Source organism: Flavitalea plasmicola, assembly GCF_030546645.1.
Classification (GTDB): Bacteria; Bacteroidota; Bacteroidia; order Chitinophagales; family Chitinophagaceae; genus Puia.
Window position 1 is genome coordinate 173,015 of record NZ_JAUOTO010000005.1, and the last position, 57,671, is coordinate 230,685.

The 57,671-nt window shown below is 49.7% G+C and carries 46 protein-coding genes (2 of these 46 running past the window's edge); 18 read left to right on the top strand and 28 right to left on the bottom strand.

Annotated features, from left to right (window positions below; genetic code table 11):
- Together Q4E93_RS19055 and Q4E93_RS19060 are read right to left on the bottom strand one after the other, a co-directional pair.
- Positions 1–1,392 carry the 5' portion of a BamA/TamA family outer membrane protein gene (locus Q4E93_RS19055; RefSeq protein WP_303587899.1) on the bottom strand. Its footprint begins 1,173 nt before the window's first position, so the window shows 1,392 of its 2,565 coding nt (coding positions 1–1,392); it begins with the start codon at positions 1,390–1,392; its stop codon lies beyond the left edge, outside the window.
- Between the two features lie 78 nt (positions 1,393–1,470).
- A complete protein-coding gene (locus Q4E93_RS19060; protein ID WP_303587900.1) occupies positions 1,471–2,904 on the bottom strand; it encodes an AAA family ATPase in 1,434 nt (477 codons plus the stop codon).
- A gap of 271 nt (positions 2,905–3,175) precedes the next feature.
- Between Q4E93_RS19060 and Q4E93_RS19065 the strand changes: the two genes are divergently transcribed.
- Positions 3,176–5,572, top strand: a complete 2,397-nt coding sequence (locus tag Q4E93_RS19065; protein ID WP_303587902.1) for an FtsX-like permease family protein — start codon at positions 3,176–3,178, stop codon at positions 5,570–5,572.
- A gap of 13 nt (positions 5,573–5,585) precedes the next feature.
- On the opposite strand, the gene Q4E93_RS19070 is transcribed toward Q4E93_RS19065, so the two are convergent.
- Both Q4E93_RS19070 and Q4E93_RS19075 read right to left on the bottom strand, forming a co-directional pair.
- Positions 5,586–6,161 carry a DUF4256 domain-containing protein gene (locus Q4E93_RS19070; RefSeq protein ID WP_303587904.1) on the bottom strand — a complete coding sequence of 192 codons (576 nt, stop codon included), beginning with the start codon at positions 6,159–6,161 and terminating at the stop codon, positions 5,586–5,588.
- Between the two features lie 27 nt (positions 6,162–6,188).
- A complete protein-coding gene (locus Q4E93_RS19075; RefSeq protein WP_303587906.1) occupies positions 6,189–8,456 on the bottom strand; it encodes a tetratricopeptide repeat-containing sensor histidine kinase in 2,268 nt (755 codons plus the stop codon).
- A 190-nt stretch (positions 8,457–8,646) separates the two neighbouring features.
- Between Q4E93_RS19075 and Q4E93_RS19080 the strand changes: the two genes are divergently transcribed.
- A complete protein-coding gene (locus tag Q4E93_RS19080) occupies positions 8,647–9,699 on the top strand; it encodes an LGFP repeat-containing protein (protein WP_303587907.1) in 1,053 nt (350 codons plus the stop codon).
- Positions 9,700–9,714: 15 nt separating this feature from the next.
- Here Q4E93_RS19080 and Q4E93_RS19085 read toward each other — a convergent pair whose 3' ends face one another.
- Positions 9,715–12,150: an ABC transporter permease gene (locus tag Q4E93_RS19085; RefSeq protein WP_303587909.1), complete on the bottom strand. Its 2,436-nt coding sequence runs from the start codon at positions 12,148–12,150 to the stop codon at positions 9,715–9,717.
- A gap of 309 nt (positions 12,151–12,459) precedes the next feature.
- Between Q4E93_RS19085 and Q4E93_RS19090 the strand changes: the two genes are divergently transcribed.
- From Q4E93_RS19090 to Q4E93_RS19105, 4 genes are all read left to right on the top strand, one after another.
- Positions 12,460–13,716, top strand: a complete 1,257-nt coding sequence (locus Q4E93_RS19090; protein WP_303587911.1) for a hypothetical protein — start codon at positions 12,460–12,462, stop codon at positions 13,714–13,716.
- Between the two features lie 92 nt (positions 13,717–13,808).
- The gene (locus tag Q4E93_RS19095; RefSeq protein WP_303587912.1) at positions 13,809–14,129 is read left to right on the top strand and encodes an ArsR/SmtB family transcription factor; all 321 of its coding nucleotides are present in this window, start codon (positions 13,809–13,811) and stop codon (positions 14,127–14,129) included.
- On the top strand, positions 14,126–15,094 hold the full coding sequence (locus Q4E93_RS19100; RefSeq protein WP_303587914.1) for an SRPBCC domain-containing protein: 969 nt from the start codon (positions 14,126–14,128) through the stop codon (positions 15,092–15,094). Before Q4E93_RS19095 ends, Q4E93_RS19100 begins: the two co-directional genes overlap by 4 nt.
- A 6-nt stretch (positions 15,095–15,100) precedes the next feature.
- Entirely contained in the window at positions 15,101–15,502 is a 402-nt protein-coding gene (locus tag Q4E93_RS19105; protein WP_303587916.1) for a DoxX family protein, read from the top strand.
- Here the strand turns inward: Q4E93_RS19105 and Q4E93_RS19110 are convergent.
- The 13 genes from Q4E93_RS19110 to Q4E93_RS19170 form a co-directional block, all read right to left on the bottom strand.
- Positions 15,472–15,942 carry a DoxX family protein gene (locus tag Q4E93_RS19110; RefSeq protein ID WP_303587918.1) on the bottom strand — a complete coding sequence of 157 codons (471 nt, stop codon included), beginning with the start codon at positions 15,940–15,942 and terminating at the stop codon, positions 15,472–15,474. The genes Q4E93_RS19105 and Q4E93_RS19110 overlap by 31 nt on opposite strands.
- Positions 15,943–15,963: 21 nt before the next feature.
- Positions 15,964–16,875: a helix-turn-helix domain-containing protein gene (locus Q4E93_RS19115; RefSeq protein WP_303587920.1), complete on the bottom strand. Its 912-nt coding sequence runs from the start codon at positions 16,873–16,875 to the stop codon at positions 15,964–15,966.
- Positions 16,876–16,894: 19 nt separating this feature from the next.
- Positions 16,895–17,737, bottom strand: a complete 843-nt coding sequence (locus Q4E93_RS19120) for an oxidoreductase (protein ID WP_303587922.1) — start codon at positions 17,735–17,737, stop codon at positions 16,895–16,897.
- A 26-nt stretch (positions 17,738–17,763) separates the two neighbouring features.
- Positions 17,764–21,087 carry a sensor histidine kinase, YfiR-like protein-associated gene (locus Q4E93_RS19125; protein WP_489670899.1) on the bottom strand — a complete coding sequence of 1,108 codons (3,324 nt, stop codon included), beginning with the start codon at positions 21,085–21,087 and terminating at the stop codon, positions 17,764–17,766.
- A gap of 2 nt (positions 21,088–21,089) precedes the next feature.
- Positions 21,090–21,653, bottom strand: coding sequence for a TOL_0243 family YfiR-like periplasmic protein (locus Q4E93_RS19130; RefSeq protein WP_303587926.1), 564 nt, complete (start codon positions 21,651–21,653; stop codon positions 21,090–21,092).
- Complete coding sequence (locus tag Q4E93_RS19135) at positions 21,641–23,581, bottom strand: TOL_0244 family TonB-dependent receptor (protein WP_303587928.1); 1,941 nt, start codon at positions 23,579–23,581, stop codon at positions 21,641–21,643. The genes Q4E93_RS19130 and Q4E93_RS19135 overlap by 13 nt, the downstream gene beginning before the upstream one ends.
- Positions 23,582–23,930: 349 nt before the next feature.
- Entirely contained in the window at positions 23,931–24,359 is a 429-nt protein-coding gene (locus Q4E93_RS19140) for a response regulator (RefSeq protein WP_303587930.1), read from the bottom strand.
- Positions 24,331–25,482, bottom strand: coding sequence for a hybrid sensor histidine kinase/response regulator (locus Q4E93_RS19145; protein ID WP_303587931.1), 1,152 nt, complete (start codon positions 25,480–25,482; stop codon positions 24,331–24,333). Before Q4E93_RS19145 ends, Q4E93_RS19140 begins: the two co-directional genes overlap by 29 nt.
- A gap of 15 nt (positions 25,483–25,497) precedes the next feature.
- Positions 25,498–25,938 (bottom strand): response regulator, encoded by a 441-nt coding sequence (locus Q4E93_RS19150; protein WP_303587932.1) that lies wholly within the window; start codon positions 25,936–25,938, stop codon positions 25,498–25,500.
- Between the two features lie 13 nt (positions 25,939–25,951).
- Complete coding sequence (locus Q4E93_RS19155; RefSeq protein ID WP_303587935.1) at positions 25,952–27,445, bottom strand: hybrid sensor histidine kinase/response regulator; 1,494 nt, start codon at positions 27,443–27,445, stop codon at positions 25,952–25,954.
- The gene (locus tag Q4E93_RS19160) at positions 27,438–28,019 is read right to left on the bottom strand and encodes a chemotaxis protein CheB (RefSeq protein WP_303587937.1); all 582 of its coding nucleotides are present in this window, start codon (positions 28,017–28,019) and stop codon (positions 27,438–27,440) included. Before Q4E93_RS19160 ends, Q4E93_RS19155 begins: the two co-directional genes overlap by 8 nt.
- Before the next feature lie 16 nt (positions 28,020–28,035).
- Complete coding sequence (locus Q4E93_RS19165) at positions 28,036–28,866, bottom strand: CheR family methyltransferase (protein WP_303587939.1); 831 nt, start codon at positions 28,864–28,866, stop codon at positions 28,036–28,038.
- An 11-nt stretch (positions 28,867–28,877) separates the two neighbouring features.
- Positions 28,878–32,297, bottom strand: coding sequence for a response regulator (locus Q4E93_RS19170; protein WP_303587940.1), 3,420 nt, complete (start codon positions 32,295–32,297; stop codon positions 28,878–28,880).
- 219 nt (positions 32,298–32,516) lie between these two features.
- Between Q4E93_RS19170 and Q4E93_RS19175 the strand changes: the two genes are divergently transcribed.
- From Q4E93_RS19175 to Q4E93_RS19190, 4 genes are all read left to right on the top strand, one after another.
- Entirely contained in the window at positions 32,517–33,332 is an 816-nt protein-coding gene (locus tag Q4E93_RS19175; RefSeq protein ID WP_303587942.1) for a class I SAM-dependent methyltransferase, read from the top strand.
- 29 nt (positions 33,333–33,361) lie between these two features.
- Positions 33,362–34,411 (top strand): aldose epimerase family protein, encoded by a 1,050-nt coding sequence (locus tag Q4E93_RS19180; RefSeq protein WP_303587944.1) that lies wholly within the window; start codon positions 33,362–33,364, stop codon positions 34,409–34,411.
- Positions 34,412–34,617: 206 nt separating this feature from the next.
- On the top strand, positions 34,618–34,980 hold the full coding sequence (locus tag Q4E93_RS19185) for a hypothetical protein (RefSeq protein ID WP_303587946.1): 363 nt from the start codon (positions 34,618–34,620) through the stop codon (positions 34,978–34,980).
- 21 nt (positions 34,981–35,001) lie between these two features.
- Positions 35,002–35,514 carry a hypothetical protein gene (locus Q4E93_RS19190; protein WP_303587948.1) on the top strand — a complete coding sequence of 171 codons (513 nt, stop codon included), beginning with the start codon at positions 35,002–35,004 and terminating at the stop codon, positions 35,512–35,514.
- Here Q4E93_RS19190 and Q4E93_RS19195 read toward each other — a convergent pair.
- The gene (locus Q4E93_RS19195; protein ID WP_303587950.1) at positions 35,511–36,416 is read right to left on the bottom strand and encodes an AraC family transcriptional regulator; all 906 of its coding nucleotides are present in this window, start codon (positions 36,414–36,416) and stop codon (positions 35,511–35,513) included. The genes Q4E93_RS19190 and Q4E93_RS19195 overlap by 4 nt on opposite strands.
- Before the next feature lie 107 nt (positions 36,417–36,523).
- Here Q4E93_RS19195 and Q4E93_RS19200 point away from each other — a divergent pair, with 107 nt between their 5' ends.
- The 4 genes from Q4E93_RS19200 to Q4E93_RS19215 are packed head-to-tail and all read left to right on the top strand — an operon-like array spanning position 36,524 to position 44,117.
- On the top strand, positions 36,524–39,634 hold the full coding sequence (locus tag Q4E93_RS19200) for a SusC/RagA family TonB-linked outer membrane protein (RefSeq protein ID WP_303587952.1): 3,111 nt from the start codon (positions 36,524–36,526) through the stop codon (positions 39,632–39,634).
- Between the two features lie 10 nt (positions 39,635–39,644).
- Complete coding sequence (locus tag Q4E93_RS19205; RefSeq protein ID WP_303587954.1) at positions 39,645–41,144, top strand: RagB/SusD family nutrient uptake outer membrane protein; 1,500 nt, start codon at positions 39,645–39,647, stop codon at positions 41,142–41,144.
- Positions 41,145–41,162: 18 nt separating this feature from the next.
- On the top strand, positions 41,163–42,650 hold the full coding sequence (locus Q4E93_RS19210; RefSeq protein WP_303587956.1) for a glycosyl hydrolase family 39: 1,488 nt from the start codon (positions 41,163–41,165) through the stop codon (positions 42,648–42,650).
- A gap of 27 nt (positions 42,651–42,677) precedes the next feature.
- Positions 42,678–44,117, top strand: coding sequence for an arabinose isomerase (locus Q4E93_RS19215; RefSeq protein ID WP_303587958.1), 1,440 nt, complete (start codon positions 42,678–42,680; stop codon positions 44,115–44,117).
- A gap of 58 nt (positions 44,118–44,175) precedes the next feature.
- Here Q4E93_RS19215 and Q4E93_RS19220 read toward each other — a convergent pair whose 3' ends face one another.
- The 3 genes from Q4E93_RS19220 to Q4E93_RS19230 form a co-directional block, all read right to left on the bottom strand.
- Positions 44,176–45,372 carry an MFS transporter gene (locus Q4E93_RS19220; protein ID WP_303587960.1) on the bottom strand — a complete coding sequence of 399 codons (1,197 nt, stop codon included), beginning with the start codon at positions 45,370–45,372 and terminating at the stop codon, positions 44,176–44,178.
- A 222-nt stretch (positions 45,373–45,594) separates the two neighbouring features.
- Complete coding sequence (locus Q4E93_RS19225) at positions 45,595–46,026, bottom strand: hypothetical protein (protein ID WP_303587962.1); 432 nt, start codon at positions 46,024–46,026, stop codon at positions 45,595–45,597.
- A gap of 109 nt (positions 46,027–46,135) precedes the next feature.
- Positions 46,136–47,371 (bottom strand): IS256 family transposase, encoded by a 1,236-nt coding sequence (locus Q4E93_RS19230; RefSeq protein ID WP_303587964.1) that lies wholly within the window; start codon positions 47,369–47,371, stop codon positions 46,136–46,138.
- 431 nt (positions 47,372–47,802) lie between these two features.
- Between Q4E93_RS19230 and Q4E93_RS19235 the strand changes: the two genes are divergently transcribed.
- Together Q4E93_RS19235 and Q4E93_RS19240 are read left to right on the top strand one after the other, a co-directional pair.
- The gene (locus Q4E93_RS19235) at positions 47,803–48,105 is read left to right on the top strand and encodes a nucleotidyltransferase family protein (RefSeq protein WP_303587966.1); all 303 of its coding nucleotides are present in this window, start codon (positions 47,803–47,805) and stop codon (positions 48,103–48,105) included.
- Positions 48,089–48,436 (top strand): HepT-like ribonuclease domain-containing protein, encoded by a 348-nt coding sequence (locus Q4E93_RS19240; RefSeq protein WP_303587967.1) that lies wholly within the window; start codon positions 48,089–48,091, stop codon positions 48,434–48,436. The genes Q4E93_RS19235 and Q4E93_RS19240 overlap by 17 nt, the downstream gene beginning before the upstream one ends.
- A 41-nt stretch (positions 48,437–48,477) precedes the next feature.
- Here Q4E93_RS19240 and Q4E93_RS19245 read toward each other — a convergent pair whose 3' ends face one another.
- The 5 genes from Q4E93_RS19245 to Q4E93_RS19265 all read right to left on the bottom strand — a co-directional run bounded on the left by Q4E93_RS19245 (position 48,478) and on the right by Q4E93_RS19265 (position 54,611).
- A complete protein-coding gene (locus Q4E93_RS19245) occupies positions 48,478–48,819 on the bottom strand; it encodes an MmcQ/YjbR family DNA-binding protein (protein WP_303587969.1) in 342 nt (113 codons plus the stop codon).
- Between the two features lie 12 nt (positions 48,820–48,831).
- Positions 48,832–49,215, bottom strand: coding sequence for a PDDEXK nuclease domain-containing protein (locus Q4E93_RS19250; protein WP_303587971.1), 384 nt, complete (start codon positions 49,213–49,215; stop codon positions 48,832–48,834).
- A gap of 9 nt (positions 49,216–49,224) precedes the next feature.
- A complete protein-coding gene (locus Q4E93_RS19255) occupies positions 49,225–49,947 on the bottom strand; it encodes a DUF1016 N-terminal domain-containing protein (RefSeq protein ID WP_303587973.1) in 723 nt (240 codons plus the stop codon).
- Between the two features lie 88 nt (positions 49,948–50,035).
- Entirely contained in the window at positions 50,036–53,464 is a 3,429-nt protein-coding gene (locus Q4E93_RS19260) for a discoidin domain-containing protein (protein ID WP_303587975.1), read from the bottom strand.
- 238 nt (positions 53,465–53,702) lie between these two features.
- Positions 53,703–54,611: a DoxX-related protein gene (locus Q4E93_RS19265; RefSeq protein WP_303587977.1), complete on the bottom strand. Its 909-nt coding sequence runs from the start codon at positions 54,609–54,611 to the stop codon at positions 53,703–53,705.
- Between the two features lie 72 nt (positions 54,612–54,683).
- On the opposite strand from Q4E93_RS19265, the gene Q4E93_RS19270 reads away from it, so the two are divergent.
- The gene (locus Q4E93_RS19270; protein WP_303587979.1) at positions 54,684–55,991 is read left to right on the top strand and encodes a hypothetical protein; all 1,308 of its coding nucleotides are present in this window, start codon (positions 54,684–54,686) and stop codon (positions 55,989–55,991) included.
- A gap of 192 nt (positions 55,992–56,183) precedes the next feature.
- Positions 56,184–57,212, top strand: a complete 1,029-nt coding sequence (locus tag Q4E93_RS19275) for a PDDEXK nuclease domain-containing protein (RefSeq protein WP_303587981.1) — start codon at positions 56,184–56,186, stop codon at positions 57,210–57,212.
- A 41-nt stretch (positions 57,213–57,253) separates the two neighbouring features.
- Here the strand turns inward: Q4E93_RS19275 and Q4E93_RS19280 are convergent, their stop codons facing one another.
- A protein-coding gene (locus Q4E93_RS19280; protein WP_303587983.1) for a hypothetical protein crosses the window boundary here: on the bottom strand, positions 57,254–57,671 show its 3' portion. Its footprint extends 98 nt past the window's final position; the window shows 418 of its 516 coding nt (coding positions 99–516); its start codon lies beyond the right edge, outside the window; its stop codon occupies positions 57,254–57,256.

A 57,671-nucleotide genomic window follows, 5' to 3' on the forward strand; every position in this document is an offset into this window, starting at 1 on the left:
TCTCCGGCCATGCAGGTTCCTGTCAATATAAAAACTGTCCATTCCCGCGCCGCCGATCATCCTGACCTTGATGGAGGAAGGTTTACTCCCGCTGACGGAGAAGACGTCATCACCATCGAAGCCATACAGTCTCACCTCCCTGGTGGTCCCTGGCTGAAACACGCGATGATAGATGGTTCTTCCTCTTTTTGAACTATCCTTCCTTATTTTCTCTATGGTAACTTCCAGGTCACCGTCATCCTGTTCCGTCAGGCTGAAATGTTCTCGCTTGTCAGTTGCCGGAATGTCCACGTAGATGGAGATGAACCGGTAATATTCCAGTGCTTCTTTGAGCAGGTTGTCCCTCCTCGCTCTCATCTTCCCGGTGATCTCCCGGGCGCAAAGCTTCACTATGGGAGCGGGCATTTTGTCCATGGCGGCTGTAATCAGGCTATCCGTCAGTGTCTTTTGTACCAGGGCGATCTGTTCACGCCAGTCGGCTTCACTTAGCCCGTTTAGGAAATAGCGGTCGAAATACCTGGCATTGAAGTTCCATCCCTCTATGTCCCGTATGCTTTTGCTATAACCCTGGAATTTGGATTTAAGCCATTGATGGGACACTATCCATGGAAACACCCCGGACGTTTTGTAATACACCTGATCACGATCGCGGGGGACAGGCAGGTATAAGCTGCCTTTTCCTTCGTTGATCTTTTCCCATCGCCACTGATCTTCATGTCTGTCCCAATCCCCCAGTATCATATCGAGCAGGCGGGCTCTTAAAACCAATTTTTCGTCCAGGTGATTGTCGTTGTCTTCCGCTAGTTTTTCCTGTACTTTTTCGGTTTTTTCGGTCTTTTCAACGTCCACTGGCTCGCGTTCCTCGAATAAAAAAACCTTTCCTGCAAAATCCTTCGAATAGGTACCCAGCGCCGGGTCATCTGCGACGTAGACGATCTCAGGGTGAGAATGCGGAATGCCCAGCGCCTCCGCCATCGGCGGAACGGTAAGGGCGGAAAAAGGATGAGCTGCCGATACCTGGTCTTGCAGGATATCCTTGACGACAGTGGGCCGCAGCCCGGGCGGCAAACCCCGTTCGGGGTATTTTTGTATGGTACGTAAGACCCACTGCTGCCCGTCCGGACCCTGCAGGCGCAACGAGAGGGTTTGGAGGCCGCCGCCTTTTTGGAGTATTTTCAAGCCGCCTTTTTCATTTTCCAGCCTGAATACCTTCAGTGTTACCGGCGTAGCCCATAAAATGCGGTAATTTTCGCCGAATAAAACGCGGTGTACCCTGCCGGACCTATTATATTCAGGTTCGATGGCCACGGTGATACTGTCGCTTTTGATTTGTTGTGCGAATGAAAATAAGCAATGGAATGCCAGCGTAATTATAAGAAGGGATCGTCTCATAAAGTTAGCGTCAGATCCTGGAAATAAATGGTCAAATTTACATCATGAGGGATAGACTTTCGCGAATATGATCCATAATTATTGAAACAAATGTTCGATTGTGAGCTGGTTTTGTATCAACTCGCTGCTATACATGTTTTCCTGGAGGCCAAAACATGTGATCATTGTCAAGAGAATGCTTTTTTTGGGTGGGGCCACCTGCTTTATGGCATTCCTCTTTTCTTGTAATTCCTCCGCGGTTTTTTTATTGACAGTAAATGGCACATCATAAAATTTCATTTCGCAGACATTTATAATGCCATCAGCCCTATCGATCAACATGTCAACCTGGATGCCTTTTTTCTTTGTATTACCTTTCTGGATGTAGCTGCTTTCTTCAGTATATACGGCTCCTATGCCCAGGGATGCTTTTATCTGGGGTATGTGAGTAAAACAAATGTTTTCAAATGCATAACCGCACCAGACTTTCCACGACTGCGAACGTTCCAGGCTCAAAAAACTACCTTCACTCCCTTTCTTTTTGCCCTCCATAAATTTCAGATAGAAAAGGGAATAGTTATCAACCAGCCGGTATAACATATCTTTTTTCTTCTTGTGAAATGGCGGAATGGAAATGATAAAATCAGATTGCTCCAACTCTGTAAGTATACGGGAAAAGCGGCCCCCATCCTTCATGCCTGTCAGTTTTAACAATTGGGAGCGGGTAAGCCCCATCCATTTTGAGGCTAAGGATCTAATTAGAGCAATATGATTTTCTGGTTTATCATATAGTGAAGCATATAATTTATCAAATTCATCCTTCAGGAGCCCGTGACCCGAGAAGCAAAGTTGGTCGATATTTTGCGCAACGCTTTGACCTTTTTGTATTTCTTTCAAATAGTGAGGGATGCCCCCCGTAACCATATAAAGCTGAACAATTTGAAAGTGATTGAGTGCGATTTTATTCACTTGAAGGAATAGAGCTGTTTCAGCCAACGTAAAGGGTTGTAAATGAATTAATTTTGTAATTCGATTATGTAAACTCCCTTTGTGGTGGACCACTTGTTGTATCATCCAGCTGGCGGCTGAACCACAAATAATTATTACTACCTGGTTATAGGCGGCCCAGTCGTTCCAGAAATGCCCGAGAGCTTCCAAGAAACCTGATCTTGATGTTGCAATCCACGGCAGCTCGTCAAAGAAAATTATTCTCTTCCGGCTTACATTTCTCCGGGATAAGTATATCTGCAATTGATTAAAGGCTTCGAGCCAGTTTTCCGGAGTTTTTATAGGAAATTCAGGTTTTGCATATTGGGTTATCTTTGTCGCGAAATTGGTCAGTTGAGTCGACATGGCTGTATGTTGCATACCAGTCATCTCAAAATCCAGGACAGTATTATATACTTGTCTTATGAGATGAGTTTTTCCTACACGCCTCCTGCCTATTACAGCAATCAGCTCGGACCTGTCCGATTTAAGCGTATTTTGCAAAATCTCTATTTCCTTAGACCTACCAACGAATTTTGGGTTCATTATTGAGTTATTATATTTGGCGGAATCTAGCTAAAGTTAGTGCTATTCCGCTAAAATTAATATTTATATTTGGCGGAATCTTACCTAGTATCTGCCATTCATTGACCGGCATCGGGAGCTATTTCAGGACAAGACAAGGATGACTATCCCCGGACACCCCCTGTATCATTTCCGGACAGCCACCGCCGGGCGGATCTTTATAATCTTCTGATGCTGAATTGCTTGAAATTCCGGAAATGTTTTTGCGCCTGAAGTACCAAAGAATCCTCCAATGCTAACGAACTACCTGAAGATGGCCTGGCGCAACTTCCTCAAGGATCGTCAATTCTCCTTGCTCAATCTCCTGGGTCTGTCCGTCGGACTGGCCTGCGCACTTTTCATCGGCCTCTGGATCGCCGACGAATATGGAATGGAGAAATACAATCCCAACGACGCGCGGCTCTATCAGGTAATGACCAATAACAAGACCTCCAATGGCCTCCAGACAGGCATGTATACGCCGGGGATCCTGGCCAAGTCACTGAGGGCCGAGTTCCCCGACGTCGAAGATGCGTCTACGGTATTGCCGGCATCCTGGTTCAATGACCCCAATACGCCCAGTGGAGTGGTAAGCATGGGCGACAGAAAGTTGAACACCACACCCCAGTTTGTCGACAGCAGTTACTTCCATCTGTTCAGCTGCCCCATCCTGGAAGGGGACCGCGGCCGCCTTTTTGCCGATAAGCAAGGCGTATTTATGTCCGCTTCATTGGCACAAACCTTCTTTGGGACCACCCATGACCTGGTGGGAAAAGTCATCCATTTCGACCAGTACGATTTCACCGGCGACTACGAGATCCGTGGCATTTTCCAACCCAACCCGCCCAATGCCACCGAAAAGCCCGGCCTTTTATTCAATTTTGATCTTGCCCTGGAAAAACGTCCCGGACTTCAACAATGGTATAACGCCGACCCTCATACGTTCGTACTGCTCAAACCTGGCGCAAATCTCAACGCCATGAACCGCAAGCTCGACCATTATATCCTGGCAAAACAGGGCGGTAAGGCGGGCGGCTGGGACCCGCAGCTCTTCCTCAGCAGATTTTCCGATCGCTATTTGTACAATCACTATGAGAACGGCGTTCAAAGCGGCGGCCGTATCGTCTATGTAAAGCTATTTACCATCATTGCCGTCTTTATCCTGATCATCGCCTGCATCAATTTTATGAACCTGTCCACAGCCCGGGCCGCACTACGGGCCAAGGAGGTAGGGATAAAGAAGGTCGTAGGCGCCGGCCGTGGGACCCTTATCCTGCAGTACCTTGGGGAGTCCGTCCTGCTGAGTTTCTTCTCCCTGCTGGCGGCCCTGACCATTTGTGCGTTGCTGCTGCCTGTCTTCAACAGCGTCACCGGCAAACAGCTGGCGCTTCACTTAGCGCCAACGCTTATCCTCAGCCTGCTGGGCGTCACCGTGGTGACTGGCCTCTTCGCCGGCAGTTATCCCGCTTTTTATCTTTCTTCCTTCCGGCCCGTGGCTGTCTTGAAAGGAACGCTGAAAACCTCCTGGAGCGAACTGTGGGCACGGAAAGGCCTCGTCGTTTTTCAATTTACGCTGTCGGTCATTTTTATCGCCGGTGTATTGATCATCTACCGGCAAGTGTCCTATATACAATCCCGGGACCTGGGCTATAACCGGGATCACGTCATTGATTTCAATATCCCCATCAAGATGGATTCGACCTATCTCGTCCATGCGGCCAGCTTTGTGAACGAGCTTAATAATATTCCCGGCGTCCTGAATGCCGGCAGCCATGCGCACAACCTGACCGGCGATCATGGCGCGATCAGCGGCGTAAAATGGACGGGGAAAGATCCCACCATGGACATCGAATTCGCCAACATCGAAGTTGGCCAAAATTTCCTGCAGACGATCGGGCTCAGACTGAAGGCCGGTCGCCATTTCTCCCGGAATATGCAACATGAGATCATCATGAATGAAACGGCCATTAAGGCGATGGGCCTGAAGAATCCCATCGGGACTGTCGTGCGCTTCTGGGATGAGACGAGGGAGATCGTCGGGGTGGCTGCTGACTTCAATTTCGAGTCGCTTTATCAACCGGTGAAGCCCGCCTTTTTCCGCTGCTATCCCGTCACCAATTCAGTGATCGTACGGATAAAGACCGGCAACGAAGCGCAGGCAATAGCCGGTGTCCGAAAGGCCTTTATGCGCTTCAACCCCGGGATGGAATTCGCCTACCGATATCTTGACGAAGATTACCGAAAATTATACTCGTCGGAGATCAGGATAGGCGTTCTCTCCCGCTATTTTGCCGGTCTCGCGATCCTCATTTCCTGCCTGGGGCTTTTCGGCCTCGCGGCCTTCAGCGCCCACCGGCGGCAAAAAGAACTTGGCATCCGCAAGGTGGTCGGCGCTTCCGTCGCCCACCTCGTTTATCTGCTGTCCAAAGAATTTTTATTGCTCGTCGCGCTTGCCCTTGCGATAGCATTTCCAATAGCGTGGCTGGGGATGAACCGATGGCTGAATGAGTTTGCCTACCGCACCCGCATCACGGCCGACCTTTTCTGGCTGACGGGGGCTACGGTTATTATTATTACGCTATTGACCATCAGTTATCAATCCATCTCGGCGGCCTTGGCCAACCCTGTCAAAAGCCTGCGGTCAGAGTGATCCATTATAAAACTCAAACCCTTAGCGAGCCGCGGAACCCTCTTGCGGCATAGTAAGATTGGGCCCCATTGTGATACACGAAGACTTTGCCGTAGCGGAAATCGGCAAAGAGGGCGCCGCCGAGCTTTCTGATATCAGGAGGCGTTTTCACCCAGCTCGATGTTTTCATATCGAAATTTCCCAGTTGCTGCAGTTGCCGGTATTGTTCTTCCGTCAGGAGCTCAATGCCCATGGCTGCAGCCATGTCGATGGCGTTGTTTTCCGGTGGATGTTCTTTCCTTGACTCCAGCGCTTCGCGGTCGTAACAGACGCTTCTGCGCTCTTTGGGGCTTTCCGCCGAACAATCAAAGAATATGTATTCGCCTGTCTTTTTATCATAGCCAACCACATCCGGCTCCCCGCCCGTTCTTTCCATTTCATGCAGCGACCACAGCTTTTCGGCATCAGCCTCCAGCTTCGCCTGTACTTTGGTCCATTCAAGACCCGTATGGCGGTGTTTATTTTTCTCAAAACGGGCTTTTAATGCGCTGAGCAGCGCTTCACGTTGTTCCGGTGACGGCTTCTTTTTGTTGTTGGATACCTTGCTCATATTTTTATGTTTGCCGGTATTTTTATTTCATACCGAGTAGGTTGCTTCAGATCCCCATTGTTTAATCCCGTGGGTAATGTCGGGATCGTAAACAAAATTGACAGCAATCTGTGTTCCATTTTGGCTGCGTATGGTCAACCTGGCCCCGATTTCTTTACTAAGCCCCCGGATGAGATTCATCCCCAGGGTGTCCTGTTTGGTATTATTAAATCCCGGGGGTAAACCTATTCCGTTGTCTTCCAGGGTCAACAACAAATGATCGGCCGCGCTCCACTTTAATGAAATGGATATGAGTCCTTCCCTGTCGTCCGGAAATGCATGTTTGAAGGAATTGGTAATTGCCTCGTTCAGTATAAGCCCCAGCGGGATACAATGTGAAAGGTCCAGCTCAATTCTTTCAATTTGCAGGTGGAAGCGGATGCGATTGTTGATCGTAAAGCTGTCGCGTAAATAATCGACTAATTCATTGACGTACCCGGGCATATTGATGGACGACATGTTTTCGGCCTGATACAGTTTTTGATGAATAAGGGACATGGCATTGATCCGGTGCCGCCCCTCCGCGATCGCGTCCAGCGCCGCCTCATTCTTGAGGTAGACGGATTGGGTGCCAAGCAGGCTCATCACCGTTTGGAAATTATTTTTTACGCGGTGATGAATTTCCCTGATCAGCCATTCTTTTTCACTCACCAGGTGACGCAACGAGATGTTTTGTTGCTCAATCTCCTTTTGCTGCAGCCCCAGTTTTTTATTTGTTCTTTGTTTGAGTGTAATATTGTATACCAGTAAACTCATTATTATCAGTAACAGGGCCATTCCGCCCAATATCCAATTGCGGGTGTACCCTGCCTGTAATATCTCATTTCGTTGCAGGGCGCCTTCTTTTTCCAGCAGCCTGATATTCTGTTCTTTTTTTTCAGATTCGTATTTTACCTCCAATTCTTCTATCTGTTTTAGTTTCGCTACGTCAAAAATAGAATCATTCAACGCGTGATATTTGTTCAAATGCCGGATCGCAGAAGCATAATTTCCCAGGGATGAGTCTGTCTTATACAGCGCTAAATTAATATCTTTGATGGCATTGGCGGAATTGTTGAGCATGGCTTCCTCCAGGGCTATCTGGAAATGGGCTGCTGCTTTTTGAAATTGTTTTTTGCCGGAGTAATACTCGCCGATGTCGTACTCCACATCCCTTCTGATCTCATTATTTCTTCCCAGTAAACCTTCCAGGCTGATCATCTGCCGGGTATATCTGTCCGCGAGGGTATAGTTCCGGACGGCGTTATAGTAATACGCAAAGGTTCTCGCTAAGCTGGCTTTGCCATATGGATCGGCAGGCGGATATTTTTTTGAGAAGTCGAACAGGAATACGTGTGCTTCGCCCTCTTTCTTTTGTTTTATGAGATCACGAACAAAAACACCTGCTTCCCGGATGTAATAGAAGTCGACGGGGTTAGGGGGACTTAGTTTAAAAACTATCCTGAAATATTCAATGCTTTTTTCAGTCTGACCCAACTCATGATATAGATTCGCAACATGGCTATAGAGGATGATGGGCCAGCTGCCGCCGGCGTTTTGCATACTTTCAATGGCCTGTAATGCGTAATTGAGTGCTTTATTATAGTTGCCTTTCAGATGGTGGGTTACGGCAAGTAAATTATAGGTATAGAAAAGATGGTAAGATCCGTTAGCTTTGGATAAAGCCAATACCTCCAACAATTCCTGCTCAGCAAGATCCAGCTTCCCCTGCTTCATATGGGTGTCTGCAATGTCCCGTTGGGTGTCTATCTCTTTTTCCTTATTATTTAATTGTGCGTACAGGGATATCATTTTTTCAAAACAATCTGTTCTTGTCATTCCGATGGTATCCAATTCCTGGATATTCCAGGCAAGCTCTTTCCAGCGTTCAATCTGCCGGATGACAGGGCCGACATGGTTAATGGCGTTGGCTGTTCTTATAAAATAGTCGTTCGCCTGGCCTATCTTCCCAGTCTTGTAATAGTATTTCCCCAAGAAGCAGAGGATCTCGGGCTGCCATTTGACTGAATGAATTTCGTCACTCAGTTCTTTCGCCTGCTGCAGGAGTGTGCGCACGCTGTCCAGGGCTTTGGTGCTGTCGGCACGTTGGAAATAGTAATAGAGGGACAATTGCAGCAGATATTGCACCTTGATAGAATCAGGGTTTTTTTTCTGTAAAGAGGAGATCAGTTCCGATGGGGATGCATTGGTTTCCAGTTGTGCAAAGGAGGGAACCTCCAGGCAAACCAGGCTGCATATGATAAGGAACTTAATCATCTTTTTAAAGGGATGATTAAATATACTGTTCTTTTATGACTTGACCGAAAAACCGTGCGTGCTGCCATGTTTATGGTACGGCAGCCTCATTCATGCTGGTAATTTACCATACCTATGGGATTGATCGCCTTTTTTCGTTCCTATACATTTGTCAGTGATATCAATTGTAAAAAAGTAAAAAATAAAAAAAATGGCAACGTCAATCAGAAAACCAACGTCAACAATCGTCAATGGCAATCAGACGATACCAGGTTTCACCAGACAGGGGTCCCCTGTTTTCTATCCTGATAAACCTGTAGCGGAACTTCCTGCAACCACTGCGGCACGCAAGATCGATGAAAAATGGGCTTCATTAAAGGGGACCCCGGGATCTCCCAAAGTGCCGGGCCGCGCCGGCCTGGTGGCGGCGGGGGATGGGTTTTACAGAGAATATACAACCAATCACTCGAGCATTTATTATTCCGCCCTGGGCGTTTATCTCGTTTACGGTGCGATCGGACAAAGGTATGCCGAACTTGGCGGGCCCAACAGCTGGCTGGGATGGCCCTTGTCAGACGAACAGGATTTTACGGACGGCGGACGCGCCTCCAAATTTCAAAATGGCAGCATCTACTGGTGGCCGGATGTCGGCGCCATCGAGCTGGGGGAGGTTAGCGTCCGGTACGCCGGGATGTATTGCACCACCGAGATGGACTGGGATCAGGGCTCCAATTCTGACGAGCCTTATGCGATCTTTGGGGTGATAGGGGCGGATCAAATGCACACTGCGACCATCCGAACGACGATCTATGAGGACGTCGATTCGGGCGATTCAAGGCCTGACAATATTGAATTGTACAGGGGGGAACCAGAGGGGCTGAGTATATCGGTGCTGTTGATGGAACACGATGACTCCGATCCGGATAAATATAAAGAAGCGGTCAGGGCGGGCGTTGAACAGGCGTCAAAAGGGGTTGTATTGGGAATTGGCCAGATCCCGTATGTGGGAGATTTTTTGGCGCCTGTGGCCGAGGCGATCCTTAAAGCTGCTGCGCCGGATATCACCGATGCTATTAATTCGGGGCTGGATCTCAAAGATGACGTCATCGATTCCAGGACTTTCTTTATCTCCGCCAAGGACATGATCCGGATGACGCGCGTACCTGTCGGAAATCAGTATGGTATATTCTGGCATCTTGCCTCTCCGTTGCTTACGGGGGGTGGTGCACAATATACGGTTTACTTCAGCATGTCGGCCGTTTGAAACGGTCCGGGGCCGCTACTCCGAACGCAGGCTCTCCACGGGATTCATGGCCGCCGCCTTGAAGGTCCTGAGACAAAGGATGGCCAGGGCGATGAACAGCAGGGCGCCCCCTCCAGCGGCGAAGACCCACCAGCTGAGCTGGGTGCGATAGGTGAAATTCTCCAGCCATTTGCGGCTGCCCCACCAGGCGATGGGAAGGGCGATGAGGATGGCCAGCCCGATCAGTTTCAGAAAATCGCGGGAGAGCAGGAATATAAGCTGGACGACGGTGGCGCCGATGACCTTGCGGATGCCGATCTCCTTCGTGCGTTGGTTGGTGATATAGATGACCAGGCCCAGGAGGCCGAGGCAGCTGATGAAGATGGTGAGGCCCGTTGCCCAGGCCAGCAGGCGGGCGATGTTCTTTTCCGCGGTATAGAATTTGGCGATGGTGTCGTCGATGAACCGATATTCGAAATCGTCGTTCGGGTACACTGATTTGAAAGCCTTTTCCATCGCCGCGATGGTTTTCGGCCAGGCGCTGGGATTTTGTGGTTGCAGGGCGATGTTAAAAACGGTGGCCTTCCGCGTGCCGTTGGCGATGACGAGGGGTATGATCGCGTCATGGAGGGAGCGTTGGTGGAAGTCGGCGACGACGCCTGTGATACGGACCTTACCGTTCCAATTGATCTGTTGCCCGACGGCGTCCTCCGGGTGCTGAAAGCCCAGGAAATGCATATAGGACTCGTTGATCACCACCGCGTTGGTGGTGTCGCTCTGGGGAGCGGGGGCGCCGGCCAGCAGGCGGAATTTATAGATCCGGAAGTAATTGCTATCCCCCAATTTTACCTGTACATTTTTCTGGATCTCTTTTTTGCCATCGTTGTAGCTCATCCCGCTCGTCCATGTGCCGTTGGAGGATGGCGCATCGCTGGACTGACTGACAAGCACAATACCCGGCAGGGCTTTTAGCTTGCTGAGCAAGAGCGCCCGTTTTGGGGTTGTTTCAGCATAATTCGTGCGGAAAGTGAGGATGGCGTCCTTTTTAAAACCAAGGTCTTTATGGAGGCCATAGCTGATCTGTTTGGTAACGAGGAGGGTTGCGATGATAAAGACCTGGGCGATGACAAACTGGGAGACGGTGAGGGTCTTCCGCAGCCAGCTGGACCGGGTCTGGGCAGTGCTGGCATTGGCCTGGTTCTTCAACACCAGGACGGGTTTGTAAGCGGAGAGCACGAAGGCGGGGTAGAGGCCGGAGAGCAAGCTGACGGCGGCGACCAGGGCCAGCAGAAAGCCGATGACCTCCGGTTGGTGGAAGACATTGATATGAAAGTCTTCGGGGATAAAATCGGCGAAGACCTTTAGCAGCCAGGGGACCAGGGCGATGGAAAGGAGGGTGGCGATCAGGGTCAGCAGGAAAGTTTCCGAAAGGAACTGGAGGGCCAGTTGCCGGCGATGGCCGCCCATGGTCTTGCGGATACCGATCTCTTTTGCCCGCAGGGAAGCCTGGGCGGTGGTGAGGTTGATGAAGTTGATACAGGCCAGCAGGAGAAGGAAGGCGGCTACGGCCAGCAGGCCATAGAGCGTGGGTTTATGGGCCTGCCGGCTCTCATCGAATACGCCATAGTGTGGGTTGAAATGAAGATCGGCCAGGGGTTGCAGGTGGCAGTTTATGCCGCCATGCTCGTTGGGAGGGTTGTATTTTTTCAGGAGGCGATCCAGCTGTACATTGACTGCTGCAGTTGTTGTTCCCGGCGACAGGCGGACGAAGAGCTGGTCGGCCGAATTGATGCTGCCCCAATTGTTTATATCATCGGGTTTCAGGCGGCTGGTGTAAAGGGTCGATAAGGAGATAAACCCGCCGAAGTAGAAGTCCGAGTTGTCCGATAAGTCTTTTACAATACCGGTGATGGTGGCCTGGATGGTATCATCGAAGGCGATGGATCTGCCGATGATGTCCCCATAGCGAAGGCCGGGATAGTAGATCCGTGCATTCTTTTCCGTCAGGACGACCTGGTAGGGCGCCTCCAGCGAGGTGGCCGTGGAACCCGCGAGCCAGGTATAGTTGAGCAGCTTACAATAACGTGCGTCGGCATAGACCAGGTCTTTTTGTTTTTTCAGGACCAGTGGGCGGCTGGCGTCGGCGCCAGGGATGGTCACTTTAAGTTCGTCTAATGTCCGGAAGGGGGCCACCAATTCTATGCCCGTCAGTTCTTTTTGGATGGCTGGCCCCATGGGCACTGGCAGGCAGTTGTTATAAGATAACTGGCCATCATTTTTTGCGTCCAGGACCACCCGGTAGATGCGGGCGCCGTCCTTTTCAAATTTATCGAAGGAGAAGTCGAAATGGACGAGGAGAAAGATGATGAGGGAGGCGCTGATCCCGATGGAGAGGCCGAGGATGTTGATCAGGGAAAAGGTTTTGTTGCGCCAGAAGCTGCGGATGGCGACGAGGAAATAACTTTTAAGCATAGCTGTCGGAATGGTTGTCCGATTGGGCTCCAAAATAAATGCCATGAAATAGCGTGCTGGCTGTCAATTTCTTGTGGGGGTGCCAGCCTCCCTGATGTACGGTTTCGTTACAGCCGGTGTACCAATATGGAATGTCAGTCATTTATTGGCCAATTGAAGGTATCTTGCTATGTTTTAGCAATCATGTGGGATAAATGATACCGATCAATGGAGAGTCATAAGAATCAAAATTCCGGCATTTATTTACTTCCTTTCTGCCTGGGTATGACCGGTGTCCTTTTAAATTTGACTGCGTATTATCCTGGGTTCATGTCCCCTGATTCATTAGATATTTATGGACAGTCCATCAGCGGGCATTATGGAGATTGGCATCCGCCTTTGATGGCCTGGTTCTGGAGCCTTGCGAACAAGCTTTATCAAGGGCCGCAGGTGATGCTCCTGTTTCAGCTGGCTTTATTGTGGGCCAGTTTTTATTTTCTGGCTACAGGTTGGTTTTCATCCCGGCGCAGCCGCATCTGGTTGTTTTTGGGATTTCTGCTGGCGCCCTTTGTACAGAATTTTGCGGGATATATTATTAAAGATGCCCAGTTGGCTTTATCGTGGCTGGCCGGCGTCAGCATTATTGCCAGGGCTGCATCCAAGGACCGGCGCATGACCCTGGCGGAGGCGGTATTTTCATTTTTGTTCATTCTTTACGGAACAGTGGTTCGTATAAATGCCTTGCCAGGCGCAATACCTTTATTTTACCTATGGGTCGACCAGTCCTTCCCATGGAAAAGAGCAAGGTTTTGGAGAGCGGGGGCAGTCCTGCTGTTATTACTTTCCGCTATCGGCTGCCATTCCCTTTTAAATTATATATTAAAGCCGCAAAAACAATATCCCGAATACAAACTTTATCTGCACGACATGGCAGGTGTTTATGTAAGAACAGGGGAGAACTATTTTCCAACTTTTATCAACAGTTACCCGGGCTTTGACACCGTCTATCTGCGATCCAATTATACAACGGCCACTTTCGATGACCTCTATTGGAACCAGGAAAAAAAAATTTCCTTTCTCGCCTTGAATGACAGTACCTCGCATATTATCCGAAAAGCCTGGGTTCAAAGCATTTCGAACAACTTCGGCGACTATCTATATAACAGATGGGATGGCTTTCTCTATTTTTTGCGGATCAAAAAACGAACCTGGATAGTCACACTCAACGCTGTCGTTCCTCCCAACAACTTCGGAATAACTTTTAAACCGAATTTTGTTTCCCGGGCTTTTATATGGCTTATCAAGCTCCAGTCGGGCGCGCCTTATATGCGGCCATGGTGCTGGCTTCTCCTGAATGTCAGCATTTTCATTGCGGGCTTCTATATTTATAATGCCAGTATCAGGAAAATTGTTTTTGTATTAGCCTCCTCGTCATTATTGTATATGTTGTCACAGTTCTTCATTTTCCAGGTGGATACTGAATTCAGGTATTTTTACTGGAACTGCCTGTCTCTTTTCATTTGTATTTTCTATTTGATAAAAGACTGGCAATTAAAGAAAAACGCCTCCCTTCCTTCTTTTTTATAAAAAAATTTGCGAAACCAATTGGGTGCGCATATATTTGCAACCGTTCGGATGCATATTTTAACTTTCACTAAATGAGATGGGAGGTTAACTAAATGAGACGGGACATTTTCCAGGCCATTGCAGACCCGACGAGACGGGCTATCATCGCACTTATCGCTTTGCAGGCGATGACCCCCAATGCCATTGCCGAGCATTTCGATACGACGCGTCAATCCATATCCAAGCATTTGCGCATTTTGTCGGAATGCGATCTGCTGACAAAAAAACAGGAAGGCAGGGAGATCTATTATCAACTCCAGGTTGATAAAATGAAAGAGATCGACAAGTGGCTGAACCAGTTCAGGAAGATCTGGGAAAACCGCTTCAGCCAGCTGGACACCTTATTAGCTACCATCAAAAACACTAAAAAATGAATTCGAATTTGCTGTTTGATTTTACTGTAGACAAGGAAAAGAAAACCATCCACGTAACGCGGGAGTTTGCGGCCAACCTTACCCTGGTCTGGGATGCCTGGACGAAGCCGGAGCTGCTGGACCTTTGGTTTGCGCCCAAGCCCTACCAAACCAGGACGAAGTCGATGGACTTCAGGGAAGGCGGTTTCTGGCATTACGCCATGGTCTCTCCCGACAATGTCGCTCATTGGAACCGGACCGACTATAAAAAGATCGAATACCAAAAAAGCATTTCAGCGTTGGACGCCTTCGCCGACGAGGCCGGGAATGTCAATCCCGACTTCCCCCGCTCGCAATTCACCAACGTGTTCCGCGAGGATGCATTTACCACCACCGTCAGCATTACCATCGTCTATCAAAGTCTTTCCGATCTTGAAAAAGTGGTCCAGATGGGATTCAAGGAGGGACTTGCCATGACGCTGAATAACCTGGAGCAATACATCGAGGCGCAATTCAAATTAAGGAGCGCCTATAAGAAGGACAATGCACCCAGGGTTTGCACTTACCTGAACTTCCCCGGCAATACGGAAGAGGCTTTCCTGTTCTACCAATCTGTATTTAAGTCGGAATTTGCGGGTGGGGGGATCCAACGGTTTGGCGATCTGCCGGCAGACGCCGATCATCCGCCTGTTGCCGAAGCGTTGAAAAAAATGGTGCTGCACGTTGAACTTCCCATTACGGGCAATCATATTCTAATGGGAACAGATGCCCCTAAAGAAATGGGATTCACCCTGGTCCAGGGCAATAATATGCATATCAGCATCGAGCCTGAAACAAGGGAGGAAGCCACCAGACTTTTTGATCAACTATCGGTGGGCGGTAAGATCGACATGCCCATGCAGGATATGTTCTTTGGCGCCTATTTTGGTTCCTTTACTGACAAATATGGCATAAATTGGATGATCAATTTTCAAACCAAAAAATAATCCTACATGAAACCCAAAACGCTCAACATTCTTTACTGGGTCTTTACCATTCTTTTTGCATTGTTGATGGTGTTCTCCGCCGTGGGCGGCATAAAGCCCACCGCCGACGAGATCAAGATGATGCATGACGGTCTTGGCTACCCGATCTATTTTATTCAATACATCAGTATTGCCAAAGTGCTGGGAGCCATTGCTATTTTGATCCCAGGCCTCTACAGGATCAAGGAATGGGCCTATGCCGGATTGTTCTTCGACCTGGCCGGCGCCATTTATTCGGGCCTTGCCGCGTCGGGGAAATTCGATCCTATGATGCTCGTCATGCTCGTCTGGATCATTCCGGGCATTTTATCTTACTATTACTGGCATAAAAAAACGGGCTATGACGCAACAGCCCTCGGGGGCCAATAAGTCCATAGTACCGCAACCAGGCAGGCAATCAGCAGAACGCTGTATTCCATGCCGTTGGCCCCGGGACCGACGACATACCAGCCATGCGGGGCATGTTCCAGCCAGACGCCGGCGACGAGAATGACGAGATGGCCTATGCAGGCGGGCACCACCAGGCGGCGCAGGATCAGTAACACGCTGCTGGCGATCTGAATGACGATGATCGCCCAGACCCAGCCTACGCCAAAGGGAAAACCAATGGAGCTGAGGTAGCCTCCAAACCCGCGCACGCCTTCGGGGTCGAACAGGCCGTGCACACCGTGGGCCATGAGATTCAGCGCTGTCATTACACGAACAATATCCAGGCCGCGGGAGGCATCGCCGGGGACTGCATCGAACCATTTTTGTATCATCATAGATCTGTGTTTGCCCAAATCTATTTTCCCGGCGGGAGGAAGCATGTGCAGAAATGCTCAATTTTATCAGCTGGCTGCCTTGAAGTCGAGGGGTGGCAGGCCATAGGCGGTCCTGAATGCACGGCAAAAGGCGCTGGTATTCTGAAAACCGCACATCCAGGTGATCTCGTGCACGGGCATGGAGGACTGTTGTAATAACCTGGCCGCATGGGCGAGCCGCAGCCTGATGAGATATTGATGGGGCGTGGTCCGGAATACCGCCTTGAACTGCCGCACCAGCTGGGGGACTGACATACAGGCCAGGTGGCTGATGGAGGCCAGGTCCGGCTGCTCCATAAAATTGGAATGCAACAGGTCTTTGGCGATGCACAACCGTCGGTGGATCTCATTTCGGGTGGCTGCTTTGACGGCGCTTACCCGGCGGGCGCGTTCCGCCTCTTTTTTGTGGGTGCGGATCAAATGATGCAGCAAAAAGACCAGGCGCTCATCCACCATGTTGCTGTCATAGCCATTTTCATCCAATGCGTTTACAAGGCCCAGTAGCTTTTCCTCCAGCGAGGGGTCCGTGTCGTACAGCGTCTGGAAAAATTCCAGTGGCTGCCCGCCTGTTTCGAACGGGGTGTCCAGCAAATTTTCCTCCCTGCACAGTGCGTCCCTCAGTACGGCGGAAGCGAATTCATTCCTGAAAAAGACGGATACCGCCCTGACCTTAACGGCGCTATCCATCCTGCAGGCATATTCCTGGTCGTCGTTCAGGATGAGGAACTGCCCTGGCCTTACCACCAGCTGATGACGGTCTATGCCATACCATTCCTCTCCGCTGAATATGGTCTTAATGGACAGACAGCCTACGTGCCGCTGGCAATGGCTCTTGTAAGACGAGGCATTGAATATGATATTGCGCTGTTTGAACCTGCTGAAATGCAGCTGTTCGTCGAACGTGGGGTCAGTGTGATCGGGCAGCGTGGTGAAGTACATGGGTCCTTATTTTATTTAACTAACCATCTATTTTGGTGTCCACCGCCAGCTGCTCCCACGTCGCAAGCTCTTTCAAAAGATTTTCGCTGTGCTGTTTAATGGAACTGACCGCATCTTCGCCCAATTGCAGTCTCAACGGTGTGCTGGCGGCTGCCAGGGCCTTGTCGATGGCGGCGGCAGCTTTGAAGGGATCGCCAAATTGTGTGCCGTGCATGCTTTGGGCGAAATTCCTTATTGGCCCGACCGTATCTTTATAAGCGGAGATCTCCGGCATGAATCGCATGGCTGCGCCTGCCAGATCTGTTTTGAACTGTCCCGGCTCTACGATCAGCACTTTTATTCCCAGGGGCGCCAGCTCGGCGGCCAATGCCTCCGAAATGCCTTCCAGCGCAAATTTTGAGGCGGAGTAGGCGCCAAATCCGGGATAGGACAGCTGCCCGCCCAGGCTGCTGATGTTGACGATGGCGCCTGACTGCTGCTGTCTGAACAGGGGAAGGAGGGCGCGGGTCACGCTTACCGCACCGAAGAAGTTCGTTTCCATTTGTGCCCGTAATTCATTTTCAGGCGTTTCTTCCACTGCGCCCACGATACCGTACCCGGCGTTGTTGATGAGGACGTCCACCCGTCCAAACCGGCTCGTCGCCGCCGCCACTGCCCCGGCTACTTCGGTGCTGTCGTTGACATCCATCCGTAATGCTTCTACCTGGCCGGGCGCCAGCGCCTTGATACTTTCCAGCTTATCCAGCCGCCTGGCGGTGATCACTACGTTGTAACCCTGTTGAATGGCGTATTCTGCGAATGCTCTTCCAAAGCCTGTCGATGCACCTGTGATAAACCATACTTTTTTCACATTATTTCCCATCTTGGTATTTTTTGTGAAAATAGTAATTATTCCCGGTGCAACCAGACCCGCATTAAAGACAGCAACAGGTCCATATCTACCGGCTTTGAAATATAATCCGACATGCCTGCTTCCAGGCATTTTTCCCTATCGACCTTCATCGCCTTTGCGGTGAGGGCTATGATGGGCAGCTTGCCGAACTTATCCATTTTCCTGATCTCCCGGGTGGCCTCATAGCCATCCATTTCAGGCATCATTACGTCCATGAGAATGATGTCTGTATCGGGGTGCTCATTCAGCAGGGTGATAGCTGCCCTTCCATTTTCTGCCGTAATGCATCGCAATTCATCTTCCTCCAATGCATTCGTCAACGAGTAACTATTGCGCAGATCGTCATCAACGATCAATACTTTCCTATTCTTCAGCACTTCGTTTGATCCTTTGGGCTTTCCGGCGACCTGTTGCGTGTCGCCGGGCGGTGTGGATCCTCCGCGATGAAGAAAGAGTGCTACCTCATCCAGCAGCCGTTGTTTCGAATTAGCGGTTTTCAGGACGATGGTATCTGCCAGCTTGTTCAGGTAGGCGATCTGCTCTCTGTCCAGGTCTTTTCCGGTGTATACGATAATGGGCATTTTATCGAGACCATCGGTTGCTTTGATCTTTTCCAGCAAGTCAATGCCGCTCATATCCGGCAGGCCCAGGTCGACGATCGCGCAATCGAATTTTTCCTTTCGCATTATTTCGTATGCGTCACTCCCTCTGAATACCGGGAAGGACCGTATATCTCCGTTGCCGATGAGCTCACAGATCGCTTTGTTCTCCTGCTCGTTGTCTTCCACCACCAGCAGTTTTTTCAGCTTCCGCCGGATGAACTCCTCGATCCGGCTAAAGGCGGCCTGGATCGCTGGCTCCGAGGCTGGTTTTTTGATGAAATCAAAGGCCCCCAATGCGAGGCTTTCTTTTCTCCCGTCATATTCCGAGAATACCTGTACGGGAATATGCCTCAGGTCGGGACTGTTCTTCAACTGCCTGAGCACTTCGTAGCTGTCCTGGAGGGGGAAACACAGATCCAGCGTGATGATATGGGGCTGGTAAAACCTTGCCAGGCTTGGGCCGATGCCCGGCTGGTGGGTGAGTATACCCTTATAGTTCCTTTCTCTCAGGGAATCCAGGAGTAATTTTGCAAAAGGCTCGTCCTCTTCAATGATCAGGACGATCTTGTCATTTTCCCGGATGACGGACCTGTCATCCCCGGTGTCCGGGGCGGGAGGTAAAGAGGCTGGCTCAGACGTCATTAAAGAGGAGGCGGACGTTAGAGGAAGATAGCAGGTGAACCGGCTTCCCTTTCCTTCTTCACTTTCCAATACCAGCTCTCCGCCCAGCGCATGGGCCAGCTCCTGGCTGATGGAAAGCCCTAAGCCCGTGCCGCCATATTTCCTTTTGGTGGACCCATCCGCCTGTTGGAAAGCCTGGAAAATAATTTTCTGTTTGTCTTTCGGTATCCCGATCCCCGTGTCCGTAACGGAGAACGCTATTTGATCGCCCGGCGGGGCTACACTGATATTCAAAGTGACTTTACCGCCTTTGCCTGTAAATTTGAAGGCATTTGAAAGAAGGTTCCGGAGGATCTGTCCCAGCCGTTGTTTATCCGTATACAGGGAAGGAGAGAAGTTTTCGGTTGGTTGAATGATCGCAAAATCGATGGATCTGTTGTTGGCTATTTCAGTGAACATGGAACGAAGGTTGTCCGAGATCTCGTCGATATTTACCTGTTGCATATCCAGTTCGATCTTTCCCGCCTCTACCTTGGAGAGATCCAATATCTCGTCAATGAGATTCAGCAGGTCGGTGCCGGAATTGTGGATGTTTTGAGCGTATTCCTTTTCTTTTTCGACCGACATGGTATGCTTCTTATCCGCCAGCAGTCTGGCCAGAATGAGAATGCTGTTGAGCGGCGTTCGCAATTCATGTGACATATTGGCCAGGAACTGTGATTTGTATTGGGTGGTCAGCGCCAGCTCCCCGGCTTTTTCTTCCAGCACTTCATTCGTCTGCTGCAGTTCTTCCTGCTGGGCCTGCAGCTCTTCCGCCTGACGCTGGGTTTCCTCCAGGAGCTCTTTCAGGTGGGTCCTTGATTGCGATGAATTAAAGGCAATGGCGATATTCTCGGACATCAGGTCCAGTAGCTGCGAATCAATGTCTGAAAATGGATGGATGGATCCTATTTCAATGACGCCCTTTACGAAGCCCTCATACAGGAAAGGGTAGACGATGATATACTTTGGGGGAGTGTTGCCCATGCCGGAATTGATCTTCACATAGTCATCCGGCACCTCGCTGAGGAGGATCGCTTTTTTCTCCAATGCCGCCTGCCCTACCAGGCCTTCCCCGATCTTTATGATCCTTTGTTCCTGTTCCGCCTTGCTAAAGGCATAGCCGGCGACCCAATGGAGCTCATTGTTTCCTTCCCTCATGTAAACGGCACCTATTTGCGCCTTGAGGACCCGGGTGAGTTTGTTGATGATGTCCTGGGCCAGGGCTGGCACATCCTGAATGCCTCTGAGCGTATCGTTTATTTCTGAAATGCCTGTGAGCAGATGGTTCTTACCTTCCAATGCAACGGTGCGCTCTGCCACCTTTTGCTCCAGTGTCTGGGTGAGATCGTGCAAGTCCTGGTTCTTCGCCTGTATCTGGCCGAGCATGTAGTTGAAGGCATCGGTCAGCGAACCCAGTTCATCCTTGCCTCGTCTTGTAGCGCGCAGAGAGTAGTCACCCTTGTCGGAGATCACTTTAGCCGTCGCCGCCAGGGCAAGGATGGGCTTTGAAATACTTTTCTGGAGGATACTGGAAAGCAGGTATGCCAACAAGATGCACATGGCTATCACCGAGGCAACCACGATGCCATAGAGGCGGAACCGCTCATACATGGCTCCCAGGTCGGATCTCAGATAGAAGGTGCCCAGCTGCCTGGACTCCTGCATAACGGGCAGAAACAATTCCAGGTTCGAACGTACAAAACGATATCCTTCGGCTCCGGGCTTATCCGGGAAAGTGTCGCCGGCGGGGCCGCCGCGGTATTGGGAAAAGAGGCCACCGTCCTTATCATACAGGCAGGCGGCTGCGATATGTGGTTCGGCTTTCAGCGCGGCTAAAATTTCCTTTGCGTCTTCATGGTTCTCAAAGGCCAGTGCAGCTGAGCTATTGGCGGAAATTAATTTTCCTATCGTAGTGAGCTTCTCGATGGTCGTTTTCCGGAATGTGTAGTATTCATAGACAAAAAATGTTATGCAGGTGACCAGCAGCACGACGCCGCTGACGAAAAAAATGAATCTCATCAGCTTCTTTTGTATCGGTATGTCCCTGAATGGCATCGTCAGTTGTTTTTTACAGGGGAATAAATTTCGGCCAACCTCAGCAGCTTGGAACTTATGACCAGGTTGGCTTCTTTAGAGGGCTCGAGATTGATTTTTAGCTGTATTTTGTTGTTCCTGGTAAAGAACCGGATCATCCCTCCATGTTGTAAGAAATAGGGAGCATCGCTCACCGTAAGGGTGTTGTGCCCTTTTAAGCTTTCGACGACCTGGTCCAGCCTGGTTTCCGGCAGGTTGATGTACAGGATATGGCAGGTCTTGATCTCTTCCACCGTATTGTAATGCTGAACAAGGATGGGATGACCGTTCACCTTTTCGCCCAGCACAGTCTCTTTCAGATAGGAGCCAAAGGGGTCTTCTCCTAAAATACCGATGACCAGCGGGGCCTGCTCTGCAGGGAAAGAATGGGCAGGCCATTGGACAAACTGGCTAAAGTTGAAAAGGAAAACGGCTTTTATCTCATATTCAGGGCTGGCCGCAGATTGAGCGGACAAATGGGTCATGCTGTACGCCAGCAGCAACGAGATAGACAGAAATCGATATGCCGTGATCCTTACAACTGACATATGACCCTCCCGTAGATGCTGCGTGGTATTTGTGAAGAGCCGGTCTCCTTATGCTGGTCTTTCGTGAGATTTTGCCCGACCAGTGAAATCTCGAAGCGTTTGTATTGCCATGCCAGACGAAGGTCAAAAGTAAAGTAGGCCGGAATATGGGCCGTAAATGTCGAGCCTGGCAACTGGTCTGCATAACGGGCTACCAGGTCCAGCTGCAGATGACGGGGCAGGTCCATAATGGATTGAAGCAGGCATTGGTGCCGGGGATCGACCCCTTCGAAATCGACGCTTGCCGGGAGGACTTTCGGACTGGTGGGCCAGATGTTCTTTGAAAAATAGGTATACCCGCCGCGGAGGCGCCACCATTCCAATGCCTGGAAACTGCCGGACAGTTCGAATCCCCAGGATTCGGCACGCTGTGAGTTGGCCAATACCAATGGAACGGTAGGACTTGCATTCGAATCGATGCTCCGGATGTCATGATAGCGATTGTAAAAGGACGCCAGGGAGAGCGAGAGCCTGTCCAAAGGACGGACGCGATAGCCCAGCTCATAGGCAATGACTTTTTCCGAAAGGAATTTTAAGCGCCTTCTTATAAAGTCCGTGTCAAAACGCGTCGGCGTTCGTACCGCGCGCGAAACGGCCGTCCAGATGGTTTGTCGGCGATCCACCGTCCAGGTGATGCGTGCGCCGGGTTGGGTTTCGAAGCCGGAGTAAATATTATGGAGGAATTTGCTGCCGATGGTCAGCTTCAGGAAATTGGGAACAAACGTGATCTCGTCCTGGACAAATCCGCTGTACAGCGGCATGTTCCGGCTCAAAGGAAGAAGAGAGGCGGCTGCTTCATCCTCCTGCAACCTGTAACCTATGCCATACACTATATTATGCAACTTGCCGGCTGCAAAACGGTGCTGGATATCGATATCATAGGTGTTGATCCTATAGGAGAAGGGGGTGGCGGAGTGGGGCGTCGTTCGCCAGGTGCGGTCGAAATATGCCTGTATTTTCAGGTCCGAACTCCCGGAAAAAAGATGTGTAAAGCGCGCCAGCACATTCTGGCCATTCGTGACGGTGTGCTTTAGCAGGCTGTCTTTGTTGGCAACACCACTGTACAGATCGCCCTGCAGGGTAAAGGTGTTGGTTGCCGAGGGGTAATAATCCATACGGAAACCTCCCTGTGTCATGTTCCATGCGTCTTTGGCATTTATTCCACCGGCAAGCTCCGTATTTCGCTGGTCCAGGCGCTGTCCGTAAATGCGCACAAAGAGGGTGGAGTCTACGCGGGTGCCATACCGGACTTCGCCAAGGTCCTGTAGAAAAGAGCCCGCGGCCCCCGACAGATACCACCCCTGGGTTTCCCTCGCACTTTTGGTGATGATATTAATGACGCCATTCACGGCATTGGCGCCCCACAGCGTTCCTCCCGGGCCGCTGACCACTTCAATGTGGTCCAGGTCCTGCAGCAGCGTATTCTGCACGTCCCAGTATACGCCGCCAAAAAGCGGGGAATAAATACTCCGGCCGTCGATCATCACGAGCAGTTTGTTAGCGAGTACGCCGCCGGCCGAAGGCAGGCCGTTGAATCCCCGGGCGGTGATGGCCCAGTCATGTGAATTGGCCTGCTCCATCTGCAGATTGGAAACGAGCCGTAAGGCGCCGGGAAGTCTCGTTACGCCTGACCGGTGTATATCTTCTCCTGTTATTACCTGGACGGCCGACGCGACCTCCGCCAGTTTCTCCGGCCGCATGGAAACAGAGATCACCTCGGTGTTCATCAGCTCTTCCAGGCTCATTTTTTTCAATCGGGACGAGGACAATAAACTTTCCTGTCTTTGGGCAAAGACGGCATTAGACAGGAACGTAAGACTGAAGGTTAAAAGCACTGCAAATAAAGAGCGATTATACCAGGCTCCTTTTTTAGTTAAAGAGGTTGGCATATTACGGGTTTTTGTGGGAGAGGTAATAAGCGCATTCAGAACGGCCAAAGCGGTGATGTAAGGCCCGGAAATGCTTCCGAGCCTTTACCTCAGACCTTCGGGGGTTTTTCACAGTAAATTATTTCCATGAATGAGGTCCCGGGTAATAAGATCTCAGCTCTTAAAATAGCATGTAAGAGAATGTTGCTGACGGGCAGTGTTAAAAGTCAAAGTAGACCAGAGCGTTTCATCTGTGCGGAGAAAACAACAGATTTATTTAAGGGGGATAAAACTATAGATAAAACAAATATATGATATTTAAAGGTCAGTTACAAATCAAATCGTCGGAATATACACTTTACCGGGTCCATTAGTTGGCCGGCAGCCTGACGATGTTGAACCAGAAATCCTCGATGCACGTCACCACCGCATCGAACGAGTCAAATCCGAACGGCTTATTCACAAAGCAGTTGGCGTGTAATTTGTAACATTGGATGATATCCCATTCCGCCTGGGACGTGGTGAGGATGATCACCGGGATCACTTTCAATCTTTCGTCGCTTTTAAGGTCCGCCAATACTTCCGAGCCGCTCTTTGCCGGCAAGTTGAGGTCCAGCAGGATCAGGTCGGGCGTATTGGTGCCGGCAAACTTTCCTTTTTTATAGAGGAACTCCAATGCCTCCTCGCCATCGGTGGCCACCTGAACGTTGACGTCAAAACGGCTCTTCTCGAACGCTATCTGGGCCAGCAGCACATCCCCGGGGTTGTCTTCAACAAGAAGGATGTTGATCGGTTTCATTTATTGGAGGATTTAAGGTGAAATAAAATGTTGTTCCTTTTCCAGGTGATGATTCGAACCAGATCTTTCCACCATGTCTTTCCACGATCTTCTTGGCAATGGCAAGTCCGATACCTGTGCCCTCGTACTTTTCGTTGCCATGCAATTTCTTGAAGATGACAAATATCTTTTCCGAATATTGCTGATGGATGCCAATTCCATTATCTTCCACGGCAAACAGCCAGGAAGCATTGTGTTTACGGGCGCTTATGTTTATCACCGGTGTCTCGTCCTTTTTCCTGAATTTGATGGCATTGCCGATCAGGTTTTGGAACAGCTGGAGTATTTGACCGGGGTCTCCGGCAAGTACAGGCATGTTCTCGAAATGGATGATCGCACCGCTTTCCCGGACGCTGGCCGCCAGGTTTTGCAATGCGTCCCGTACGGTGGCGGCGATGTCCACCTGTTCGATGAGCCATTCCCTGTTCGTCCGTGAATAATTGAGCAGGTCGTTGATCAGCCGCTTCATGCGGGCGGCCCCTTCGACGGCATAGTATATATATTCATTGGCTTGCTCGTCCAGCTTGTCCTGGTATCGTTGCTGCAACAGTTGCAGGAAGCTTCCCACCATGCGCAGCGGTTCCTGCAGGTCATGCGAGGCAAGATAGGCGAACTCCTCCAGCTCCTTATTGGAACGTTCCAGCTCCCGGGCATAATTGGCCAGCTTTTCTTCCTGCTCCTTTTTTTCCCTGTGTTCCCAGTTCTCCTTCAACGCTCTGTCGATCTTCGGCACTACGGTGAACAATTTATCCTTCAGGACATAATCGGTAACGCCGGCCTTGATCAGCTCCACTGCATTTTCATCACCGATGGTGCCGGAGACGATGATGAAGGGCGTATCGGGAGCGATCTCTTTCTTGAGGTAGAAGGCTGCGGCGCCGTCGAATTCCGGAAGGACATAATCGGACAGGACGATGTCGGGCTTGAAATCCCTGAGGGCCTGCTCGTAACCTGTCCGTTCCTGCACCACTTCCGATGAATAATGCAAGCCTCCTTTTTTCAGCTGATATTGCAGCAATTCGATATCGTCCGGCTCATGTTCCAGGATCAGAATTTTTACGTTATGGTTCGATACAGGGTCCATGGCGCACCTTTATGGTTAATATGGCAATTGATTCATCATCAGCCAGTATAGTCCCATACCGGCTACGGTCTTCACGAACAATTCGAATTCAACGGGCTTTACGATATAACTGTTTACGCCCAGCTGATAGCTTTTAAGGATATCCTGCTCCTGGTTGGACGAGGTCAGCAGCACCACCGGTATCCGGCAGGTGCGGGCATCGGATTTCACCTGCTTCAGCACTTCGATCCCGTCTACTTTTGGCATTTTCAGATCCAGTACGATCAGCCTGGGCAATATTCCGAAGACCCGCTGGGAATAATGCCCCCTGCAAAAGATAAAATCGATCGCTTCCTCACCGTCTTTTAAGTGGATAAGGGAATTATTGATGCCATTTTTCCTCAGCGCCCGGATGGTGAGGCTTGCGTCATCCGGGTTGTCTTCCACGAGCACGATATCAACGCTGTCCAATGCCATAATCGGTCTAAATTTATTCAGTGATTGGTTTGGGAAGAGTGAAGAAGAAGGTCGCACCTTCATCCGGGCGTCCTTCCGCCCATACCCTGCCTCCATGTTTTACAATGATCCTTTGGACGATGGCCAGGCCGACGCCTGTGCCTTCGAACTCTTCGTTATCGTGCAAGCGCTGAAATACGCCAAAGAGCTTATGGGCATAGTCCATATTGAACCCTGCTCCATTGTCCTTCACAAAATAGATGCATTTCTCCTCTTTTACCAACGCGCCAATGTTGATCTCCGGCGTTTCTTTCTTCCGGGAATATTTGATGGCATTCGAGACCAGGTTCATAATGACCTGGTAAAGCAACACGGGATCTCCCTCCGCCGGGGGTAAAGATCCTACGTGGATCCTGGCTTTGCCCCGATCGACCTCGTCCAGGTCATTCAGGACCCGCTGGGTCAATTCCGTAAGGTTCACCGGGTACTTTGTCACCTTGCGCCGCCCTAATCTTGAAAACTCCAGCAGATTGTCGATCAAAACGCCCATTCTGCTGGCATTACCCTGGATCTTACCCAGGAGGCGGTGCAATTCATCGTTCAATTGCGTCTGATGGTCTTCCAGGATGATGCGGGAGTAACCGTTGATGCTCCTCAGCGGCGCCCGCAGATCGTGGGATACGGAATAGGAAAATGACTCCAGTTCTTTATTGGTTGCCTCCAGCAGGGCTATATTCCCTTCCAGATCGGCATTCAGCTGTTTGATCTCCCAGTCGGACTTTTTCTGCTGGGTGATGTCCCTGGCATTGGCGAACCAAAGACCGTCCTTATTCACGATATTCCAGTTGAGCCACCTGACGGACCTGTCTTTGCTATGGATCCGGATCTCAAAGGAAAACTTCTCTTTATTGGCACTGGACAGCCTTTGTATGGCCAGGCTATCTTCCTGTTCCAGGTAGGAAAGGACGGAAGTGTTCCTGATCTCGTCCACTGTATAGCCGAGCATGGGAGCCACTGCGTTGTTCACCTCTTCGAAATGCAAGGTCCGGGCATTGATGATGCAGATCAGGTCAGCCGAATTATTGATCAACAGGGCATATTTTTCAAGGATCAGGTTCTTCCTGATCAGCTCTTTCTTCTGGAGATGCAGCTGGAGCAGCACGGACACTTTTGCCTCGGTCACCGCCGCGTCAAGGGGCTTGTACAGGTAGTCTACCGCGCCTTCCTCGAATCCCTTTATCATGAACCGATGTTCTTTTTTTTCGGCTGAGGCGAATATGATGGGAATTTCCCTGGTCCTCTTATGGGATTTAAGTATCTGGGCCACCTCGAAACCATCCATATCAGGCATCTGGACATCCAGTATGATGAGGTCTATATCGGTATTAAGCACCGTCTTTAGCGCTTCCTTTCCGTTGGTAGCCTGGAGTATGTTCCTGCCGGGCCGGGACAATATCTGTTCCAGGGCGAATAGGTTATTCGCTTTGTCATCGACGATCAGGATATTTGCTACTTCGTTGTTATGCATGGTCAGTCCGGTTTTTCGCCAGCTGCAGTAAAAGATCTTTTATTTTGGCCGCGTTAAGAATGTGTTGTACGCTGCCCGTATCGATTGCCGCGCGGGGCATATCCGGGAAAAGAGCGGTCGCCGGGTCCTGCGCGATCGTCAATCCGCCCCGTTGCCTTACCGCCCGTATGCCTTCGGCCCCGTCCCGGTTGGCCCCCGTAAGAATGACCGCTACCAATTTATCCTTATACACTTCGGAAGCCGTCTCGAACAGCAGGTCGATGGATGGCCTGCTGAAATTCACCGGGTCATCGCAGGTCAGCGAAAAAGTATGGTCCCTTTCAATCAGCAGGTGGTAATCGGGAGGAGCGAAATACACCTTACTCCTATCTATTCTTTCTTTCTCGTTCGCCTGCCTGATGCTGATGACGCATTTGTCCTGCAGGACCTCTTCCAATAATGTCCTTTCGTCCTTCGACCTGTGCTGGATAACGATCAACGGCATCGGATAGTCTCCCGGCAACTCTTTCAGTATCCCTGAAAGGACCATGAGGCCTCCCGCGGATACGCCGATCACGACTGCTTCATATTGCATATTTCCTTTCGCTTTTTTATTGACCGGTCTTGATGAATATTCTTTCTTTCCTGTCTACTTCCTCGAAGTTCTTCCTGCTTTCGGCAAAGAGCAGCGATTCCTTATTGCCCAATGCAAGGAATCCAAACGGGCAAAGGCTTTCATAGAAAAGGTCGATCACCTTGTTCTGCAATTGCTGATTGAAATAGATCAGCACATTTCGGCAGCAGATCAGCTGAAATTCATTGAACGATCTGTCTGCGGCCAGGTTGTGCGCCGAGAAAACGATATTTTGCCGGAGCGATCTGTCCAACAGGGCGCCATCGTATTGCGACACGTAATAGTCGGAAAAAGAACGCTGCCCGCCCGCCTTCATATAATTGGACGTATAGCCCTTCATCTTCTTTAAATGATAAACGCCTTCCTTTGCCGTCTGCAGGGCCTTTTGATTGATATCGGTGGCATAGATGACGGACCTTTCCAATAGCCCCCTTTCTTTCAGGAGGATGGCTGTGGAATAGACCTCTTCTCCCGTAGAGGACCCCGCTATCCATATTTTTATAAAAGGATAGGTGGCCAGCCGGACGAAAACATTTTCCTGCAGGCTTTTGTAAAACGACGGGTCCCGGAACATCTCCGTTACGTTGACCGTCGTCTCCTGGATGAATTGCTCGAAAACATCCTCTTCTTCCAGCAGCGTTTTATTCAGCGCCCTGATGGAATTGAAATTATTGGCGCTCATAAAATGACGTATCCGTCTTCTTATGGAGGCTTCCGCATATTCCGTGAAATCATATCCGTAAACAAAACGGATAGATTCGAGCAATTCCTTTAATTCTTCGTTATCTGTCGCCGGGGTCTTATTCATCCTGGTGCTTATTATCTGTATAGCCAAACTCTCATCAGCGATAGCAGCTGATCGATGTTTACAGGCTTTGAAATATAGTCCGACATGCCTGCCTCCAGGCATTTTTCCCTGTCGCCCTTCATGGCCTTTGCCGTGAGGGCGATGATGGGCAGCTTCCCGAATTCCTTTGTCTTCCTGATCTCCTGCGTGGCTTCATATCCATCCATTTCCGGCATCATTACATCCATTAATACAATATCCGTATCCGGCTGTGCCTTCAGCGCGTCGATGGCGGCCCTTCCATTCTCCGCCGTAATGCAGCAGAGGCCCTCTTCCTCCAGTGCATTGGTCAGTGAGTAGATGTTCCTCATGTCGTCGTCCACGATCAGCACTTTCCTGTTCTTCAGCACTTCATCTGTCCTGTGCAGCTTCCGGATGATCTGCTGTTTCTCTTTGGGTAAATTCGATTCCACGCGGTGGAGGAAAAGGATGGTCTCATCCAGCAGCCTTTCCTTGGAATTGGCCGTTTTCAGTACTACCGTACTTGCCAGCTTGTTGAGCCGGGCGGCCTCTTCTTTGTTCAGGTCCTTTCCCGTATAGACGATGATCGGTACTTTATTCAGCTCCCCGTTGGCCTTGATCTTTTCCAGGAGCTCGATGCCGCTCATGTCCGGCAATCCCAGGTCGATGATGACGCAATCGAATTTTTCTTTTTGCATTATTTCGAAGGCTTCCATTCCTGCGTAAGCGGAAAAAGATTTCACGTCCCCGTTCCCGATGAGCTCCCGGATGGCGTTGTTCTGTTGCCGATTGTCCTCCACGATCAGCAGTTTTTTCAATTTTTTCCGGATGAATTCCTCCATTTTATCGACTGCATCCTGCATGGTCTCCCGGGTCACCGGCTTTTTGACAAAATCGAAAGCGCCCAGCTGAAGGCTTTCCTTTCGCCTGTCATAGCCGGAAAAGATCTGCACGGGGATATGTCGCAGGGAGGGATCGTTCTTCAGCTGCCTTAATACTTCGGAGCCATCCATCACGGGCAGCTGCATGTCGAGAATAATCGCGTCCGGCCGGTAATACCGCGCAAGGCTAAGTCCTATGTTTCCCTGGTAAGCGATGATCCCCTTATAATTCCTTTCCCTGAAGAAGTCCAGGAGTATGTCTGCAAAGCGTTGGTCATCCTCGATGATCAGCACGATCCTGTCATTTTCCTGTATGGTATAGCGGTCATCGATGACATTTTCCCGTGGGATCGCATCCTGTACCTGTTCTTCGGGCCGGGCAGGCTTTTTTTCGGGTATTTTGCCTGCTGCCGGCTCCCGGGGCGGTCGGTCGGCGATGGTAATTGCAGGATCGTATTCCAGGGGAAGCGAAAGGGTGAAAGTACTTCCTTTCCCTTCCTCACTTTGCAGGCGTATGTCGCCGCCTAATGCATGGGCCAGCTCCCGGCTGATGGAAAGGCCCAGGCCTGTGCCGCCGTATTTTCTTTTCGTCGAGCCGTCGGCCTGCTGGAAAGCCTGGAAGATGATCTCCTGTTTGCTTTCCGGTATCCCGATGCCCGTGTCTGTGACGGAAAAGGCGAGGGTCTTATCCTGTCTTTCAATCCGGAAGGTGACCTTTCCATTTTTCCCGGTGAATTTAAAAGCATTCGAAAGCAGGTTGCGCAGGATCTGCGCGAGCCGCTGTCCATCTGTATGCAGCTTGGCGGGGAGCTCCGGATCGATGATCTCGAAATGGATGGACCGGGTATTCGCTACTTCGGTGAACATGGCGCGCAGATGGCCCACCATCTGGCCGACGTCTGCTCCCGCGAACTCCAGGTCCACCTTCCCGGATTCAATTTTTGAAAGGTCCAGGATCTCATTGATCAGTTCCAGGAGGTCATTGCCTGAGCTATGGATATTCTTCGCATACGTGATTTCCTTTTCACCCAGCGCCTTGCTTTTGTTTTCCACCAGCAGCTGTGCCAGTATCAGGATGCTGTTGAGCGGGGTGCGTAGCTCATGCGACATATTGGCCAGGAATTCCGATTTGTATTTGCTGGTCAATTCCAGCTCCCTGGCCTTGCTTTCTACTTCCATCGAGGTGGCTTCCAGCTTCTCTTTCTGCTCTTCCAGCAGATTGGCTTTTTCCTCCAGCTCTTCGTTGGTTTGCCGCAGCTCTTCCTGCTGCGTCTTCAGCTCGGCCTCCGAACGCTCCAGCAGCTCAGTCTTCTCGTGCAATTCTTCGTTGGTTTGTTTCAGCTCTTCCTGCTGCGCTTCCAATTCCTCGCCCTGGCGTTGCGTCTCTTCCAATAGCTCTTTTGCTTTTTCCCTGGCCTGTGACGAGGAGATGCCCACCGCGATATTGTCGGCTACCACCTGCAGGTATTGGTGGTGGAGCGCGGAGAAGCCATGGACGCTGCCCAGCTCGACTACCGCGATCACTGCCCCTTCAAAGATCACCGGTATAGCTATGATATGTTCAGGCAGTATCTTCCCAAAGCTGGTGCTGATGTCGAAATGTTCCGCGGGGATATGGGAGATCAGGAGGTTTCTTTTTTCCGCCGCACATTGACCCACCAGTCCTTCCCCGATCCTCACCGACGGGAAGTCGTTCTTTTTGTAAGCCAGTGCATAGGCACCTGCCATTTTGAAGTGGGCTGCGTCCTCCTCGACGAGGTAGATCGCGCCTCCCTGGGCGTCCAGCCAGGTCGCCAGGTGATTGATAATGGTTTGCGCCAGTTCCGTCACTTGCTTATTGCCCTGCATGCCTTTGGCCAGCTCGCCGCTGCCCGTCAGGGTCCAGTTCTTTTGATTGGCCTCCTGCTGGGCTTTTTTAAGCGCTTTCAGGTTGTTGATGATAATGAAATAGACGCTGATCAGCACGATGGCCATCACCAGCAGGAGGGTGATGAAAATGAGATTGAAATTTTGTGCGTCCTCTGTAGTCGCCTGTTTCCTTTGGGCCAGCAAGGTTTGTTCTATTTCCCTGGCGTTGTCAATGGTTGCCCTGACCTCGTCCAGGAGCCGCCGGCCTTCCCCGGTGGCGACCTTCTCCTTCGCTTTTTCAAAACCCTGCGTTTGCCGTATCCGGATACAAGCCGTCATGAACCTGGTCAGCGTGTCGGTCAGCGCTTCAATATGCGCCACGTTCTTTTGCTGGGCGGCATTGTCTTTTGTCAGCTCTTTTACTTTGTCAAGGGAACCCGATACGCTTGCCATGGCGCGGTTGAACGGATCGAGATAGGCCTCGTCGCCCGTGATGACAAACCCCCGTTTGCGCGTCTCCGCATCGAGCTCATTGACCAATGTCTGTTCCAATGCGTTCAGCACCTCATGCGTATGGGTCACCCGTTGATTGGAGCTTACGAAGCTTTCACTGTTCCTGATGGAAATAATAGCCACAAAGAGGAGGATAAGGGAACAGGTAATGAAGGAGATTAATATCTTTTTTTCCAAGGTTAGTTTCATATCAAGCCGGTGCTACAGGGAGGGAATGAATAGGTTTTATAGCAATTCGTACGATGAATTGAAAACGATTTGCTACAAAATGAGCCAGCATCGGCAGCGTTGAAAGGGAGGGCTAACGGAAAACGATTGTATGTTTACGTAAATTACGAATTTTTCATATAAATACAATAATATATTCTATCCATAAACGATGCTAATATTGTATAAAATTGGAGTTATATGAACCCAAACAAAGCGTTGTGGGAAAAAGGCGATTTCACCAGGATCGCCGAAAGTATGCGGGAGAGCGGCTCGGCGCTCGTCGATCAACTGGGTCCCCTCAAAGGCCTGAAGGTCCTGGACCTTGGCTGTGGCGATGGCACGACAGCGATCCCTGAAGCCCGGCTGGGCGCCGAGGTCCTGGGAGTCGACATCGCAAGGAATCTCATCGCAGCGGGAAATGCACGGGCAAAGGCGGAGGGGCTTACCAATTGTCTCTTCCAGGAAGGCGATGCGTCGGATCTGCATGAGCTGAAGGACGGGACTTTCGATCTCGTTGTAAGCATCTTCGGCGCCATGTTCGCGCCAAAGCCTTTCGACGTGGCCAGGGAAATGGTGCGTGTCACCCGACCGGGGGGAAGGATCGTTATGGGCAACTGGATACCGGGAGATCCCACTCTCGTGGCGCAAATACTTAAGATCAGCAGCGCCTATACGCCACCACCGCCCGAGGGGTTCATCAGCCCTATGACCTGGGGGATAGAAAGCCATGTAGTAGAACGATTTAGCAAGGCGGGGGTGGCAAAAGAGGACATCTCATTTGCCAAGGATACCTTTACCTTTATGGCCCCCTGCACGCCTTCGACATTCGTCAGCCTGTTCAGGCACTACTATGGGCCTACCATGAGTGCGTTTGAGGCTGCTGAAAAGAATGGTAAGGCGGAAGCGCTGCAGCAGGAGCTGGAAAGGTTGTTCAACGAACAAAATCAAAGCGCCGACAGTGATGCCACCGTCATCACGGCGAATTTTCTGAAGGTGACCGTTTTACGGAGATAATAGATGGATATAATATACAGAGATAATATATGGAACTAACGACCGTGTCAGGCATTACGAAAGCGCACTTTGGCGAGGCAGACCTTCAGCCAGTGTACCTGTTCACCCTTCGCAACCTAAAGGGGGACGAAGTCAGGATCACCAATTATGGCGGCATCGTCACCTCCTGGACCAGCGTCGACCGGCGGGGCAATCGCTCCAGCATCGTGGCGGGATTTGAGACCCTGGAGGGTTATCTGGCCCGGCCGCCCTTCTTTGGTGCGTTGATCGGCCGCTATGCCAACCGGATCGCCGGGGGTAAGTTTACGTTGGACGGCATTGCCTATACGCTGGCTGCCAACAAAGGCGGCAATCATTTGCATGGCGGCAACAAGGGTTTCGATAAGGTCGTGTGGGAGGCTGAAGTTTTGCAAGGTGAGGTCCCGACCCTCGCTTTGAGCTACCTGAGCAGGGATGGTGAAGAAGGCTATCCCGGCAACCTGCAGGTGGGGGTTCAATATAGGTTTAATGATGAAAATGAGCTGGAGATCGTTTACCAGGCAACGACTGATAAAGCCACTCCAGTCAATCTGACCAATCATTCTTATTTCAACCTGACGGGGGATCTGAGTCGTTCCGTCCTCGATCATATCATACAGATCGATGCGGATCATTATACGCCGATCGATGACAACACGATCCCTACGGGAGAGATAAAGTCCGTGGAGGGCTCTCCGTTTGATTTCAGGTCGCCCCGGAAGATCGGGGAAAGGATCATGGAGACGGCCTTCGGCTATGACCATAATTATGTCCTGAACGGCAATGGGCAGGGCCTGCGACGGGTGGCGACCTTGTCGGACCCGATCAGCGGCCGGCGGCTGGAAGTGTTCACGGATCAGCCGGGCATGCAGTTCTATTCGGGGAATAATTTGGATGGGTCTTTTGTTACCAGTGAGGGGAAGGCTATTGGGAGGCAATGTGCGGTGTGTCTGGAGACGCAGCATTTTCCTAACTCGCCTAATGAGCCGGGGTTCCCGTCTACGATATTGCGGCCGGGGGAGGAATTCAGGTCTGTGACGAAATACAGGGTTTCGATATGAGGGTTGCCAGATTATTGCTTTTAGTCTTGCTATTTGCATCCTGTTCCTATTCAGCCAGGGAATTTAACCTTTCGGACCAGGAGAAGAAATGGTTTGCTCCGTTCAGGAAAGGGGATACCCTATATTATGAAAGCTCCGCAAAGGAGATCGATACGGTACTCGTCCTTGGGCTTGATAGTTTTCAGAAAAAGTCAATGGGGTGGATAATGGCCAAGCCAGCTTATAATGGAATGGATGTTTTCGTAAAATGCCTGCCTGCGGGTAAGTTCGATTTAGGATACCATCTGCTTATCACTATCATCAAATATCCACAAGCACATAAAACTGAATACATTTTTTCTTTCCGGGATTTCTTTGAAAGCCGTGAGGCTGACCTGGGCAAACTACATCAGGATACGCTGATGCTTAATGGATCGAGGTTGACCGATTATTATGTTATCACCGAATCATCCCTGGGCGATGCTGCCCATTCGTCTATAGAATGTCTCTATTGGACGGAAAGATCCGGCTTGGTTGCCTACAAATACCGGAATGGGGTGTGTTGGGTACGAACAAGTAGAATAAAGTAAGGAAGAGTAAAAAAATTACCAATGGAAGACAATTGGCGTTTAACAGCAAGATCAGTGACAAAGTATGATCCTGTTTTTAGAGATGAGAAAGGCCATTATAAGAGGAATGATTGGATTGGGTTCGGACAGATTGGAGGCAGCTATGACGACGGAATGCTTACGTTCGAGTCATATTTTTACATTGAACAAAAATATATACAAGCTGCTATCTGGTTTTTTGAGTTCCATTGTTGCAATGAAATCGTATTAAGATCAGTTGAAAAATATGATGCGTCCGACTACACATATGAAGATCGAGAGGAGGTTTTGGCGCTTTATAATAGCATTGATGAAGGGCTCGTTATAACTATAAATAACGTTGGTAATATTGTAAAATTGATATTGCGGGAATTGCTTTGGGCAGAATTGTTTTCTGTTGTTTCTGAGAAAATAGCACTGCGTTTTGGATATGATTTTTACATGTATTTTAATTCCAATGGCAATATGGATGAGTTGTTTGGCAGGGTTAGAAATTTAGGTTTGTATATTTATTAATCGCGATCAGCCACAAAAGACTGTCTGTTGGCATTCGTCCGAAACTGTTCAGGCGACCATCCCGTTTTGTTCTTGAATAGCTTCGAAAAATGACTCGGGGATTCGAAATTCAATTTAAATCCAATCTCTTTGATCGTCTCGCCGGGGTCCGCCAGCAACAATTTCGCTTTTTCGATCTTCAGCTGAAGGTGGTATTGGTTCGGTGGTATGCCTGTATACTCTTTGAACGCCCTGCGAAACCAGGAATAGCTTACGTTCAACTCCTCCGCCAGGCTTTCCACGCTGATGATCTTTTCAATATTCGCCCGAAGGATAATTCTCGCCTTATTAATGATCAGCTCGGTATGATTCAGCTCCGTGATGTTCTGGCCTTTCAAGGTGGAATAGATGTGTCCCATTAAATGAAGCACGATGCCGGAGATCAGCGCCTGGTATCCCGTCTTTTCTTTTTTGGCGTGTTCGATGATCTGCAGCAGGAGCGACATGATCTCGTCGTTCATTCCGATGTCCAGGAGCGCGTCGTTTGAATGGAAGAACCGGTTGATAACGATATTATCTGCAATGGTCCCTTTGAAGCCCACCCAGCATTCATTCCATCCGGAACTTTTATCGGGCTTGAAACGGTGCCACTCATTGGGGAAAAGTACAAACACCGAGCCTTCTTTTACTTTGGACTCCTTTACACTGGCCGATTGAAAAGTGCCAGTTCCCTGTGTGATATAAATGATCTGGTATTCATCGAGTGTTCTGCCTTTGTTCCAGTTGAAGTAATGGTGAGAGGGATGGTCACGTGAGGGATAAGAAGCGTTCCTGCCTATGATGTTGCAACCTGCATTCAACACATGCAATCCCCACTGTTGATCTTCTTTGCTGACCGGAAGGTATTTATAAAAATTATCCATTGAAAGAAGTTTTGTCAAAAAATACAATTGAATGATCAAATCAGGTATTTCCTTTCGGTGGCAGGTAAGATATTTTTGGCAATCAAAGTAATCAAAATTGCTGGCATATGAAAAATTATCTACCAATGGTACAGCCGTGTCATGTCAGGAAAAGGCAGGACCACCTTGCTTCCTGGCTGTTCTCCTTTTCAATTTTATGTTTGATCATTATTTTCAGCAGCACTGCAGGTTATGCCCAGGCCAGGGCCGTCAAAGGAATGGTGAGAGATGAGAATGGTGCGGGATTGCAGGGGGCAAGCATTGTGGTCAAAGGGCGCTCCAAAGGTGTCAGTTCGGGTGCTGACGGAAGATTTGTCATTGACCTTCCTGGGGGTGCAGATACATTGATCGTTTCCAGCATCGGGTATGAAACGCAGGAGATTGCCGCGCCTGGGGGCAGCATACCGGAGATCTGGATGAAAAAGGGGGTCAATGCTTTGAACGACGTGGTGGTGATCGGCTATGGGTCGCAACGAAAAAGGGATGTCACAGGATCGGTGGCCTCTATTGACCTTGCCTCCACGAAGGATGTGCCGGTGGCCAATCCCACCCGGCTGCTGGTGGGGCAGGTGCCTGGCGTTGTTGCCAAACAGAACACGGGCCGGCCGGGCGGCGAGTTCAATGTTACGGTACGCGGACTGGGTTCACTGGGCGCCGGCAGTCAGCCTTTGTATGTGGTGGACGGGTTCCCCATCGGTAATTCGCTTGGGCAGAATTTCAATCCCAATGATTTCGAGAGCATCACTATCCTGAAAGATGCCGTTTCAACCGCCATCTATGGTGCGAGGGGATCTAATGGCGTGGTGCTGATCACCACGAAGAACGCGAAGATGGGGCAGTCTACCTTGAATGTCGTCTCGAATTACGGGATCCAGAATATCCCTTCCGGAAGAAGGGTGAAGATGTTGAACGGGCCGGATTTTGCGCAATTCCGGAAGGACATATTCATGGACAAGATCAGGTATTTTGAAGGTCGTGAGCCATCGGTGGATGAAGTGCCGCTGGATTTCCGTCATCCCGAGCAAACCAAGCGGACCACGAACTGGTTTGAAGCGATCCTGCACAACAATGCTCCTTTCCAGAATCACAATATCACCCTGGCGCAGGGGAATGGCAATTTTCATTCGCTGTTATCGGCAGGATATGTGCGGCAGGAAGGTATCCTCAGGGGCACCGGCTTTGACAATTATTCCGTGCGGGCCAACATCGATGGTAAAGTAAATAATTTCATCAACGTCGGGTTGAAAATAGACGGTTCCTATGCCACCAATCACCTGGCCAATGGGACGGAAGGACGCGGTGCGCTGGTGGGATCTACTTTGCTGATGGATCCCCGGGACCCCATCTACAACGATGATGGGTCTTTCCATGCCTACGTCGGGGGGCATGATGGCTCCTTTGGTTTTGCCAATCCCGTGCAAAGCCTGAAAGAGGTGAAAATTACACAGCAGAACGGGCAGTTGTTGTCCAATGGTTTTATCGAGATCAGTTTCCTGCGGAATTTTAAATTCAAAACTGCTGCCAGCGCTTTCCTGAATTACGCGAACTACAAACAATTCATCCCTTCCACGATCGCAGGGCAGAATGCCCCTCCGCCCAGGGATGCCTTTGAATCCGACACGACTGCCCTTGTCAGGAATTATTCCGTCGATCAGTTGCTTACTTACAGCAATAGTTTCGGCGAGCACAGGATCAACGTGCTGGGGGGTTATACGGCACAGAATGAAGTCACGAAAGGTTTGAAGGCGACGGGCAGCCAGTACCCCGATGACCTTACTCCTTTCCTGGGGTCCGCCGCCCAGAAGACGGCGGGGTCGTCGGAATACGGATGGAGCACGACCGCTTTTTTCGGCCGGATCAACTATGCCTATGGTGAAAAATATCTTTTGTCCGGCACCTTTCGCCGGGAAGGAAGCTCCCGGTTTGGAGAAAAGAACCGCTATGGGAATTTCCCGGCTTTCTCGGCGGGATGGCGTCTGCTCAACGAGTCCTTTATGCCAAAGATCCAATGGCTGACGGACCTGAAATTGCGGGGAAGCTGGGGTATCACCGGGAACAATAATATCGGTAATTATAACAGCCTTGCTTTTATGAGCAGTAATAATTACATCATCGGCAATACTTTCGCCCCCGGCCAGGTGGTTGGCTCCCTTGCCAATCCACTGCTGGGATGGGAAAAGTCAAAACAGGTGGATATCGGCATCGACCTTGCCGCCTTCCAGGATAAATTGTCTTTTACGGCCGAATATTACAACAAGATCACCAGCGACATGCTCTTGCCGATCCAGATCCCTTCCATCTCAGGATTTACCAGCTACCTGGCGAATGTCGGCAAAGTAAAGAATACGGGATTCGAGTTCTCTGCCCGGTATAAGACGAAGGTCAACACGGTCGGGCTGTGGACGAATGCCAACGTGTCGATCAACCGGAACAAAGTTCTTGAGATCCGTGGCACCAACGATCAGATCCTCAATGGAGAATTTTACAGCGGTTATAATATTTCGCGGGTGGGACGACCCATCGGTATGCTTTACGGGTATAAAGTGCTGGGCATTTTTAACACCCAGGACCAGATAGACAAGGCGCCCAAGCAGGATGGTGCGATCCCGGGTGTGTACCAGTACCTGGATTACGACAAAAGCGGGACGATCTCTTACGACACGAAGGATATGGTGGAGATCGGCAATCCCTGGCCCAAGTTCACCTATGGGTTTACCGTGGGGGGCGATTACAGGAATTTCGATTGCAGCGTGTTGCTCAACGGCGCCTACGGCTACGACATCTACCGGAATATCGAATCGTCCACGATGAACATGGACGGCGTTTTCAATGTGCTGGAGGCCAGCAAACAGCGGTGGCGGTCACCGACGAATCCAGGCAACGGAAAGTATGCAACGACCAATACCTGGAAATGGGAACGCGAAAGCAATACGAGGTATGTTTACAGCGGCAGCCATATGTGGGTGAAGAATGTCAGTGTGGGATATACGCTTGCCAAAAAGAATGTTGTATTCAAGAGTCTCCGCCTTTATGCCAGCGCGGACAACCTTTGGCTGATCACCAAATATCCCGGCGCTAATCCGGACGTCGACAACAGGGGCGGCATCAACCCGGGCAATGATGAGGAAGCTTACCCGCTGACAAGGACGTTCACCTTTGGTGCGAATTTCACCTTTTAAATTTTTACAGATGAAAAACATTATACAACTTTCGTTCATTATATTGGCGCTGTTGCCCGTGGCATGTAAAAAGTCTTACCTCGAAAAGACGGACCCTACGTTGATCAATACAGATCTGTTCTACAAAGATCAAAAACAGGTGGAACGGGCGGTGAATGGGGCATACGGAACATTGCAAGGCATTGCCAATAGTCAGTGGCTATTCAATGAATTGCCCTCTGATAACACTACTATCGACTTCAATCCCGGTGATCGCGGGCAGGCTCCGCGCCTGGAATCCTTCGAATATTTTTCCTGGAATTCAGGTACGCCCAATATCAATGACATGTACGTTGCACATTATAATGCGATCTACAATGTCAACAACGCGCTGTTGAGGATGGGAAAGGCCGACCTTACGGATTCGGCACGGGGGCAATTTCAAGGAGAGCTGAAATTCATGCGGGCATACCTGTACTTTGAGCTGGTGCAGTATTTCGGGGACGTCATTCTGATCACCAAGCCGCTTGACCAGCCGGCGGATGCCTGGACCTACCTCCGGGAATCACAGGACAAAGTATATGCCCAGATCATCAGCGATCTGAATGATGCGGCCGCCGGACTGCCGGCCCAGTATGCCGCAGCCGCAAAGGGAAGGGCGACAAAGGGGGCGGCGCTCAGCCTGCTGGGAAAGGTTTATCTCACCAGGAAGCAGTACCCGGAATGTGTAGCGGTGCTGCAGCAGGTGCTTACCCTGGGCTACCAGCTTGTACCCGAATATGCGGATGTCTTCGACCCGCAGAAAAAGAATGGGCCCGAGTCCGTGTTCGAGATCCAATACAAGGGGGAGGATGAAACGGGGGAATGGAGCTCATTCATCTATACCTTTGCGCCAAGGTTATCTAAAGGTGCTGTCACCGGTTGGCCGCAAAGCAATCCGGGTGGCTGGAATATCCCCACCAAAGACCTGATCGCCGCCTATGAAGCGGGTGACAAAAGAAAGGCTGCCTCCGTGGGCCTTGATTTCAACAGCCCTATCACGGGCGATATGGTACCCTATATCAAGAAATACGCGCACACGCATGCCACTTATGGAAGGACGGATGATAACTGGCCGGTGCTGCGTTATGCGGATGTGTTGTTGATGCTGGCCGAAGCGATCAATGAGCAGGGAGCGCCTACGGCTGATGCTTATACGTATCTGAACTCGGTGAGGAGCAGGGCTGGCCTGGGTGATGTCAGCGGACTGACGCAGCAGTCTTTCCGCGATACGATCGCACATGAAAGGCGGGTGGAGCTGGCATTCGAGAACTGGCGCTGGCTGGATCTCAAACGGACCATGACCCCTGCGCAGCTGACCACCTTCCTGAATACCTATGCGGCAAAGGAAAAAGCCAGCCCCACTGTGTCCAGGCAGGGGGTGCCTTATTCCAGCACCGATTATATTTTCCAGGAATTTAAATACGTGTATCCATTGCCGAGTCCCGAGATCCTGTTAAATTCCAAGCTTACGCAGAACAAGGATTATTAAAATATAAACCGTTAGCAAATGAATAATAGATCTTTTTCATTTTTGATGTTCTATTGTGCTTGTTGCATTACCTCCATCTATGGGCAACAAAATCCGGTCACGCTGGATGTCAGCTGGGATAAGGTGACCCACGTTTCCAAAACGGCTTCGACGCTACAGCTCGTGGAGAACCCGATGGTCCGTCCCAGCTCTTCTATTCATAAGCAAACCTTCGCCGCATTAAAGGACCTGGGAGCCGACTTTGTCCGGTATGTGCCCTGGTTCCCTTATCCTAAGATGGCGGTGGCGGAGCTGAAGCCACCTACAAAGGATAGCACCTTTTGGGATTTCACGTATCTCGACAGTACCATGGCTGCCTTTATGGAAGCGACCAAGGGGCATTCGGTGGTAATCAATTTCAGCACGACGCCTGCCTGGATGTGGAAGACGAACGGCACCGTTGGCTACCCGGCGGATCCCTACCAGACTGCCTGGGACTACAACCAGGGCACTGCTTTACGCGACACGACCTTCCAGGAGGTGGCCGGCTATTATGCCCGCTTGTTGAGCTGGTATACCAAAGGCGGATTTACCGACGAACGGGGTAAGTTCCACAGCTCCGGTCACTTTTACAAAATACCCTATTGGGAGGTGCTGAACGAGCCCGACCTCGAGCACAATATCTCCGCGGAAATGTATACCAGGATGTACGATGTCATTGTGAAAGCGATGAAAAAGGTCTCGCCGGGAACGAAGTTCATCGGGATGTCACTGGCCTTCGCCACCCAGCCACATTATTTCGAGTACTTTTTGAATGCCAAAAACCACCTGCCGGGCGTGGCGCCTGAAGGGATCTCTTATCATTTTTATGGTACGCCCTCATGGGAAGACCAGGATCTGTCGGGGTACCGCTATACTTTTTTCGAGAAAACGGAAGCGTTCCTGGACCGGGTGAGATTTATCGAGAGCATCCGGAAAAGGGTTGCACCCAATACGTTTACCACTATCAATGAGATTGGGACCATCCTGCGTTCGCCCCAGGTGAATAAACCGATCGACCCGCAATACTGGAATGTATCGGGCGCCATGTACGCCTATATTTTACTGCAGCTCACCAAACAGGGAATCGACGTGGCGGGTGAATCGCAGCTGGTGGGCTATCCTTCCCAGTTCCCCGACGTCAGCATGATGGATTGGGAGAACGGCAAGCCCAATGCAAGGTACTGGGTCTTGTGGTTGCTGCACAGGCACTTTGGCCCTGGCGACAAGCTGGTGGAAACAGGGTTCAGGAATGGCCGGCCGGGAGGGTTGACCGCGCAGGCTATGATCACCAAAAAAGGAAAGGAAGTGCTGCTGATCAACCAAGGGCCATCGGCAATAGAATTTTTAATACCTTCATCGGCAAAGGGCGGACGAATTACGGCCGTCGATGCAGCGAGCGGAGAAGCCGAACCACAGACCCTACCGGTGACTGACGGACGCATTTCATTGAAACCATTTGCGGTGGCCGTGCTCCAGCTGCAATAGGCCGATCATTTAAATTAAACAGGATTTATGGCAATGCCGGATTCAGCGCGATTCAAGATTGGTTTTTTTGGAATAGGATTGGACACTTACTGGCCCCAGTTTTCAGGCTTGAAGGAAAGGCTGGAGGGATACATGGAGGTGGTGGCGTCGCAATTAAAAAGTCATCATCCCCTTGTCGTCAATGCGGGGTTGGTCGATAATGCTGATAAAGCTTTTGAGGCCGGCGCATTATTCAGGCGGGAAGATGTCAGCATCGTATTCTTATATACCACCACGTATGCGTTGAGTGCGATGGTATTGCCGGTGGTTCAAAGGCTGCATGTTCCGGTGATCATTCTCAACCTTTCGCCGGAAAGCGCCATCGACTACCAGGCTTTCAACCAAATGACCGACAGGACGAAGATGACGGGGGAGTGGCTGGCCTATTGCGGCAGCTGTCCTGTCCCGGAAATTGCGAATGTGTTCCACCGCACCGGGATTGATTTTCACCAGGTCACCGGGATGTTGACCGGGGATCAACAGGTGGAGGATGAAATAAAGGAATGGGTGCAGGCGGCAAGGGTAATGGTAACGATGCGGTACAACCGGATGGGATGCATGGGCCATTATTACAGCGGCATGCTGGATATCTACACCGACCTTACGCGGCAGTATGCCTGTTTCGGCGGGCATATTGAACTGCTGGAAGTGGAGGAGCTGGTAGATTTGCGTAAGGAGGTCACTGAGCGCCAGATGAAGCAGCGGCTGGAATTGTTCCGTGAGTCGTTCGATATTCAGCCTGATTGTGCTGCAGAGGACCTTGCTGCTGCGGCCACGACCTCCGTTGCATTGGATGCGCTGGTGAGCAGGTATAAACTCGGGTCGATGGCCTATTATTACAAAGGCACGGGGAACGCGGAAAATGAGCTGGCCATCAGCTCGATCATCCTGGGCAATTCACTGCTGACGGCGCATCATGTGCCTGTTGCGGGGGAGTATGAAATAAAGAATGCGCAGGCGATGAAGATCATGGACAGCTTTGACGCCGGCGGCTCCTTCACGGAATATTATGCCATGGATTTCAGGGATGACGTGGTGCTGATGGGCCATGACGGACCGGGGCATATTGCGATTGCCGAAGGGAAGACAAAGGTAAGACCGCTGCAGGTGTATCATGGGAAGGTCGGCAGGGGCCTTTCCGTTGAAATGATGGTGAAGAACGGACCGGTGACCTTGCTGAGTGTCGTTGAAAAAAGGGATGGGGGACTGTTGCTGCTGGTGGCCGAAGGTGCATCCGTACCGGGCCCGATCCTGGAAATAGGGAATACCAACAGCCGATATAGATTCCCGGTCGGCGCGCGATCGTTTGTAAATGGATGGAATGCCCACGGGCCTGCCCATCATTGTGCGGTGGGGGTGGGGCATATTGCTTCGAAAATAAAAAAATTGGGGGCCATGCTGCATATGGAGGTCCGGCAGGTTTGTTGATGTTGGTCGATGTTGGTCGATGTCGGTTGGTGTTGGTCGATGTTAGGCGATGTTGGTCTCAGGCTGATCGTCTGCTCAGCGGGCGAAGATCGCTGTATACCAGCAGCAGCGAGAGCAGCCCTATGACGAAAAAGCTGCAGACCAGCGAGAAAACGCCGGTGACCATCCAATGACTGATGACGGACCCCAGCGTTGCCCCGATGAAAAAGAAGCAGGTTCCATAAATAGAGGAAGCCATCCCCGCCATATCGCCCATTGGTTCCAATGCCAGGGCGCTCGTATTGGGTTCTATCGCCAGATTGAGCGCCATCAGCAGGGCAACGGCGCTGAAGAATAACAGCATCCCCGGCGGATCGCCCAGCATAAATGTCAGCAGCAGTAAAATACCTCCTACTATCGTGTAGATGACGAGCAGTCCCCTGATGGATCGCCGGGCGCCATACCGGGAAGAAAGACGGGAATTCAGCAACGAGCACATGGACATCAACAGTCCGATGCCGGCAAAGATCCAGGCAAATAATTCCGGTCTGCCGTAAATTCCTCCCACGATGTGTTCCGAGCTGGCGACATACGAGCTTAAGGCAGTGAAAAGAAAGGTTGCGACCCCGGTGTACCGGAGAAAGACCCGGTTGCTTAGAATTTTCCTCACCGACTGACCGATGTTCATCCAACTGAGCGGGATGCGTTGTTCCCGGGGAAGGGATTCTTCCAGTCTGAGCGACCAGAGGAATACAATCACTGCAAACAAAGGCGGGGTGAGGAATACCATCTGCCAGGATGCAACGGACATGATCGCCAATCCTAAAAAGGGTGCGTAGATGGGCGTGAACAGGAAGATCGTAAAGATCAGGGACATGATCCGCGCCATCTCATCTCCTACGAAGCGATCCCGAACGCCCGCGATCGTGGCCATGAGGACTGCTGACGCGCCCATGCCGGCCAGGAAACGTGCTGCCAGCATCAGCGCCAGGCTGGGAGCAAAGGCCGCGGCTATTCCACCGATGATGTAGAGGGGGAAACCGATCCGCAGGATCGCCAGTCGTCCGAAGCGGTCCGAGAGGGCGCCGAATATGATCTGGGCGATCTGGCCCATGAAAAAGAATGAAATGATCTGGGCGGTGGCTGTAGAGTTGGGGCTGAGGCCGAAGTGGTGGCGTAGCCCGGCGAATGCGGGGAGCATGATGTCGATGCCCAATGCTGTCAGCATCATGGTGCAGGCCGAGAGGGAGATGAACTCGGCTGGTTTCATCTTCATATGGTGATTCCTGGTGATTTGGTTATTTGAGTTTGGTCAAATCTATCGACTAAAGTTGAAAGTGGGAGGGGGGAGAATAGACATTATAAGGGGGTTGAACTGGACGGGGGATAGTTTCGGTTAGCTCAATTTTTCTTCCGTCTAAGTCCTGAATGGTAGCCCCATAGCCCCATTCATTTTGAGTGGGTCTGTAAAATGAACTGTGTCAGATGGTGATTTTTGTCAAGTTTTTTGAAGGCCAGATTGTTGTGATATTTGCTCTTCAACTATGTCTATGTCTTCATCGTTAAAGCCATCGCTGGTATTAAATGTATATGCCAACTTGTTCTTATAAAAAATATTTAACGACTTATTCTTGTATCCCCTATTTTCGACAATTTTGCCTACTTCTGCCCTGATGTTTTTGATATCAAATTCTAATAGCCTCCTGAATCCCCATTTGTAATACGCAATAACGATATTATTTTCGACAACCGATATTTTATCAGTAAATCTCCTAGATAGAAAGACTATCTCAAGAAAAATAAATAAGCCAAGCGATACTCCAATATTTTTCGGTCTAACTATAAGCAAGATTGCCAATCCTGCAAGCAATATTAGTGTGACCAGGAAAATATACTGCTTATAGCTTTTGTTATTATAAATTTCTATCATGAGCAGGGCGGTTGTATTGTTACAGTTACATGCAAGCTAATTGAGTTTAAAAGAGGCGGTGTCGCTCCATTCACAGAGCAAGGCGCCGCCTCTTTTTTACGGCGCAGTATCACAGGTCCGTTTTCATTCTGTCCCCAAATATAATCTTTAGCTGCGAAGCTGATACAGCCCACCCCTGCAAGGGCATGGTCCATTTTCTGGCGATCCGTTCGGTAGCCAGGTAGATCAGCTTCAGCAAGGCCATATCGCTGGTAAAGACACCCTTATTCTTAGTCACTTTCCGGATCTGGCGGTGATAACCCTCAATCGTGTTGGTCGTATAGATTAGCTTACGGATGCCAGCCGGATATTTAAAATAGGTAGAGAGCTTAGGCCAGTTATTTTCCCAGGAGTTGATCACCATCGGATACTTTTTCTCCCACTTCTCCTTGAGTTTAGCCAGTTCATCTAGGGCCTGGCCTTCATTGTCAGCCCGGTAAACGGGCTTTAGTTCAGTCATGAATTGCTTCTGGTCCTTACTGGCCACATATTTCAGGCTATTACGGATCTGGTGAACCACGCAGGTCTGTACTTCGGTTTCGGGATATATAGTCCGGATTGCTTCATCAAAGCCCTTTAGGTTATCTATACACGCGATTAGGATATCTCCAATACCCCGCTGCTTTAGATCATTGATCACCCCCAGCCAGATGTTCGCCCCTTCGCTCTGTGACACATACATGCCCAAGACGTCCTTTTGGCCCTCTTTATTGATGCCGAGGATATTGTATACACAACGCGTTTGTGTACGGCCGTCCTCTTTGACCTTGTAATACATTGCGTCCAGCCAGACGATGCAATACAGTGCTTCCAAAGGCCGCTGCTGCCATTCCTTCACGAGGGGGATTACCTTGTCTGTAATGGCGCTTAATGTGGCCGCGGAGATGTCTGTGTCGTAGGTCTCTTTGATATGAGCGCTGATATCCCGGAGGCTCGTTCCCAGGCTGTACAGGCCAATGATCTTGTCCTCCAGCGTTTGGGCCATGATAGTCTCCCGCTTCTTAACGATCTCGGGTTCAAAACTGCTTAATCGATCTCTGGGAGTACTGACTTCAATGTTGCCGGAGGATGTCTTCAGAAGCTTTTTGCTTTTGCCATTTTTTCGGTTCCCAGTGTCTCGTTCTTCTTCATCCAGGTGACCCTCCATCTCTCCTTCCAGGATGGAATTGAGCATGTCCTGCAGAAGTGGGGCAAATGCCCCATCTTTGCCGTACAAGGACTTACCAGTGCGGAACTGTTCCCTTACCTTTTGCTTAGCTAACTCATAATCGAATGGTTCTGTGGGCGGTGGTACTTTCTTTTTCATTTTACTGTCTTTAAAGTTAAGAATTTAACTTCTGACACAGTTCATTTTACACTCTCGAGTCGGCTCTGAAATGATAGTGACACCCCGGGATTTAAGCTCTTGTATAAGCAAGTCCAGGCTTTCTACAGAGAACCCCAACCTGGTCGTATTATCCGGCTGCGAAATACTTTTAGGCAGCGGGTATATTTCAATTGTTGGATTTCCTGTAGTGCTGGCATAATGGTAGGGGCCGGTACCATGCCGATGGTTGTGAAATTGTATTCCAAGGGCAGTTATACCGAAACACTGGAGTTTCATGCGTTGCATCTAGGGGTCATGTTGACGCATTCAAAAGAAATGCATTATAATCAATTTAGTTTCAAATGTCTATCTTCTTGAGGGCTTTAGCCTAACCCATTGTATGACAACTAAAAGTTAATTATATTTGTATCATGGCTCTCTCCACACATGATACAAACCTACTTCAGAAATACTTTGCCGGTAAGCCGGTGAAAAGGGCCTATTTATTCGGATCATACGCGCGGAACACTGCTATAATGGGCGCCAGTGACATCGATTTATTACTGGAGCTGGATTATTCCAAACCCATAGGAATGAAATTTTTTAGCTTTCAGCGCGAGCTCGAAGATTTATTACATAATAAAGTAGACGTTGTCACCAGTGATGGGATTTCTCAATACGTTCTTCCGTACATTGAAAAAGATAAGATCCTGATCTATGAAGCCACCGCTTAGCGATGAACTGCGAGTCCGACATGTACTGGATGCTATTAAAGAAATCGAGTCCTACCTTCAAAATGTATCGCTGAATGACTTCCTCGCTAACTCAGAAAAGCGCTTCGCCACCATTAAACAACTTGAGATCATCGGTGAAGCATGTGTCCGTATTACGCCAACAATAAAGGAGAAGTATCCCGAGATAGAGTGGAATAATATCATTGGCTTCCGAAATATTTCCATCCATGAATATTTTGGCGTTAATTTCCAGATTGTTTGGCAGATAACACAGAACGACCTTCCTGTACTGAAACAGCAATTTTCAAAAATACTGGTTGGATTGGGGTAGAAGCAAATGGGAGAACTTAGAGATGGTTGGATTAACCATAGCTAAAACCCCTTTACCTGATCTGCGAGTTTCTTAGGTGCGACTGCGCAATAGGCTTTTATCAGTGCATCTTTGAACAGGTCTTTACGAACTTTTTTCATTTCAATGATAGTCCAGCCCTGTTTGCCCCATTTGTTGTCGACGGGATAAATGGTTGTCTTGCCTGCCGAGGAGAAGACGCTCTGGTCAATTTCAGTTAGTTTAATGCAGGCTGTTTTGAGATGGTCGTCATAGGTGGCGAAGATCTTCTTTTTCACCCTGAACGATGTCTTTTCAAAGTGAGGTTCTTCCGTCACTTCGGGAAGTGATAGGGCGATGGTTCGGAGGGTTTCGAGGGTTGTCATGGTATGCCAAAATTATTGAAAGTTGTTTCGTAATTCCCTTTTTATAAACTGCTCCAATTCTTTCTTGTCAGGAAGTGCCACTAAATATTGAGAAACAAACAATTTGTCATCTAAACCCGCAGTGGCAAATTCAACGTGTTCCTGGTCTTTGTCGGTGCAGAGTAAGATCCCTACGGGAGCATTGTCTCCTTCTGCCATTTCATATTTTTTGTAATATTCCAGATATAAATTTAACTGCCCTGCATGCGAATGATGAAATCGTTCTGACTTTACCTCGATCAGCACGGTGCAATGCAGCAAGCGATGATAAAAAACAAGGGCTACAAAATGGTGCTCATTATCGACTACGATGCGCTTTTGACGTGCTTCAAAACAAAAGCCTTTACCCAGTTCCAAAAGAAATTGTTATAAATGTTCCAGTAACGCTTGCTCCAATCCTTTTTCAGGTAATACTTCTTGCTGTTTCAATCCTATAAATTCAAAGATATATGGATCGCGAATGAGTTCAGGAAAAGAATTTGACTGTAATTTAGAATGTGCCATTGCCATTAACTTCTCTTTGTTTTTGGACAGGCCCGTTCTTTCGTACAGCAAGCTGCCTACTTGTCTTTTAAGCTCTTTTACGCTCCAATTTCCTTTCAAGCATTCTAATTCATAAAATAATCTTTTCAAAGATTCATCAATCCGGATTAGTTCGGCAAAATGGGTATAAGAGACCTGGTTGAAAAGGTTAATGTATTGTGTTTCAGGTATTTGTGATTCAAGAAGTGGAGTTTTCAAGTGACTGTCACTGATTTTCACCAATTCGGGGGGCAGCAACCCCCGAATCTGACCATTGGCTGCAATGAGTGAGGCTGCCGCCGGATAGGCCAGATAAAACTGTCGATACCTGCGTAACTCTCTCTCATCAGTATTTGGAATAGACCGACTTTTCATTTCGGTGGAGATGTTTGCCAATAATGCTTTCCCATACCCTGCCCTGTCTCTTCCATTTTGCTCAAATTCGACAATATAAAAACCAAAGAACCAGTTACGCATGGTCAGTGAGATGTTGACGGCACGTATGCTTTGTTCTCTTAGCTCTTCATTAATTTTAGAGAGGGATAGGATAAGATCTGAAAAATCCATGCCTAATTATACTTATTGCCAAATGTAGACAAAAGTAAAAATCAGGAAAAATCAACTTCAATTTTTGCCCGCCATCAGGATCGCCCTCTTACAACTTGATCAACTTCCTCAAATACGTCTGCGTTCCCGTCCTGATCTGCACCACATACACTCCTGCCATCAATCCGCCGCAGGATATGGGCAGCGAGGAGCCCCCGGACCTGTTCAGCATGTTGACAAGCCTTCTCCCGGACACGTCGAACAGGCTGATGTCCTTGATCGGCTCTGCGCCGGCCACAACAGTGAAGAATGTATTGGCTGGATTGGGGAACATCAGGGGAGCATTCTCCCTGCTTAGCCGGACGAGTATCACGGGAGAGTAGGTAAACCTTCCGTCCATATCCACCTCTTTCAGGCGATAGTAATGGATGCCTTGCCCCGCCTCGTGATCTTCTGCGGTATACTGCTGTAAGGTGTGGCTATTGCCCACGGCTTTCCTGATAAGCGCGGTGGTGAAATGCACGCCGTCCTCGCTTCTTTCGACCTCGAAATGATCATTATTTTCTTCCGAAGCTGTCGCCCATTGCAAGGCAATGTACTGATCATCCACGCTCCTTCCGGAAAAGCGCACCAGCTGGATGGGGAGGGGTACCACCTGCAAATAGTTATCGGCAGTCGCAGTAGACAATACGGCGTTGTTATGGCTGGTGATCGCCAGGCCGGCGGATACGGGGCTGCTGTTGGCGCCGAAGCCCAGGTCGACGGTGGTCCCTACCTGCGTCCAGTTGAGTCCGTCCGGTGATGCATAGCCGCTGTATTGTGATCCACTCCTCGCCAGCTTGACCCAATAGGGCGCCACAGGTGTTGCGAGGGTGGTGGCAAAGACAGAGGTGGTATTGCCCCCTGTGGTATTGCGATACTGGAAGGTCGCACCCTCTCCGCTGGTGATCGCCATGAAAGCATTCCGGGAATCGGGGGTGAGGCTTTCCCGCATCATGATGCCGGCCTTATTCGCGGGGTTGCTGTTGTCCTGCGTGGCTATGCGTACGATGAGCTGTTCGTTGGTCGCCAGGGTGATGTAGGCAAAGCGGAAAGCGTCGGCGCTGCCGCCGATGTCGGCGCCCGATCCCGAGAGGGAGAAAGTGGTCCCGTTGTAGCAGGCATTTCCCGCCAGGCCGATGGCCCCGATGTCGGAGCTGGTCCACCGGGTAGGGAGGGGGCCGCAGCCGCCGCCGCATGCGGAGGTGGTGAAGGAGGAGGAAGCAGAGTAAGCGCTTTGCTGTCCCTGCGTACAGGTGGTGGCCACCTGGTACAAATAATCCGTGCCGCAGGAAAGGGCCTGTAAGCCCACCGAGTTGGTGGTGGTGGCCACGGTGGTCCAGCTGGCGTCGTTGACTGTTTTGTATTGCATCAGGTATCCCGTCGCATTGCCCACGGCCTGCCAGCTGATGCTGGCCCCGTTGGCGGAGATGCTGCCTGCCGTGAGACCCGAAGGAGGGAAGCAGGTGATGGGCGTTGTGCCGTAGACTTCCATTTCATTGATCGAATAGCCATTGGCGGTGCCCCGGGCGATGCCTTGCATCCGGACGAAGCGGCCGGAGGCATGGAGGTTCATCGTATTGAAAAGGGTACTGTTCGACGTTACATTTTGGGCCGTCGTCCAGTTGACGCCGTCGGGGGAGACGAGAATATTGTATTGCCTGCCATAGGCGGCTCCCCACTGGATGTTCAGGCGGCAGAGGTTGTATGTCACGCCGAGGTCGACGGTGAGGGATTGATTATCCGTATTGCTGCTGGTCCAGGCCGTAGCGGTATTGCCATCGAATGCCGCAGCGGGCGTGCCGGAGGTGGCCGTCGCCGTTTTGTTCAAAGCGATGTTGGGAGAATTGCAGGTGTCGACCCCGTTGTTCGTCAGCCCGTAGACAAGCAGGCGACCGGAAAAGGTGGCGAGATAGACCTTTCCATTTGCGACCGTTGGGCATACGAATTTGCCAAAACCGCCCACGTCATCGGTGGGATTGATCTTAGAATTCCACAGCTCCTGGGTTACATCATTGGCATTCACGGCGCGAAGGATGCCGGGACAGACGGATTGATTGGCATCGCAATTATTGGGATGGCTGACCCAGAGGATGGCGGTGGAGTCCACGGACCCGTTGGAGCTGACGGCCATGAGGGCGCCGCTGTTGCCGATGGGCCCCTGGATCCCGCTGTTGACCACATTCACGACACTCAACGTGTCGGCGGTCTTGTCCAAAGGGAAAGCCTTCAGGGCCGTATTCTCCGACCAGGTATATATCCATTCACGGGTGGCGCCTTTATAGTAGCCGAATGAAGAGTGGAGGTGCGCCAGCGGTCCGAGGTTGATGGTCTGCAATATTTGGTTGGCGGTGGCATTATAGCCGCCAAGATGGTTGACGTCGGCGAGGTATAAGCGACCGTCCTTGCAGCCTGTCAATGCACGGGTGGTGCCGGGTATCAGCAGCACTTGCGTGACACCGAAATCCAGGTCCGAGGCTTCAAGGTCCGGCCAGTTATAGGGCGTGAAGAAATCCGCCACGGTGAGCGTGGTGCCGGATGGGACCAGCTTCAGCAGGCTTTCCCCCCTGTTGGTAGGGTCGGAGAGATTGCCTCCTTTGCCCACGGTGCCATTACCGGTGGAGAGATAAATATTCCCTGCCTGGTCGGCAGCCGGGGCCGCGCCGCTCATCCAGATCCCCGCCTCGATGCCATCCGGCGTCGTATTGTATACCACTTTCTGCTGGAGGGTAGTCGCGTCATACCCCAGCAACCAGCCGTGATAGGGCTGCCAGTCGCAGTGGGAAGCATAGCCGATGTATACGATCCCGTTCAACAGGAGGAGGCCGGGACGTTGATTTTGTTTTTGGGGATCGAAATGGACGACACCGTTGACGTTGCCGAGGCCAGTTCCATTCACCTGTGCGATGATGAGCACAGGGCTGCCTGCCCTTTCCGCGCCCGTCGTGATATCCAGGGCATGCAGGTATTGCGAGAAGACGTTCGTGCCGTCAGTCGTCACACTGCGGGTGACGAGGTAGATGGTCTGTGCCGTCTTACTGATCACCGGCGTTCCGACGATCCCCATATTATTTGAAAAATCCCGGTAATTACCGTTGCCTCCGCAGGCGCCCGTCATATCCGAATTTTTGGGCGGCCTCGATCCGGAAGGGGTAAGATTGACCTGCCAGTATGGGTTGGTTCTCAGGCTGTCGGCGTCAAACGCGTACACCGTATTGTTTACGGTGGCCGCTAAGACCACGTCCCGCACACCTATTGCCGGAATATTGACACCCGTGACTACCAGGGGCTGTGCATACAGCTGGTCATCCACGGTGTAGCTGAATAATTTCGCAAAAGGGCCGGCTTTGACATTCTTTGTGTTAAGCCTGGTCTCGTGGTCATTCCATCCCGTGCGCTGAAGGTCGTTGTGCTGGGTCAGGACATCCACCTGGGAATAGACGGTTATTGCCTGGAGTAGAAGAAAACACCATAGGCCTGCAATGCTGATCTTTTTCATGCAGAAGGGTTTAGTATTGTCTGTCAAACCAATGACATAGGGGGGAGATCAGAATATTGTAGAATACGGGAGAAAGGAGGATAGTGGAAACTTACAACATAACAGAGGGGGATAGCACAGGTAAATAGAGCCTGGTGGTTAGTAAGCTATAAAAATATACATTTTTTTAATATTTCAGCATAAATAAAAAATGGGCAATGGGGCAGTAGCAGTATTTATGGATAGTGGCCTTCCCATTTCAGGATGGGATACTGACGGGAGTATTGTCAGGCCTTCTTTGAGATATAATCAAAGCAATCCCGCAAAATGCCATGCAGGTAATTACCCCCACGAAATTTTCCCCTTCTTTCCACTGCGGGTATAGTATGGCGTAATACATATGCAGCGAGAGTAGCCAGATAAATAATACTGCTGCTATCAAAAGCGTTATTTTTCTGGTCTTATATCCGGTGAAAATCGAAATAGCTGATCCCATCAACGCAATTCCTCCTATAAATGTCCAGAATTTGGGAAACGGGATATATTTCGGTACCAGGTGGCTTACTCCTGTCAAATTCACCATGTGTGCCACCGAAAAATTATATAACATCATGGCGAATAAATATATACCTATGGGAGTCAGCTTATAAAGGGAGAGCAGGATCCTGTTCCGCGGCCTGGGAGCATTGATGGTCGAGACCAGGAAAAAGCCTCCGCTCAATGCCAGGACCTTATTCAATTTTACCCAAAGATCGCTGTTGTCAGGGCCGGCGGCTAAAAATACAGGTAAGTGCGCAAAGAGAAATAGGGCTAAAAAGACCACTCCCATGATTAAGGAGAGGTTATGAAACTTTTTACCAATGATAATCAGCAGGCCTGTAATAATTAATATCAAAGCCGTCAGATAGACAATCCAGTATAATCCGGAAGGTATATTTGTCAGATTAGGTACAATGATCGGCCGGATGCCGGGGTATAGGAAATGAAGGATGCCGATACCTGCTATACAAATGCCGAAAAATATGCGGCCGGTGGCTAATAGATGCTTCACGATTTGAATGTTTAATTTAGAAATGATTTGTGGAGGCTGAGTATGAATCCATTGCAAATAAGCATATGGGGCAGACCGGTGCAAACTAAAAGCCCGACAAAAGCCTGCAAAAGCCAACAAATTCGAATTTCTGTGGGTCTGATGGGGGATTTTGGCTAAATTGAACAGGAGGTATCCATATCTATTATCATGAATGAACGCGACCTGGTAAAGGATGTTATTTTGGAGGTTTTCAACAAAAGCGGCTATACCGACACCGCCAAAATGGTCCAACGCGACTTTGACTATATCTCGTCCGAGATCGAAAAAAAGTCGGGCATACTGGTGAGCGGTACCACCATAAAAAGACTTTCGCTTGGAGATTTTAGCCGGCTCCCCCAGGTAGCCACCCTCAATGCGATCGCCAACTACTTCGATCACCAAACGTGGCAGGATCTTAAAATTTCCAGGACTAAAGTCATAGAGCCGGAGGCAGTCATAAAACCGGAGACAATCATTATGCCGGAGGAAGATATCTCTTCTCCCATTGCCAGGAAGCATGGATCCAGGGTCTTCAAGCACAAACTGGTTTATTTTACAGCTTCCATACTCGTCATCATTGCGATCTTCGGGTTTTTTTTACTTAAATCCAGGCCGGGCGGTGTTTCAAATGCGGAAAAAGCTACATTTTCCTGCCAAAGAAGTACCCGTAACGATTTGCCCAATACGGTCATATTCAATTATGATATAGACCATGTAGACGCAGATAGTTTTTTTATTCAGCAGTCATGGGATAAACGCAGGAGAATAAGGGTCTACAAGCATACGCATACCCTTACTGATATATACTACGAACCTGGCTATCATATCGCCAAGCTGATTGCCAACGATTCAATTATCAAGACAATTGATGTGCATATACCCACTGACAGGTGGTTTTTCTATGCCATCGATAATATTGCCAATTACATACCGGAGTATATAAATACAGACAAGTATTTAAATAATGGCATATTGGGACTATCTGCGCAACAAGTAAAGGAAAACAATATAGATATCACCAAGGACAAATTATACGAGTACACCTATTTTCCCAGTGAAATGACGGTGAAATCCAATAATTTCAGGTTAAAGACGAAGATTCGAATGAATGAAGTAAGGAATAGTTTATGTCCTTACATGACCATTGAACTATTTTGCCAGGGCTATTTCATCGTGATGAAAACGACAAATAGGGGATGTGCCAACCAGGCTTACCTGTTACTTGACCGGGAAATAAAGGGAAATGAAACAGATCTGACGGCATTGACATTTGATGTAAGCCAGTGGACGGATGTGGAAATTGCGTCAACGGACAATATTGTCCATATATATATTAATAATAAAGAAGTTTTTTCTGCGCCCAGCTTTGATCCTATCAAATACATCTCAGGCTTCGCTTTTATTTCAAATGGGTTGTGTGAAGTGGACGACCTTGAACTAACCGGGATGGATGGGAAAGTTGTATATAAAAAATGAATTTGCGGACCGCAGGTCAATGTTACTATCTTATCGGATATGGTAAACAAACAGATCATTCGGCCATTGGCCAGGTCGTCACACTGAGGCTTCTCAAATCATTTTATTGGAGATCTGGGTCGATCGGCTTAGCTAATATGTTTAGTTTAATAATGCTATTTATTTTAGTTTTGAAAGCTAAATATGATTGCTATGCTACAGGAATTATCGATCAATAAACAATACACAAAATGGCTTGTTGACATTAAACAAAAAATCCAGGTAGCGCAGATTAAGGCCGCCGTCAAAGTAAATCATGAATTACTGAATCTATATTGGGAGTTAGGGGAAGAGATATGTGAAAAACAGAAAAATACTAATTGGGGGGAGGCGTTGATTGATCAGCTATCCAAGGACCTTTCTAAAGCCTTTCCTGGGGTAAAAGGTTTTTCCCGCACAAATTTATTCTTCATGCGTAAATGGTTCCTTTTCTACCAAAATGCCGAAAAAGTCTCACAACTTGTGAGACAAATTCCTTGGGGGCATAATCGGGAGATCGTTATGAAATGTACCGATATCGAAGAAGCTATATTTTATGTTCAGGGTACGATTCAAAATAATTGGTCAAGAGCCATCCTATTAATCCAAATCGAAGGTAATCTATACAAGCGTCAGGGAAAAGCTATTCATAACTTTCAGGAAACATTACCAGATCCTCAGGCTGACCTAGCTAGGGAAGCTTTAAAAAATCCTTACAATTTTGACTTCTTGACTATGGGCAAACAAGCTCATGAGCGAGACATCGAAATAGCTCTTACGGATCACATACAAAAATTTCTTCTGGAACTTGGCCACGGATTTGCTTATATGGGTAAACAATATCATATTAATGTAGCAGGCGACGACTTTTTTTTAGATATGCTTTTTTATCATACCAGACTACGGTGCTATGTAGTAGTTGAATTGAAAGCAACGGAATTTCAACCGGAATTTGCAGGCAAGTTGAATTTTTACCTGAATATTGTCAACGCGCAACTTAAACATCCCAACGATCAACCCAGTATTGGCATTCTTCTCTGTAAAACACCAAAAAAAGTCATAGTGGAGTATGCGTTGGAAAATATTTCAAGCCCTTTAGGGGTTGCCGAGTATCAAATAATGAATTCTATTCCAGACAATTTGAAAGGAGACTTACCTTCAATTGAAGAGCTGGAAGAAGAACTTGTTAAACCGTCGAATTAATGTGAATCTATAGGCACCGATTTTCGCCATAATTTCCCTGCCTATTTATTTTCATGTATTGCTTTTTCCATGGATTGAATGTCCTTTTCGGAGTAATCGTCCAGCATAATGTTCATGACCCCTTTGCTGATTTTTGCACTGTTGTCTACAACGTATAAAAGCTTATTTGCGATGACCAGGGCTAACTTAGGATGTGCCGGATCTCCTGTTCCGTCTTGCAAATCTCTGGTCCCCTTTGCATCAAAGGTCAAGCATAAAGAGGTTATCGTTTTACCATTGTAGTCTTCTTTCTGAACCTTAGCACTACTTATATTATCAACGGAAGCAAACGGGGTTCGTGCGATAGAGAAAAAATTATTTGTATTTTCTTCCCGCATTTTCACCCCGTCCTGCGATGGTGCAAGGTAATAAAAGCCGGTTCGCATATATGTAGTATCCGCCGGACCGGATTTGACGGAG

What these genes read in the sequence shown, in the direction of transcription:
- Q4E93_RS19060 (WP_303587900.1), bottom strand. Translation starts at nt 2,904, where the DNA reads ATGAACCCAAAATTCGTTGGTAGGTCTAAGGAAATAGAGATTTTGCAA.
- Q4E93_RS19065 (WP_303587902.1), top strand. Translation starts at nt 3,176, where the DNA reads ATGCTAACGAACTACCTGAAGATGGCCTGGCGCAACTTCCTCAAGGAT.
- Q4E93_RS19070 (WP_303587904.1), bottom strand. Translation starts at nt 6,161, where the DNA reads ATGAGCAAGGTATCCAACAACAAAAAGAAGCCGTCACCGGAACAACGT.
- Q4E93_RS19075 (WP_303587906.1), bottom strand. Translation starts at nt 8,456, where the DNA reads ATGATTAAGTTCCTTATCATATGCAGCCTGGTTTGCCTGGAGGTTCCC.
- Q4E93_RS19080 (WP_303587907.1), top strand. Translation starts at nt 8,647, where the DNA reads ATGGCAACGTCAATCAGAAAACCAACGTCAACAATCGTCAATGGCAAT.
- Q4E93_RS19085 (WP_303587909.1), bottom strand. Translation starts at nt 12,150, where the DNA reads ATGCTTAAAAGTTATTTCCTCGTCGCCATCCGCAGCTTCTGGCGCAAC.
- Q4E93_RS19090 (WP_303587911.1), top strand. Translation starts at nt 12,460, where the DNA reads ATGTCCCCTGATTCATTAGATATTTATGGACAGTCCATCAGCGGGCAT.
- Q4E93_RS19095 (WP_303587912.1), top strand. Translation starts at nt 13,809, where the DNA reads ATGAGACGGGACATTTTCCAGGCCATTGCAGACCCGACGAGACGGGCT.
- Q4E93_RS19100 (WP_303587914.1), top strand. Translation starts at nt 14,126, where the DNA reads ATGAATTCGAATTTGCTGTTTGATTTTACTGTAGACAAGGAAAAGAAA.
- Q4E93_RS19105 (WP_303587916.1), top strand. Translation starts at nt 15,101, where the DNA reads ATGAAACCCAAAACGCTCAACATTCTTTACTGGGTCTTTACCATTCTT.
- Q4E93_RS19110 (WP_303587918.1), bottom strand. Translation starts at nt 15,942, where the DNA reads ATGCTTCCTCCCGCCGGGAAAATAGATTTGGGCAAACACAGATCTATG.
- Q4E93_RS19115 (WP_303587920.1), bottom strand. Translation starts at nt 16,875, where the DNA reads ATGTACTTCACCACGCTGCCCGATCACACTGACCCCACGTTCGACGAA.
- Q4E93_RS19120 (WP_303587922.1), bottom strand. Translation starts at nt 17,737, where the DNA reads ATGGGAAATAATGTGAAAAAAGTATGGTTTATCACAGGTGCATCGACA.
- Q4E93_RS19125 (WP_489670899.1), bottom strand. Translation starts at nt 21,087, where the DNA reads ATGCCATTCAGGGACATACCGATACAAAAGAAGCTGATGAGATTCATT.
- Q4E93_RS19130 (WP_303587926.1), bottom strand. Translation starts at nt 21,653, where the DNA reads ATGTCAGTTGTAAGGATCACGGCATATCGATTTCTGTCTATCTCGTTG.
- Q4E93_RS19135 (WP_303587928.1), bottom strand. Translation starts at nt 23,581, where the DNA reads ATGCCAACCTCTTTAACTAAAAAAGGAGCCTGGTATAATCGCTCTTTA.
- Q4E93_RS19140 (WP_303587930.1), bottom strand. Translation starts at nt 24,359, where the DNA reads ATGAAACCGATCAACATCCTTCTTGTTGAAGACAACCCCGGGGATGTG.
- Q4E93_RS19145 (WP_303587931.1), bottom strand. Translation starts at nt 25,482, where the DNA reads ATGGACCCTGTATCGAACCATAACGTAAAAATTCTGATCCTGGAACAT.
- Q4E93_RS19150 (WP_303587932.1), bottom strand. Translation starts at nt 25,938, where the DNA reads ATGGCATTGGACAGCGTTGATATCGTGCTCGTGGAAGACAACCCGGAT.
- Q4E93_RS19155 (WP_303587935.1), bottom strand. Translation starts at nt 27,445, where the DNA reads ATGCATAACAACGAAGTAGCAAATATCCTGATCGTCGATGACAAAGCG.
- Q4E93_RS19160 (WP_303587937.1), bottom strand. Translation starts at nt 28,019, where the DNA reads ATGCAATATGAAGCAGTCGTGATCGGCGTATCCGCGGGAGGCCTCATG.
- Q4E93_RS19165 (WP_303587939.1), bottom strand. Translation starts at nt 28,866, where the DNA reads ATGAATAAGACCCCGGCGACAGATAACGAAGAATTAAAGGAATTGCTC.
- Q4E93_RS19170 (WP_303587940.1), bottom strand. Translation starts at nt 32,297, where the DNA reads ATGAAACTAACCTTGGAAAAAAAGATATTAATCTCCTTCATTACCTGT.
- Q4E93_RS19175 (WP_303587942.1), top strand. Translation starts at nt 32,517, where the DNA reads ATGAACCCAAACAAAGCGTTGTGGGAAAAAGGCGATTTCACCAGGATC.
- Q4E93_RS19180 (WP_303587944.1), top strand. Translation starts at nt 33,362, where the DNA reads ATGGAACTAACGACCGTGTCAGGCATTACGAAAGCGCACTTTGGCGAG.
- Q4E93_RS19185 (WP_303587946.1), top strand. Translation starts at nt 34,618, where the DNA reads ATGGCCAAGCCAGCTTATAATGGAATGGATGTTTTCGTAAAATGCCTG.
- Q4E93_RS19190 (WP_303587948.1), top strand. Translation starts at nt 35,002, where the DNA reads ATGGAAGACAATTGGCGTTTAACAGCAAGATCAGTGACAAAGTATGAT.
- Q4E93_RS19195 (WP_303587950.1), bottom strand. Translation starts at nt 36,416, where the DNA reads ATGGATAATTTTTATAAATACCTTCCGGTCAGCAAAGAAGATCAACAG.
- Q4E93_RS19200 (WP_303587952.1), top strand. Translation starts at nt 36,524, where the DNA reads ATGAAAAATTATCTACCAATGGTACAGCCGTGTCATGTCAGGAAAAGG.
- Q4E93_RS19205 (WP_303587954.1), top strand. Translation starts at nt 39,645, where the DNA reads ATGAAAAACATTATACAACTTTCGTTCATTATATTGGCGCTGTTGCCC.
- Q4E93_RS19210 (WP_303587956.1), top strand. Translation starts at nt 41,163, where the DNA reads ATGAATAATAGATCTTTTTCATTTTTGATGTTCTATTGTGCTTGTTGC.
- Q4E93_RS19215 (WP_303587958.1), top strand. Translation starts at nt 42,678, where the DNA reads ATGGCAATGCCGGATTCAGCGCGATTCAAGATTGGTTTTTTTGGAATA.
- Q4E93_RS19220 (WP_303587960.1), bottom strand. Translation starts at nt 45,372, where the DNA reads ATGAAGATGAAACCAGCCGAGTTCATCTCCCTCTCGGCCTGCACCATG.
- Q4E93_RS19225 (WP_303587962.1), bottom strand. Translation starts at nt 46,026, where the DNA reads ATGATAGAAATTTATAATAACAAAAGCTATAAGCAGTATATTTTCCTG.
- Q4E93_RS19230 (WP_303587964.1), bottom strand. Translation starts at nt 47,371, where the DNA reads ATGAAAAAGAAAGTACCACCGCCCACAGAACCATTCGATTATGAGTTA.
- Q4E93_RS19235 (WP_303587966.1), top strand. Translation starts at nt 47,803, where the DNA reads ATGGCTCTCTCCACACATGATACAAACCTACTTCAGAAATACTTTGCC.
- Q4E93_RS19240 (WP_303587967.1), top strand. Translation starts at nt 48,089, where the DNA reads ATGAAGCCACCGCTTAGCGATGAACTGCGAGTCCGACATGTACTGGAT.
- Q4E93_RS19245 (WP_303587969.1), bottom strand. Translation starts at nt 48,819, where the DNA reads ATGACAACCCTCGAAACCCTCCGAACCATCGCCCTATCACTTCCCGAA.
- Q4E93_RS19255 (WP_303587973.1), bottom strand. Translation starts at nt 49,947, where the DNA reads ATGGATTTTTCAGATCTTATCCTATCCCTCTCTAAAATTAATGAAGAG.
- Q4E93_RS19260 (WP_303587975.1), bottom strand. Translation starts at nt 53,464, where the DNA reads ATGAAAAAGATCAGCATTGCAGGCCTATGGTGTTTTCTTCTACTCCAG.
- Q4E93_RS19270 (WP_303587979.1), top strand. Translation starts at nt 54,684, where the DNA reads ATGAATGAACGCGACCTGGTAAAGGATGTTATTTTGGAGGTTTTCAAC.
- Q4E93_RS19275 (WP_303587981.1), top strand. Translation starts at nt 56,184, where the DNA reads ATGCTACAGGAATTATCGATCAATAAACAATACACAAAATGGCTTGTT.